This is a genomic window from Anisomitus miae (SeqCode) (genome assembly GCF_054906395.1).
Genome location: NZ_JBRACL010000006.1, coordinates 237,054 through 294,724 on the forward strand (window position 1 = coordinate 237,054; position 57,671 = coordinate 294,724).

General features: G+C 30.4%; 60 protein-coding genes (2 of these 60 cut by a window edge). 34 read left to right on the plus strand and 26 right to left on the minus strand.

The genetic code is table 11. The features are described 5' to 3' along the window. The 22 genes from AALI31_RS03805 to AALI31_RS03910 form a co-directional block, all read left to right on the plus strand. Positions 1-1,500, plus strand: partial view of a PolC-type DNA polymerase III gene (locus tag AALI31_RS03805; protein WP_489885200.1) — the end only. The gene continues 2,676 nt to the left of window position 1, outside the view; only the last 1,500 of its 4,176 coding nucleotides appear in the window; its start codon lies off the left edge, out of view; its stop codon occupies positions 1,498-1,500. 62 nt (positions 1,501-1,562) lie between these two features. Then, positions 1,563-2,111 (plus strand): ribosome maturation factor RimP, encoded by a 549-nt coding sequence (rimP, locus tag AALI31_RS03810; RefSeq protein WP_489885201.1) that lies wholly within the window; start codon positions 1,563-1,565, stop codon positions 2,109-2,111. A gap of 9 nt (positions 2,112-2,120) precedes the next feature. Then, positions 2,121-3,239 carry a transcription termination factor NusA gene (gene nusA / locus AALI31_RS03815; protein WP_489885202.1) on the plus strand — a complete coding sequence of 373 codons (1,119 nt, stop codon included), beginning with the start codon at positions 2,121-2,123 and terminating at the stop codon, positions 3,237-3,239. Beyond that, positions 3,229-3,492: an RNase P modulator RnpM gene (gene rnpM / locus AALI31_RS03820; protein WP_489885203.1), complete on the plus strand. Its 264-nt coding sequence runs from the start codon at positions 3,229-3,231 to the stop codon at positions 3,490-3,492. The genes nusA and rnpM overlap by 11 nt, the downstream gene beginning before the upstream one ends. A gap of 34 nt (positions 3,493-3,526) precedes the next feature. Beyond that, the gene (gene infB / locus AALI31_RS03825; protein ID WP_489885204.1) at positions 3,527-5,647 is read left to right on the plus strand and encodes a translation initiation factor IF-2; all 2,121 of its coding nucleotides are present in this window, start codon (positions 3,527-3,529) and stop codon (positions 5,645-5,647) included. Between the two features lie 24 nt (positions 5,648-5,671). Beyond that, the gene (rbfA, locus tag AALI31_RS03830) at positions 5,672-6,034 is read left to right on the plus strand and encodes a 30S ribosome-binding factor RbfA (RefSeq protein ID WP_489885205.1); all 363 of its coding nucleotides are present in this window, start codon (positions 5,672-5,674) and stop codon (positions 6,032-6,034) included. Then, positions 6,021-6,977, plus strand: a complete 957-nt coding sequence (locus AALI31_RS03835) for a DHH family phosphoesterase (protein ID WP_489885206.1) — start codon at positions 6,021-6,023, stop codon at positions 6,975-6,977. Before rbfA ends, AALI31_RS03835 begins: the two co-directional genes overlap by 14 nt. Next, positions 6,974-7,843: a tRNA pseudouridine(55) synthase TruB gene (gene truB / locus AALI31_RS03840; RefSeq protein ID WP_489885207.1), complete on the plus strand. Its 870-nt coding sequence runs from the start codon at positions 6,974-6,976 to the stop codon at positions 7,841-7,843. Before AALI31_RS03835 ends, truB begins: the two co-directional genes overlap by 4 nt. A 10-nt stretch (positions 7,844-7,853) precedes the next feature. After that, positions 7,854-8,777, plus strand: coding sequence for a bifunctional riboflavin kinase/FAD synthetase (locus tag AALI31_RS03845; RefSeq protein WP_489885208.1), 924 nt, complete (start codon positions 7,854-7,856; stop codon positions 8,775-8,777). Between the two features lie 101 nt (positions 8,778-8,878). Then, positions 8,879-9,142 (plus strand): 30S ribosomal protein S15, encoded by a 264-nt coding sequence (gene rpsO / locus AALI31_RS03850; RefSeq protein WP_489885367.1) that lies wholly within the window; start codon positions 8,879-8,881, stop codon positions 9,140-9,142. 46 nt (positions 9,143-9,188) lie between these two features. Next, positions 9,189-11,342, plus strand: a complete 2,154-nt coding sequence (locus AALI31_RS03855; RefSeq protein WP_489885209.1) for a polyribonucleotide nucleotidyltransferase — start codon at positions 9,189-9,191, stop codon at positions 11,340-11,342. 104 nt (positions 11,343-11,446) lie between these two features. Continuing rightward, entirely contained in the window at positions 11,447-11,728 is a 282-nt protein-coding gene (locus AALI31_RS03860; RefSeq protein ID WP_489885210.1) for a YlmC/YmxH family sporulation protein, read from the plus strand. A gap of 33 nt (positions 11,729-11,761) precedes the next feature. Beyond that, a complete protein-coding gene (locus tag AALI31_RS03865; RefSeq protein WP_489885211.1) occupies positions 11,762-12,961 on the plus strand; it encodes an aspartate kinase in 1,200 nt (399 codons plus the stop codon). 115 nt (positions 12,962-13,076) lie between these two features. After that, positions 13,077-13,847 (plus strand): ClpP family protease, encoded by a 771-nt coding sequence (locus tag AALI31_RS03870; protein WP_489885212.1) that lies wholly within the window; start codon positions 13,077-13,079, stop codon positions 13,845-13,847. Positions 13,848-13,956: 109 nt separating this feature from the next. Further along, positions 13,957-16,239, plus strand: a complete 2,283-nt coding sequence (locus AALI31_RS03875) for a DNA translocase FtsK (protein ID WP_489885213.1) — start codon at positions 13,957-13,959, stop codon at positions 16,237-16,239. Positions 16,240-16,259: 20 nt separating this feature from the next. After that, positions 16,260-17,576 carry a 30S ribosomal protein S12 methylthiotransferase RimO gene (gene rimO / locus AALI31_RS03880; protein ID WP_489885214.1) on the plus strand — a complete coding sequence of 439 codons (1,317 nt, stop codon included), beginning with the start codon at positions 16,260-16,262 and terminating at the stop codon, positions 17,574-17,576. Then, positions 17,576-18,157, plus strand: coding sequence for a CDP-diacylglycerol--glycerol-3-phosphate 3-phosphatidyltransferase (gene pgsA, locus AALI31_RS03885; RefSeq protein ID WP_489885215.1), 582 nt, complete (start codon positions 17,576-17,578; stop codon positions 18,155-18,157). The genes rimO and pgsA overlap by 1 nt, the downstream gene beginning before the upstream one ends. Continuing rightward, positions 18,157-19,209: a recombinase RecA gene (gene recA / locus AALI31_RS03890; RefSeq protein WP_489885216.1), complete on the plus strand. Its 1,053-nt coding sequence runs from the start codon at positions 18,157-18,159 to the stop codon at positions 19,207-19,209. The genes pgsA and recA overlap by 1 nt, the downstream gene beginning before the upstream one ends. 192 nt (positions 19,210-19,401) lie before the next feature. Further along, positions 19,402-20,973, plus strand: a complete 1,572-nt coding sequence (rny, locus tag AALI31_RS03895) for a ribonuclease Y (RefSeq protein WP_489885217.1) — start codon at positions 19,402-19,404, stop codon at positions 20,971-20,973. Positions 20,974-21,102: 129 nt separating this feature from the next. After that, a complete protein-coding gene (locus tag AALI31_RS03900; protein WP_066761816.1) occupies positions 21,103-21,363 on the plus strand; it encodes a stage V sporulation protein S in 261 nt (86 codons plus the stop codon). A 75-nt stretch (positions 21,364-21,438) separates the two neighbouring features. After that, entirely contained in the window at positions 21,439-21,699 is a 261-nt protein-coding gene (locus tag AALI31_RS03905; protein WP_489885218.1) for an HPr family phosphocarrier protein, read from the plus strand. 146 nt (positions 21,700-21,845) lie between these two features. Further along, positions 21,846-22,799, plus strand: coding sequence for a tyrosine recombinase XerC (locus tag AALI31_RS03910; RefSeq protein ID WP_489885219.1), 954 nt, complete (start codon positions 21,846-21,848; stop codon positions 22,797-22,799). Here AALI31_RS03910 and AALI31_RS03915 read toward each other — a convergent pair. The 23 genes from AALI31_RS03915 to AALI31_RS04025 form a co-directional block, all read right to left on the minus strand. Then, complete coding sequence (locus AALI31_RS03915) at positions 22,796-24,064, minus strand: methionine gamma-lyase family protein (protein ID WP_489885220.1); 1,269 nt, start codon at positions 24,062-24,064, stop codon at positions 22,796-22,798. The two genes, AALI31_RS03910 and AALI31_RS03915, sit on opposite strands and share 4 nt — an antisense overlap. A gap of 12 nt (positions 24,065-24,076) precedes the next feature. Then, complete coding sequence (gene miaA / locus AALI31_RS03920; RefSeq protein ID WP_489885221.1) at positions 24,077-25,003, minus strand: tRNA (adenosine(37)-N6)-dimethylallyltransferase MiaA; 927 nt, start codon at positions 25,001-25,003, stop codon at positions 24,077-24,079. Positions 25,004-25,008: 5 nt separating this feature from the next. Continuing rightward, the gene (gene mutL / locus AALI31_RS03925; protein WP_489885222.1) at positions 25,009-26,835 is read right to left on the minus strand and encodes a DNA mismatch repair endonuclease MutL; all 1,827 of its coding nucleotides are present in this window, start codon (positions 26,833-26,835) and stop codon (positions 25,009-25,011) included. 3 nt (positions 26,836-26,838) lie between these two features. Beyond that, positions 26,839-29,442: a DNA mismatch repair protein MutS gene (gene mutS / locus AALI31_RS03930; RefSeq protein WP_489885368.1), complete on the minus strand. Its 2,604-nt coding sequence runs from the start codon at positions 29,440-29,442 to the stop codon at positions 26,839-26,841. Between the two features lie 31 nt (positions 29,443-29,473). Beyond that, complete coding sequence (miaB, locus tag AALI31_RS03935) at positions 29,474-30,808, minus strand: tRNA (N6-isopentenyl adenosine(37)-C2)-methylthiotransferase MiaB (protein WP_489885223.1); 1,335 nt, start codon at positions 30,806-30,808, stop codon at positions 29,474-29,476. A gap of 113 nt (positions 30,809-30,921) precedes the next feature. Then, positions 30,922-31,650 (minus strand): phosphatase, encoded by a 729-nt coding sequence (locus tag AALI31_RS03940; protein ID WP_489885224.1) that lies wholly within the window; start codon positions 31,648-31,650, stop codon positions 30,922-30,924. Between the two features lie 37 nt (positions 31,651-31,687). Beyond that, positions 31,688-32,638: a spore coat protein S gene (locus AALI31_RS03945; RefSeq protein ID WP_489885225.1), complete on the minus strand. Its 951-nt coding sequence runs from the start codon at positions 32,636-32,638 to the stop codon at positions 31,688-31,690. A gap of 64 nt (positions 32,639-32,702) precedes the next feature. After that, positions 32,703-33,068, minus strand: a complete 366-nt coding sequence (locus AALI31_RS03950; protein ID WP_489885226.1) for a hypothetical protein — start codon at positions 33,066-33,068, stop codon at positions 32,703-32,705. A 73-nt stretch (positions 33,069-33,141) separates the two neighbouring features. Then, positions 33,142-34,293 carry a hypothetical protein gene (locus AALI31_RS03955; RefSeq protein ID WP_489885227.1) on the minus strand — a complete coding sequence of 384 codons (1,152 nt, stop codon included), beginning with the start codon at positions 34,291-34,293 and terminating at the stop codon, positions 33,142-33,144. A 170-nt stretch (positions 34,294-34,463) separates the two neighbouring features. Next, a complete protein-coding gene (gene spoIVA / locus AALI31_RS03960) occupies positions 34,464-35,945 on the minus strand; it encodes a stage IV sporulation protein A (protein ID WP_489885228.1) in 1,482 nt (493 codons plus the stop codon). Positions 35,946-36,069: 124 nt separating this feature from the next. Beyond that, positions 36,070-37,068, minus strand: coding sequence for an NAD(P)H-dependent glycerol-3-phosphate dehydrogenase (locus tag AALI31_RS03965; protein WP_489885229.1), 999 nt, complete (start codon positions 37,066-37,068; stop codon positions 36,070-36,072). Then, entirely contained in the window at positions 37,065-38,387 is a 1,323-nt protein-coding gene (gene der, locus AALI31_RS03970) for a ribosome biogenesis GTPase Der (RefSeq protein ID WP_489885230.1), read from the minus strand. The genes AALI31_RS03965 and der overlap by 4 nt, the downstream gene beginning before the upstream one ends. Positions 38,388-38,705: 318 nt before the next feature. Beyond that, positions 38,706-38,891: a flagellar FlbD family protein gene (locus tag AALI31_RS03975; protein ID WP_489885231.1), complete on the minus strand. Its 186-nt coding sequence runs from the start codon at positions 38,889-38,891 to the stop codon at positions 38,706-38,708. A gap of 62 nt (positions 38,892-38,953) precedes the next feature. Beyond that, positions 38,954-39,802, minus strand: coding sequence for a flagellar hook assembly protein FlgD (locus AALI31_RS03980; RefSeq protein ID WP_489885232.1), 849 nt, complete (start codon positions 39,800-39,802; stop codon positions 38,954-38,956). Between the two features lie 25 nt (positions 39,803-39,827). Then, positions 39,828-41,237, minus strand: coding sequence for a flagellar hook-length control protein FliK (locus tag AALI31_RS03985; protein WP_489885233.1), 1,410 nt, complete (start codon positions 41,235-41,237; stop codon positions 39,828-39,830). 1 nt (position 41,238) lies between these two features. Further along, positions 41,239-41,676 carry a flagellar export protein FliJ gene (locus AALI31_RS03990; RefSeq protein WP_489885234.1) on the minus strand — a complete coding sequence of 146 codons (438 nt, stop codon included), beginning with the start codon at positions 41,674-41,676 and terminating at the stop codon, positions 41,239-41,241. A gap of 14 nt (positions 41,677-41,690) precedes the next feature. Then, positions 41,691-43,004, minus strand: a complete 1,314-nt coding sequence (gene fliI / locus AALI31_RS03995; protein ID WP_489885235.1) for a flagellar protein export ATPase FliI — start codon at positions 43,002-43,004, stop codon at positions 41,691-41,693. Positions 43,005-43,010: 6 nt separating this feature from the next. Then, positions 43,011-43,808: a FliH/SctL family protein gene (locus AALI31_RS04000; protein ID WP_489885236.1), complete on the minus strand. Its 798-nt coding sequence runs from the start codon at positions 43,806-43,808 to the stop codon at positions 43,011-43,013. Continuing rightward, complete coding sequence (fliG, locus tag AALI31_RS04005; RefSeq protein ID WP_489885237.1) at positions 43,792-44,799, minus strand: flagellar motor switch protein FliG; 1,008 nt, start codon at positions 44,797-44,799, stop codon at positions 43,792-43,794. The genes AALI31_RS04000 and fliG overlap by 17 nt, the downstream gene beginning before the upstream one ends. 113 nt (positions 44,800-44,912) lie before the next feature. Beyond that, positions 44,913-45,335 (minus strand): flagellar basal body rod protein FlgC, encoded by a 423-nt coding sequence (gene flgC, locus AALI31_RS04010; RefSeq protein ID WP_489885238.1) that lies wholly within the window; start codon positions 45,333-45,335, stop codon positions 44,913-44,915. A 22-nt stretch (positions 45,336-45,357) separates the two neighbouring features. After that, on the minus strand, positions 45,358-45,720 hold the full coding sequence (gene flgB, locus AALI31_RS04015) for a flagellar basal body rod protein FlgB (RefSeq protein WP_489885369.1): 363 nt from the start codon (positions 45,718-45,720) through the stop codon (positions 45,358-45,360). Between the two features lie 29 nt (positions 45,721-45,749). Next, the gene (locus tag AALI31_RS04020; RefSeq protein WP_489885239.1) at positions 45,750-46,592 is read right to left on the minus strand and encodes a flagellin; all 843 of its coding nucleotides are present in this window, start codon (positions 46,590-46,592) and stop codon (positions 45,750-45,752) included. Between the two features lie 42 nt (positions 46,593-46,634). After that, a complete protein-coding gene (locus tag AALI31_RS04025; protein ID WP_489885240.1) occupies positions 46,635-46,985 on the minus strand; it encodes a hypothetical protein in 351 nt (116 codons plus the stop codon). A gap of 261 nt (positions 46,986-47,246) precedes the next feature. Here AALI31_RS04025 and AALI31_RS04030 point away from each other — a divergent pair, with 261 nt between their 5' ends. Continuing rightward, positions 47,247-48,557, plus strand: a complete 1,311-nt coding sequence (locus AALI31_RS04030) for a cation:dicarboxylate symporter family transporter (protein ID WP_489885241.1) — start codon at positions 47,247-47,249, stop codon at positions 48,555-48,557. Positions 48,558-48,630: 73 nt separating this feature from the next. On the opposite strand, the gene AALI31_RS04035 is transcribed toward AALI31_RS04030, so the two are convergent. The 3 genes from AALI31_RS04035 to AALI31_RS04045 are packed head-to-tail and all read right to left on the minus strand — an operon-like array spanning position 48,631 to position 49,631. Continuing rightward, a complete protein-coding gene (locus AALI31_RS04035) occupies positions 48,631-48,963 on the minus strand; it encodes a PTS lactose/cellobiose transporter subunit IIA (protein ID WP_489885242.1) in 333 nt (110 codons plus the stop codon). Positions 48,964-48,982: 19 nt separating this feature from the next. Further along, positions 48,983-49,279, minus strand: coding sequence for a PTS sugar transporter subunit IIB (locus tag AALI31_RS04040; RefSeq protein WP_489885243.1), 297 nt, complete (start codon positions 49,277-49,279; stop codon positions 48,983-48,985). A gap of 25 nt (positions 49,280-49,304) precedes the next feature. Next, entirely contained in the window at positions 49,305-49,631 is a 327-nt protein-coding gene (locus tag AALI31_RS04045) for an Asp23/Gls24 family envelope stress response protein (protein WP_489885244.1), read from the minus strand. Between the two features lie 257 nt (positions 49,632-49,888). On the opposite strand from AALI31_RS04045, the gene AALI31_RS04050 reads away from it, so the two are divergent. From AALI31_RS04050 to AALI31_RS04100, 11 genes are all read left to right on the plus strand, one after another. After that, positions 49,889-50,026, plus strand: a complete 138-nt coding sequence (locus AALI31_RS04050; RefSeq protein WP_489885370.1) for a DUF6040 family protein — start codon at positions 49,889-49,891, stop codon at positions 50,024-50,026. A gap of 429 nt (positions 50,027-50,455) precedes the next feature. After that, on the plus strand, positions 50,456-50,656 hold the full coding sequence (locus AALI31_RS04055; RefSeq protein WP_489885245.1) for a hypothetical protein: 201 nt from the start codon (positions 50,456-50,458) through the stop codon (positions 50,654-50,656). Further along, a complete protein-coding gene (locus AALI31_RS04060) occupies positions 50,623-50,901 on the plus strand; it encodes a hypothetical protein (protein ID WP_489885246.1) in 279 nt (92 codons plus the stop codon). Before AALI31_RS04055 ends, AALI31_RS04060 begins: the two co-directional genes overlap by 34 nt. An 82-nt stretch (positions 50,902-50,983) precedes the next feature. Next, entirely contained in the window at positions 50,984-52,348 is a 1,365-nt protein-coding gene (locus AALI31_RS04065) for an MATE family efflux transporter (protein ID WP_489885247.1), read from the plus strand. A 14-nt stretch (positions 52,349-52,362) separates the two neighbouring features. Beyond that, positions 52,363-52,542 (plus strand): hypothetical protein, encoded by a 180-nt coding sequence (locus AALI31_RS04070; protein ID WP_489885248.1) that lies wholly within the window; start codon positions 52,363-52,365, stop codon positions 52,540-52,542. Then, positions 52,532-52,663, plus strand: coding sequence for a hypothetical protein (locus AALI31_RS04075; RefSeq protein ID WP_489885249.1), 132 nt, complete (start codon positions 52,532-52,534; stop codon positions 52,661-52,663). The genes AALI31_RS04070 and AALI31_RS04075 overlap by 11 nt, the downstream gene beginning before the upstream one ends. Before the next feature lie 167 nt (positions 52,664-52,830). Next, on the plus strand, positions 52,831-53,352 hold the full coding sequence (locus AALI31_RS04080; RefSeq protein ID WP_489885250.1) for a hypothetical protein: 522 nt from the start codon (positions 52,831-52,833) through the stop codon (positions 53,350-53,352). A gap of 665 nt (positions 53,353-54,017) precedes the next feature. Continuing rightward, positions 54,018-54,608: a TetR/AcrR family transcriptional regulator gene (locus AALI31_RS04085; RefSeq protein ID WP_489885251.1), complete on the plus strand. Its 591-nt coding sequence runs from the start codon at positions 54,018-54,020 to the stop codon at positions 54,606-54,608. Then, the gene (locus AALI31_RS04090; RefSeq protein ID WP_489885252.1) at positions 54,605-55,363 is read left to right on the plus strand and encodes an EFR1 family ferrodoxin; all 759 of its coding nucleotides are present in this window, start codon (positions 54,605-54,607) and stop codon (positions 55,361-55,363) included. Before AALI31_RS04085 ends, AALI31_RS04090 begins: the two co-directional genes overlap by 4 nt. A gap of 337 nt (positions 55,364-55,700) precedes the next feature. Next, positions 55,701-56,987, plus strand: coding sequence for an MATE family efflux transporter (locus AALI31_RS04095; protein WP_489885371.1), 1,287 nt, complete (start codon positions 55,701-55,703; stop codon positions 56,985-56,987). Positions 56,988-56,991: 4 nt separating this feature from the next. After that, positions 56,992-57,671 carry the 5' portion of a MerR family transcriptional regulator gene (locus AALI31_RS04100; RefSeq protein WP_489885253.1) on the plus strand. 148 nt of this gene lie beyond the right edge of the window, so 680 of the gene's 828 nt are visible here — the first part of the coding sequence; the start codon lies at positions 56,992-56,994; its stop codon lies off the right edge, out of view.

Here is a 57,671-nt window from a genome sequence, read left to right on the forward strand (position 1 = left end):
GGTGAGTATTTAAGAGAAGGTTTCGATATACCTTTTGAGACATTTTTAGGTTTTGATGGCGATAAGGAGCCAGATATAGATTTGAATTTTTCAGGGGAATATCAACCGACTGTACATAAATATGTTGAAGATTTATTTGGTAAAGGATTTGTGTTTAGAGCAGGTACAATAGGAACTGTTGCGGAAAAGACAGCCTACGGTTATGTGAAAAAATATATTGAGGAATTAAATTTAAAAATTTCTCAATCTGAAATTGAAAGACTATCAAGAGGGTTAACAGGAGTTAAAAGAACAACAGGTCAACATCCAGGAGGAATAATGGTCGTTCCAAAGGATAATGATATTTTTAATTTTACTCCTATACAACATCCTGCTGATGATGCTAATACAAATGTTATCACTACACATTTTGATTATCATTCCATAAGTGGGCGACTTTTGAAATTAGATATTCTTGGACATGACGATCCCACCATGTTAAAAATGCTTAAGGATTTAACAGGTTTGGATCCACAGACTATTCCGCTTGATGATCCCAAAGTTCTTAGTTTGTTTAATGAAGTCAGTGCTTTAGGTATAACTGATGATGATATAGATTGTGCAGTAGGAACTTTAGGCATTCCTGAATTTGGTACAAAATTTGTAAGGCAAATGCTTTTAGATACTAAGCCAACAAATTTTTCTGATTTAGTCAGAATATCTGGATTATCTCATGGGACTGATGTATGGATTAATAATGCTCAAGAATTTATAAAAAATGGAAATACGACTCTTAAAGAATGTATATCAACAAGAGATGATATTATGGTTTATTTAGTTTACAGAGGTTTAAATCCTAAGGTAGCTTTTGATATTATGGAAAATGTACGTAAGGGAAAAGGACTTACGGATGAACAAGAACAAATAATGATTGAAAATAAAATAGAGAGTTGGTATATAGAATCTTGTAAGCGTATTAAATATATGTTTCCCAAAGGTCACGCTGTTGCCTATGTCATAATGGCTGTGAGGATTGCTTATTATAAGCTATATTATCCACTTGAATATTACACGGCTTATTGTACTGTGAGAGCTGATGAGTTTGATGCAAATTTAATTTGCAATGGGGTTGATTTGATTAAACAAAGTTTGAATGATTTGAAATCTCTTGGAAATAATTTGACTCACAGAGATAAGGGATTATTGACGATCTTGGAAATTGTTCTTGAGGCTCATGCTAGAGGAATAAAATTTCATAAAGTGGATTTGTACAAATGCCATTATAATGATTTTAAAATAGAGGATGGTGGGATTTTACCACCAATAAAATCGTTACAAGGTGTTGGGATAACAGCAGCTAAAAATTTATACGATGCTGCAAGGGTATGTGAATTTATATCATTACAAGATTTAAAGAATAGAGCTAAAGTTTCTAAGACTGTAATTGAAACTTTGCAATCTCATGGATGCATAAAGAATTTACCAGAAACGAATCAGACAACTATGGATTTGATTTTTTAATAAATAACATTTGCATTGAATTTAAAGTTATGATATAATTTGTGAACACGGGGTTTTTATTTGTGTTATTTGGGAGAGTAGGTTTCTTGACCTGCTCTCCTGTATTTTTAATAAAAATTTTTACAGTTAAGAGAAGGAAGATAGGTTTGAATAGTTTTATTAACTTAGTTAAAGAGAAGATAAGCGATTCTGTAAAAAGAATGGGATATGAAATATATCATGCAGAGTATGTAAATGAACTTGGGCACAATTATTTGAGAATAATGATAGTGAAGCAAGATGTAAATGAAAAAATTACAATCAGTGATTGTGAAATAGTGTCGAAGGGTATAAATAATTTGATTGACGAAGTAAACGTGGATAATAATAAATTCTTTCTTGAAGTCTCTTCCCCTGGAATAAATAGAAAGCTTTATACAATGGATCACATAAAGCAAGCTGTGGGTAGAGTTGTTCGTGTTAAATTACATAAAGCCTTAAATGATTGCAAAATTTACATTGGGACTTTAGAGGAGGTTGACAATTCACAAATAATATTAAATGTGAAAGACGACAAGGTTGAAGTAGGTATTGATAATATAAAAAATATGAATTTGGAAGAAGTGTCTTAGGAGGATATCATGAACAAAGAATTTATAGATGCTCTTAAAACGATAGTTAAAGATAAAGGTATAAGTGAGGATTTGATTTTCACAACTATTGAAGATGCATTGATAGCAGCTTATAAAAAAAATTATTCCAATCAGGGAGCTTCTCAAAATGTTAAAGTAACTATGAATAGAGTTACTGGTGAAATAAAAGTTTTTGCACAAAAGCTTATTGTAGAAGCGATAAGATATTCTTCTATCGAGATTCTTTTAGGTGATGCTAGAAAGATTAGTCCTTATTATGATATCGGTGATATATGTGACGTGGAGGTTACACCAAAAAGTTTTGGTAGGGTTGCAGCGACTTTAGCAAAGCAAGTTGTTATGCAACGTATAAAAGAGGCAGAAAGAGATTTATTGTATAGAGAGTTTGCAGAAAAGGAATTTAAAATTATAACAGGAACGGTACTTAGAAACGATAGAGATCATGTCTTTATTAACATTGGAAGAATTGAGACGGTTCTAAGAACAAACGATAAAATTCCAAGAGAAAGATTTGAAAGAAATGAAAGAATAAAATTGTATGTTTCGGAAGTTATAAATTCTCCTAAAGGTACACAAGTTCGTGTTTCAAGAACTGACCCTAATTTTATAAAGAAACTATTTGAAATCGAAGTAAGCGAAATACAAGATGGAATAGTTGAAATAAAAAGTATAGTTAGAGAGGCTGGAGCTAGAACCAAGATGGCGGTGCACTCGAATTTAGATGAAATAGATCCAGTTGGAGCATGTGTAGGTGAGCAAGGAATAAGGGTAAGAAGTATTGTAAATGAGATTAAAAATGAAAAAATAGATATTGTAAAGTGGAGTGATAACCCTAAGATTTATATATCGAACGCATTGAGTCCTGCAAAGATTTTTAGCATAGACGTCGATGAAGAAAACAGAATTGCTGATGTCGTTGTTGAAGATTCTCAACTATCGTTGTCGATAGGTAAGGAAGGTCAAAATGTAAGACTTGCTGCTAGGTTGACTGGTTGGAAGATTGATATAAAACCTTTATCAAAATATAAAGTCAACATAGAGGAATTAAGTTCTAAAGATTTTGATGATGATAGTTTTGATAAGGAGAGTACTCCTAATGAAAGCTAAAGGCATTTTGTTTAGAAAATGTATCGGTTGTAACGAAATGAAAGATAGAAGCAAGCTCATACGAATCTGCAGAACGATAACTAATAGTGTAGAGATTGATTTAACATACAAAATGGAAGGAAGAGGAGCTTATATTTGTAATAATAACTTAGAGTGTTTAAATAAGAGTATAAAATTTAATAAAATTTACAGAGCTATTAAGGTAGAAATCCCTCCACAAATCGTCATTGAGTTACGTGAACAAATAAAGTAGATATTGAAATTTACAACTTAAGGAGGTAATTGTTGTGTCAAAAGTTCGAATTTATGAATTAGCAAAAGAACTCGGAGTATCGAGCAAAGAATTAATAAATGTTTTAAAAGTAGAATTTAACGTAGATGTCAAGAACCATATGAGTGTTTTAAATGATGAAGATGGTGAATTGATAAAAGAATATTTTGAGAATAGTGATAATTCTAAAAACGATTTAAACATTAGTGATACGTATCTAAAAGATGACGATGTTAATTCGGATAAGCATGATATAGTTCAAGAATATGAAGATATCATGATAGAACAAATAGATAAATTAACTCAGAAAAGTAAAAGTAAAAATAAGAAACAAGCTAATTTTAAAAATGAAAAAATTATACATAGTTCAGAGAAGGTAGACGAAGTAATCGAGATAGGTAAAACAATAGGGATTAAGGAATTATCTCAAAAAATAAATAAATCTACCGCAGATATAATTAAAAATTTAATGTTTTTAGGATTGATGGTATCTATTAATCAAGAGATTGATTTTGAAATAGCACAAAAGCTTTGTCGAAAATATGAAATATCCTGTGTGAGAAAGGATGATGATGGCGAACAGGAATACAATTTAATTAAACCTCAAGAGATCAATTCTAAAAATTTGAGTAAACGTCCTCCAATAATAACAGTTATGGGACATGTTGACCATGGTAAAACGTCCTTACTTGATTTTATAAGGAAAACAAATGTTACACAAAAAGAAGCAGGGGGAATAACACAACACATAGGAGCGTATAAGGTACAAGTTGGAGATGAAATTATAACTTTTATAGATACTCCTGGGCATGAAGCCTTTACTCAAATGAGAGCTAGAGGAGCTAAGGTTACTGATATAGTTGTACTTGTTGTTGCAGCAGACGATGGAATAATGCCTCAAACTGTTGAAGCAATAAATCATTGCAAATCTGCAAATGTTCCAATTATTGTTGCAGTGAATAAGATCGATAAGCCTGAAGCTAACGTAGATAAAGTAAAACAAGAACTTACAGAATATGAAATTATTGCAGAGGATTGGGGAGGAAGTACAGTATTTGTAAATGTTTCTGCTAAAACAGGTCAGGGTATTGATGAATTATTAGAGATGATCATTTTGACTGCGGACATTCAAGAACTTAAGGCTGATAGTCAATCTGTTCCTCAAGGAACTGTAATTGAATCTAAACTCGATAAAGGTAAAGGTCCTCTCGCAACTCTTTTAGTGCAAAATGGTACTTTGAAAATTGGTGATTCAGTGATTGTTGGGAATACATACGGTAAGATAAGAGCTATGTATGATGAAAATGATAATGTAATAAAAGAAGCAGGACCGTCTATACCTGTACTAGTATTGGGATTGAATGAAGTTCCAGATGCCGGTGATAAATTTGAATTTATTAAAGATGAAAGAGTTGCTAGACAAATCTCTGATGAGAGAAAACAGAAAATTAAAAATAGTCAAAACAATAATTCTAAGGTCTCTTTAGAAACTGTTTATAGTCAAATAAAAGAGGGTACCATAAAAGAATTGAGTCTAATAATAAAATCTGATGTTCAAGGTTCATCAGAGGCTTTAAAACAATCACTTGAAAAGCTGTCATCAGACAGTGTTAAAGTTAAGGTTATACATAGTGCAGTTGGTGCGATAAACGAAAGTGATATAATATTTGCTAGTACATCAAACGCCATAATAATCGGTTTTAATGTTAGACCGGATAACAATGCTTTGATCCTTTCTGAAAAGGAGAAAGTTGATATCCGAACATATAGATTAATTTATGAAGCATTGGATGATATAAAGTCTGCGATGATAGGTCTCTTAGATCCAGATATAAAAGAAGTTTATTTAGGTCGTGTAGAAATAAGAAAATTGTACAAAATTTCTAACGTTGGCACGGTTGCTGGGTGTTACGTTTTAGATGGTAAGATAACTAGAAATTGCAGTATTAGAATATTGCGTCAAGGTGTTGTTATATTTGAATCTAAATTGTCTTCATTAAAGAGATTTAAAGATGATGTTAAGGAAGTTGCGAAAGGTTATGAATGTGGTTTATCTATTGAAAACTTCAACGATATAAAAGAGGAAGATATTATTGAAGGATTCGAGATGAGAGAGTTTAAAAGAAATAACCTTTAATTTTTGAAAAAAGGTGTGATTGCTTTGGGAAAATTTAGAATGGAACGTGTTAATGAAGAGATAAAAAGGGTATTGGGATACTGCATACAGAACGAACTAAAAGATCCTAGAATAAAGGGATTGTTAACTGTAACTAGAGTGGAGACCACTCAAGATTTTAAGTATGCTAAGGTTTATTTGAGTATATTTGATAAGAACAAACAAGACATTTTTGAAATTTTAAAGAAGTCAGTAGGAGAAATGAAAAGAGCTATTTCCCAAAATGTTAAAATTAGATTTGTGCCAGATATTAATTTGAAATTGGATAATTCTATAGAATATAGTTTTCATATTGATGAAATACTGAGAACGAAGATAGAGAAGGTTAATGAAAATGATATCATTTAAAAAGATTGAGGATTTAATTAATAATTCAAAGACAATCGGTATAACCTATCACGTATCACCTGATGGTGATGCAATAGGAAGTCTTTTAGCTTTAAAATTTGCTTTACATAAATTGAATAAAAATGTTATCATTTTTTCAAAGGACAATCTTAAAAAGAATACCTTGCTTAGTTTTTTGCCTGGGATACGTGAAGTGGATGGAAACACTTACAAAGTTGGTAATGATGTTGACCTTCTTATAATAGTAGATTGTGCCAATTTAGAAAGGGTTTCTTGTGAGTTTGATATCGATGAGGTTGAAACTCTTGGAATCGATCATCATATAAGCAATGATAATTATTGTAAATATAATTTTGTGGATAGTGGTGCAAGCTCAACTGGGGAGATTGTTTATGGAATTGTGAAAAAGTTCGGTATAGAGATAGATAAAAACATTTCCACCTGTATTTATACATCAATAATGACTGATACTGGTGGGTTGAGATTTGAATGCAGTACGAAGAAAACATTTAGCATTATTGGTGAGATAGTTGATACTGGATTGGACTTTTGGAATATTTATGAAAGATTGTTTTTAGTTCAGCCATATTCGAAAATAAAACTTTTAAGTTTGGTATTTGATAAATTGAAGATTGTGGATGGAAAAATTTGTATAATGAAAATTACCGAAGATATGTTTCAAAAATCTGGATGTTCTGATGAGCACACTTCAGATATTGTGAGTATGGGTCTTACGATAAAGAACGTTTTGGTTAGTGTTCTTATTAAAAACTTTCAAAACAAAGTAAAGGTTAGTTTAAGAGGTAAAGATAATATAGATGTTTGCAAGGTAGCTCAGGTGTTTGGTGGAGGTGGTCACGTAAAAGCTGCTGCGTTTGTTACGGATTTAGACATGGTGAAAATAGAAAAATTATTGTTAGATGAGATTAGGTCATTGTTATGATTAACGGATTTTTAAATATTTATAAGCCAGTAGGCGTTTCTTCTAATAATGTTGTTACTGAAATTAAAAAAATTTTAAATATTAGGAAAGTTGGGCATGCAGGGACTTTAGATCCTTTGGCTTGCGGAGTTTTGCCTATATGTATTGGCAGTGCGACAAAGATTAGTGAATATTTGCTTAACTGTAACAAAACTTATAGTGTAAATTTGAAATTCGGTATTTTGACAGATACATACGATTGTGAAGGAAAGATCTTAAAACTCGATGAAAATGTAAATTTGTATGAATATGATTTAAATTTAGTCCTAGAGAGTTTTATTGGAGAGTATGATCAGATTCCACCTAAGTTTTCAGCACTAAAAGTTAATGGGAAAAGGGCATATGACTTAGCAAGGAGAGGCATAGAGTTTGAACTCAGATCCAGGAGGGTGAAAATATATTCAATAGAGAATATAAGGTTTAGTAAAAATGAGTGTTCATTTATCGTTAAGTGTTCGAAAGGAACCTACATACGGAGTCTTTGTAAAGACATAGGAGATAAATTGGGAACGTATGCTACTATGACTTTTCTAGAGCGTATCTGTAGTGGTAATTTTAAGAAAGAGCATTCTATTAATTTTGATGGTATGAATGCGGAGATTATATTGGATAGCATAGTTCCTATTGAGGATATCTTTGAAATACCTAAGTTGTCTGTAGATGATGATGAATTTTTAAATCTTTTAGTGAATGGTGTCTCTGTTAAAAATCCAAAGTACGTAAATAATATTCGGGATGGAATTTATTATTTATATAGTAAAGAGGTCTTAATAGGAATTTGTGAGAAGAAATTAAGTTGTTTTAAGATGATTAAGTTTTTAAGTTAAGGTATAAGGTATGCGGATAATTGAGTCTATACATGATAAGATAACCGATGATACTGTTTTGTGTATTGGAAACTTTGACGGTCTACACGTTGCACATCAAAAGATTATCTCTAAAGTAGTTGAGTATGCGTGGAAAAGATCTCTTAAAAGTATGGTTATAACATTCAAACAGCATCCATTATCTTTGTTGAACTATTCAAAAGTTCCAAAGTTATTAATGTCGCTAAATGAAAAGGTAAGATTCATAGAAGGTATGGGTGTGGATTATCTAGTTTTGTACGATTTTATGGATGTAAAGAATTTTACTGCAGAGGAATTTGTTCGGCATTTAGTGGAGAATTATAAAATGAAAAAGATTATCTGTGGTTTTAATTTTAGATTCGGAGAAAAGAATAAAGGTGACGTTCATTATTTGAAATCGATTAAACATGTCTATAACTATGAAGTTGAAACTATTAAGCCTATGAAAATTTTAAATAAAAGAGTTAGTAGTACGAGGATTAGGACGTATATAAAATTTGGCGAAGTTGAGAAGGTACAAAAGTTTTTAGGTAGGATGTTTAGTATTGAAGACACGGTCATTAGAGGTAAAAAGTTAGGACGTCAATTTGGGTTTCCTACAGCTAATGTCAGATTTAATAATGATTATTGTATACCTCAAAATGGTGTGTATGCTACTATAACTGAGTTTAAAGATGTGAAATTCTCTTCAATGACTAATATAGGCTATAATCCAACCTTTAAGAATAAGTACATATCTATTGAGACTCATATATCAAATTTCAGTGAAAATTTGTATGGTAAAAAATTGAAAATATATTTTGTAAAAAAGTTGCGTGATGAAATTTTATTTAGCGATGTGTATTCTCTTGTAGATCAGCTTACGAAAGACAAGAGTAATGCTTATGAAATTACAAAAAAATATTTGAAATAGTTAATGTTTTTGTTATACTTATCTAGTAAAACCTTAGACTAGGTTGTATGTGATTTAATACATCTTGGTCGGAGGGGATTTTAGGAGGATTAGTTTCTATGATTGATAAGGGAAAAAAACAACAAATAATTAATGAATATGCTAGGCATGAAAGCGATACTGGTTCTGTTGAGGTTCAGATAGCACTATTAACTAGCAGAATATCTGAGTTAACTAAACATTTGAAGGTACATAAGAAAGACCATCATTCGAGAAGAGGTCTTTTAATAATGGTTGGTAAAAGAAGAGGGTTGTTGAATTATTTGATGAAGCATGATATTTTAAAGTATAGAGAACTTATTAAGAGTTTAGGAATTAGAAGATAGTTAGCGTTATTTACGAGAGCGGTTTTTGTTTCCGCTCTTAAATTATATGAATTTGATTTTTGAATGGAGGATATTTTTAGTGCTAAATGTTTTAGAAGAAACATTTGAAGGTAGAAAATTAGCTCTTAGATGTGGAGATTTAGGTATGTTATCTGATACATCTATTTTAATGAGTTATGGGGATACTTGTGTTCTTGTTAACGTAAATGCATCTGATAAGCCAAGAGAAGGGATAGACTTTTTCCCATTAAGTATTGAATACGAGGAACGGTTATATTCTGTTGGTAAAATACCTGGAGGATTTATAAAAAGAGAAGGGAAACCATCTACTCAGGCAATATTAAATGGAAGAGCCATAGATAGACCGTTGAGACCATTATTTCCAAAAGGGTACAGAAATGATGTACAGGTGGTGTGCACGGTAATGTCAGTTGAAAACGATAATCTCCCCGAGATTTTATCTATTAATGCAGCTTCGTTAGCCTTGTGCATGTCAAGTGTATGTTATAGAGAGCCAGTTGGGGCTGTTATGGTAGGACTAATAGATGGTAAATTTGTTGCGAATCCTACATCCAAGCAAAGAGAAGAAACAAAGTTGAATTTGACGGTATGTGGAACGAGTGAAAAAGTAATAATGATTGAAGCAGGCGGAGATGAAATACCTGAAGATGTGATGTATGAGGCCATAAGATTCGGGTTTGATAAGTGTCAACAGATTATAAAATTTCAACTTGATGCAATCAAAAAATTTGGAAAGGAAAAATCCGAACCAGAGTTATATAAAGTTCCTGATAATGTTTTCCAGGAAGTGTATGCATTCTCTTATGAAAAAATAAAGAATATCATGTACACAACTGACAAAATTGAAAGAGCTGAAATAATGGATGATTTAAAGAATGTAATAAATGAACATTTTTTAGAAATCTTTCCTGATAATATGTTAGATGTCAATAACGTTATTTATAATATACAAAAGGATATCGTAAGAAACATGATAATAGATGAGAAAAGAAGACCAGACGGTAGAAAATTTAACGAGATTAGACCTATATCATGTGATGTTTCTGTATTACCTAGAACTCATGGAACTGGATTGTTTACTCGTGGTTTAACGCAAGTTTTAACTATTGCAACTTTGGGACCTCTTGCAGATGTTCAAATTATAGATGGAATAGGAGAGGAAGAATACAAAAGATATATGCATCATTATAATTTTCCTTCCTATAGTGTCGGTGAGGTTAAACCTTTACGTGGACCAGGAAGAAGAGAAATTGGACATGGTGCACTTGCAGAAAAAGCTCTTGAACCTTTAATACCTTCAAAAGAAGAATTTCCTTATGCGATACGTCTAGTTTCTGAAGTTTTAAGTTCTAATGGTTCTACATCTCAAGCTTCTGTTTGTGGAAGTACACTTGCTTTATTGGATGCAGGGGTTCCAATAAAGCGTCCGGCAGCAGGAATTGCAATTGGTTTATTTACAACTGATGATTTAAGTAAAGAAGAACTTTTGACAGATATTCAAGGTGTGGAAGATTTTTTTGGAGATATGGATTTTAAAGTTGCAGGTACTGAAAATGGTATAACTGCTATTCAAGTTGATACTAAGATAAATGGCCTATCGTGGAATTGTATTAGGAAAAGCTTAGATTTAGCTAAGAAAGCCAGAATTGAGATTTTAAAAAAAATAAGTGATTGTATTCCTAAATATAGAGATGAATTATCTGAATATGCACCAAAAATTAAAATTATAAAAATTGATCCTGATAAGATTAGAGACGTTATTGGAATTGGTGGTAAAGTAATTAATAAGATAATTGCTGATGCAGAATTAAGGAAACAGGCTATTCATATAGAAGATGATGGTAGAATTTTTATTTCTGACTATGATATTAAGAAAGTAGATTACGCTGTTAATCAAATAGAAATTATAACAAAGGAAATTAAGGTTGGCGAAATATATCTTGGTAAAGTTGTGAAAATAACAAATTTTGGTGCATTTGTTGATATTTTTAATGGTAAAGAAGGATTGGTTCATTTGTCTAAATTGTCCAACAAAAAAATTGATAAAGTTGAGAGTGAGGTTTCTGTAGGAGATGAAATATTGGTTAAAGTAATTGACATTGATTCTCATGGAAGAATTAATTTGTCTAGAAAAGACATATTAGATAAAAATGAATCGACTGATGCTATCAGAGAATGAATTTTATTTAGTGAGAGCAAGAGATTATAAATCCTTGCTATTTTTATTTTTTGTGTTGTAATAAAAATTCTTAAAAGTAATATTTTATATTATGGGAGGGGCGTATGAAAGAAAAAAATAAATTTTATAGTGACATTCAAAAGTACGAGATAATAAATTTAAATGATGGAGAAAAATATGGTTATTTGTTCAATCATGATCTTGTAATTGACGAAAGAGGAAATTTCAAATATTTAATAATTAATAATAGAAAGGAAAAATCTATTTTTTTTAAAACTTCTAAAAAATCTTTTCAAATACCATGGAACTTTATAAAAAAAATTGGTACAAGAACAATTATAATTGATGCTGAAGATATAGATAACAATATACTTAATATTTTATAAATATTAAAATTATTTTTTCGGGGTTTAGATAGTATGGAACTAGTATTGCAAAAATTTGGCGGGACATCTGTACAAACTAAAAATTCAAGATTAAATTGTATCAACAAGATAAAAGATTCAATTAATAATGGGAATAAACTCATAATAGTTATATCAGCTATTGGGAGAAAAAGTGATCCGTATTCAACAGATACTTTATTATCTCTAGTATCAGAAGATTTTAAGAAAAACAATCCAGAGTATATAGACAAACTTATTAGTTGTGGAGAAATAATTAGTGCCATAATTTTTTCATCTGAACTCAAGTCTAACGATGTAGAGGCAATACCTTTGGTTGGACAAGACATTGGCATATTAACTGATAGTAATTTTGGGAATGCACAAATTTTGAATATAGATGTATCCAATATTCAAGAATTAATTTCTGAAAATATTGTACCTGTAGTAGCCGGATTTCAAGGTGTAACACAGAATGGTAAAATTACCACATTAGGTAGAGGAGGGAGTGATATATCAGCTGTAAAGTTAGCAACAGCATTGAAATGTAACAGAATAGAATTTTTTAAAGATGTAAATGGGCTTATGACTGTAGATCCTAAGATAGTTTCCACAGCAAGATCAGTTGAAAATGTAAGTTATGAAGAGTTGTTGGAGTTGACAACTTATGGTAATAATATAATTCATCCTGAGGCTGTAAGAAGTATTATGAATGAAAATATTCCAGTTGTTATAAAGAATACCTTCAATAATTTTAAAGGTACTATGGTCAACAAGGATATAACAAGTGATAAATACTTGTTCAAAGGAATGACTTATTTGTTAAATTGCATTCAAATAAAGATATTTAGGAACAAAAATTTAAGTAACAATAATTACTTTAAAGTTTTTCAAAAAATATCTAGCGAAGATATAAATATTGATTTCATGAATATTTTTATAGATCATAAGGTGTTTACAATTTACAAAGATGATTTTGAGAAAATCGATAAAATATTAAGAAATTATGAGATAAATTATGAAATTATAAGTAATTGTTCTAAAATCAGCATTGTAAAAGCTAATCTCAAAAAAATATCTATAATTATTGCCAAATTAATAGAGTTACTATACAAAGAAGATGTGGAAGTATTACAAACAAATCATTCAAATATGAGTATTTGGATTTTGGTTAAAGATGAAGATTTAAATAAGAGTTTAAATATAATTCATGATAATTTTTTTAATATTTCGTAGATTAGTAAGTTTTAATTTTAAACTTGCTAATTTTTATTTTTTTGAATAAATAATTAGTTTATTTACAAAATAAATACTGGATGCTTTATCTTGGACATTGAAAGGAGTTGAATTTATGTTTTACGATATGCCAAGCATTTATAAAGATGCTTTTCAATTTTTAGCTTCTACAGGACAATTAGTAGAAGGTAAATCAGAGAATAATCAACCAACAGAGACTGCGAAAAATATAAAAGATTTTGGAATGATAGAAGTGATAAATTCAAGTGATCCTGCTAGTCATATACAAACAATAAATATAATAGGTCAAATTGAGGGACATGGAATATCTTCTCCACAAACTAAAAGTACAAAATATGAGCATGTAATTCCTGAACTTATAGCAATGGAACAAAATCCTAATGTAAAAGGAGTTCTTATAACTTTGAATACCCTTGGAGGAGATGTTGAAGCTGGACTTGCTATTGCTGAAATGATAAATAGTTTAAGTATGCCAACTGTTTCCCTTGTCTTAGGAGGGAGTCATTCTATTGGTGTTCCTCTGGCAACAGCTTCTAATTATGCTTTTATTACTCCTTCAGCGACTATGATATTACATCCTATAAGAATGAATGGACTTATAATTGGTGTTCCTCAAACATTTGATTATTTTAAAAAGATGCAAGAAAGGATTACTGATTTTATAGTTAGGACAAGTAGTGTTAAAAAAGATGTTCTTGAGGGATTGCTTCAAGAAACAGGGGATTTGTTAAATGATATGGGAACCATATTGATTGGGCAAGAGGCTGTTGAATATGGTTTGATCGAAGAGGTAGGCGGAATTAATGATGCTCTCCGAAAATTAAATTCTATGATAGAGGAAAAGGGAAAAAGTAATAATAGGTAGAATAATTAAGCTTAGGGATATAATTTTTGTTGAAACAAAAATTTTTTTGTGACAAAATATCCGTGTGTAGATTTGCATTTATGTTATTTCTAAAGAGGGTTTTAAGATTATGAAAAATGTTAGTAACAACAAATACAAAGAGATCATAGGAATCATTTTGATTTTAATATCGTTTTTATTATTGATAGGTTTTTATTCAAACACAGATGCATTTTTATTAGCATTTATAAGAAATCTCATCAAAGATGGAATTGGTGTTGGAGGATATATTCTTCCATTCATTATAGGATTTATAGGTATCTTAATCATATCCCAAAAAAATTTAAAAAGATTAAATAAAAAATTCTATAGTTTGATTTGCTTTCTCGTAACTATTTATTTTATAGTAAGTTTGGTAACCTTAGACACATATAATCAAAAAAATTATCTTTCTTCCATACAGCTAATCATAAATACAAGTTCTTTTTTTCACGGTGGAATTTTAGGTCTTAGTATAATGCGTATCTTAGAATCTGTTATAGGATTTTTAGGAAGTTTAATACTTTTGATAGCTGTAAACTTAATTAGTTTAATTATAATTTTAGATAAATCGATATATGATATTGCTAAAGTATTTAAAAAAAAAGTAAGTAATATTGGTCGTAGAAATAAAGTTTTTAAACATGTTGATGCTAGTTCTGATATAATTTTGGGTAAGGGCAGCAGTGTTAAGATAGATAATGATAAGAAGAAAAAAAGCAATAAGTCTATAGCTAAGTTTTTAGCCAAGTCTTTATCTATTGAAGAGCCTAAAATTGATAATAATTATAAGGAAAAAATCGTTTTAGATAATGTTGATAATAAAAAACAGGAATCTGAATTTTTAAATTTTGGGAACTTTAGTTTTGAGCAAATAAATTTAGATGATGATATTGAAAATAAAAATGTTAAGAATAATATTCAAAGTGCTAATGGCAGAGTGTATGAGAATACTGAGATAAATATCGACTATTTGGAAAATACGGATAACGAATTATCAATTGAAGAGGGTAGTGAATTGCAAGTCAAAAAAGAGTTACTACAGAAAACTCTTGACAATTTCAGGGTCAAGGCAGTTATAAAAAATGTTGAAAAAGGTCCTGCTGTTACAAGATATGAAGTTGAGCCTGATAAAGGTGTAAAGGTGAGTAAGATTTTAAATCTTTCTGATGATATAGCATTGGCATTGGCTACAAGTGGAATAAGAATTGAAGCTCCCATTCCTGGTAAGTCACTGATAGGTATTGAGGTTCCGAATGATTTTGTTTCTACAATAAGGCTAAAGGAAATAATTCAATCTGAAGAATTTAATTCATCTAAGTTGAAAATAAGTATTGGTCTTGGCAAGGATATAAGTGGTAAGAGTATTGTAGCAGATTTGGCAACAATGCCCCACTTATTGATTGCGGGTGCTACTGGTTCTGGAAAGTCAGTTTGTATAAATACAATACTTGTTAGTATTCTATATAAATATTTACCTGATGAAGTTAAGATTATTTTAATCGATCCAAAGGTTGTTGAACTTAATATTTATAATGGAATACCACATTTGTTAATTCCTGTTGTGACCGATCCTAAAAAGGCATCTAATGCTCTCAATTGGGCCATCACAGAAATGACAAAACGATATAACAAATTTGCTGAAAAGGGAGTTAGAAATATAGATAGCTACAATGAGCTATTTTATAAAAATGAAATCGATAAAAAGATTCCGTACATAGTTATTGTTATTGATGAGTTGGCAGATTTGATGATGGTATGTCACAATGAAGTCGAAGAATCTATTGCTAGGCTCGCACAAATGGCAAGAGCTGCAGGCATGCATTTAATAATTGCAACTCAAAGACCTTCTGTTGACGTTATAACTGGGGTGATTAAGGCAAATATTCCTTCGAGAATTTCATTTTCCGTTTCAAGTTCAATTGATTCGAGAACCATATTAGATCAATCTGGTGCAGAAAAGCTATTGGGTAGAGGTGATATGTTATTTTATCCAATGGGATATTTGAAACCTCAAAGAGTTCAAGGTGCCTTTATATCCGAATTTGAAGTTGAAAAATTTGTTAAGGAAATTAAGAATAATTATAAGTCTATAATAAACTACAATGAAGAGATTATGGAACATATAAACAATATTGATTATAAAAAAGACAGCTCTGATTCGTATGATGATGATGTATTAATACAAGAGGCTATGAAGATAATTTTTGAACATAACAATGCTAGTACTTCCTTAGTGCAACGCAAATTAAGGATAGGTTATAACAGAGCTGCGAGCATAATGGAAGAGCTTGAGAAACGAGGCATTATTGGCATGAAAAATTCAACAAATAAGAGGGAAATTTTGATTGATAAGGAAGATTATTTTAATTAATAAAGGTGAGGAAGCTAATAGTGAAAAAACTGAAATTAGGTGTTATTAGTTTAGGGTGTGATAAAAATACCATTGATACGGAGATGTTTTTGGGTAGTCTTGTAAACAAATTTGAGTTTACTAATGTTGAAGAGGATTCAGATGTGTTGATAGTAAATACATGTTCGTTTATTGAATCTGCAAAGCAAGAATCAATAGATACGATACTAGAGGTTGCTAAGCACAAGAATAAAAAATTGAAAGTTTTGGTGGCTACTGGTTGTTTGACAAAACGTTATGGAAAAGAGTTATTCGAATCTATTCCCGAGATAGATATAATTTTAGGTGTTATGAACTATGATAAGCTCTATGAACACATAATGAGTTTTTTACAAAATAAAAATCGCATACTTGATAATGAAAATAAGGAAGGTATTATTTTTGAATCTGGAAGAGTGATAACAACTCCTAGGCATTATGCTTATTTGAAAATTTCAGAAGGTTGCAATAATAAATGTACGTTTTGTATAATACCCAAAATAAGAGGTGGGCATGTTAGTAGAACTATTGAGAGCTTAGTGGCAGAGGTGAAAACTATTGTGCAGCAAGGCGTAAAGGAACTTATACTTATAGCTCAAGATGTGACCAAATATGGTCTTGATATTTATGGTAAGAAAAGACTCGTTGATCTCATTAGAGAATTATCCAAAATTGATGAGATTAAATGGATACGACTTCATTATGCTTATCCAGAAGACATAAGTGATGAATTAATAGAAGAGATAAAGAGTAACGATAAGTTGTGTAAATATATTGATATTCCTATTCAACATGTAAGTGATAAAGTTTTGATTGCCATGGCTCGTCATACTAGGAAACATAAAATTTATGATCTTATATCTAGACTTAGAGAGATTCCTGATTTGGTTATAAGAACTTCTTTGATAGTAGGTTTTCCTGGTGAAACTGATGAAGACTTTAAGATGTTGGAAGATTTTATAATCAAAGGAAACATAGATAATGTTGGTGTTTTTACATATTCGCAGGAAGAAGGCACTCCTGCAGCAGGTTTTAAAGATCAAATATATGAGAAGACGAAGATACAAAGACGGAATAGGATTATGGAAATTCAGAAAAGCGTATCTCGTGAGTTGCTTGAAAGAAAGAATGGACAAATATTTGAAGCAATAGTGGATTCTAAACATGAAGAACTTTATATTGGAAGATTAAATTTTCAAAGTCCTGGAATTGATGGTATAATTTATATAAAATCTAGAAACAATCTAAAAGTAGGTGAATTTGTTAATGTAAAAATTACATCTTGTATAGATTACGATTTTATAGGAGAGGTTATTTAATGAATTTGCCTAATAAATTAACTTTATTTAGAATTATTCTTGTTCCAATATTTATTATTTTTATGAATTTTGATACACAAATTGGTATATTAGGAGCTTTGACCGTTTTTATAATAGCTTCCATAACAGATCAATTAGATGGATACATTGCAAGAAAATATAATTTAATAACAGATTTTGGTAAATTTATGGATCCATTGGCAGATAAGTTGCTTGTTTCTTCGGCATTTATTTCCTTTGTTGAATTTGGTGTTGTTAGATCTGTACCTGTTATAATAATAATTTTTAGAGAGTTTATAATTACTGGTATAAGATTAGTATTATCATCTCAAAGTGGCAAAGTTGTAGCTGCGAATATTTATGGTAAGCTCAAAACCATATTTCAAATTTTATCTGTGATATTTATTTTAGTTGAATTATATTTGACCAGATTTGGAGTTTTGGTATCGAGGGGCTATTTATTAGTAGATATTATTCACTTTATTTCCTATATAATGTTTTATGTTTGTGTAGTTCTTACTGTCTTATCTGGTATTGATTATATTATCAAAAATTTAAAGAGTTTAAAGGAGACTTTGTAATGTCCATAGATCTAGATAAAATGAAGGCCATAGAAATGGCGATGAGTCAAATAGAAAAGCAGTATGGTAAGGGTTCTGTTATGAAGTTAGGTGAGCAAAGTACTTTGAATATAGAAAGTGTATCAACTGGATGTTTAGATTTAGATATAGCGCTAGGAATTGGTGGATTACCTAAAGGTAGAATTGTTGAGATTTATGGTCCTGAATCGTCGGGGAAAACTACAGTAGCATTACATGTGATAGCAGAAGCACAAAAAAAAGGAGGTGCAGCAGCATTTATCGATGCTGAACATGCTCTGGATCCCACATATGCTAAAAATTTAGGAGTGGATACAGAAAATTTAATAATTTCTCAACCTGATAATGGAGAGCAAGCTCTTGAAATTGCAGAGGCTTTAGTTAGATCTGGAGCTATAGATGTAATTGTAGTAGATTCAGTAGCTGCATTAGTTCCGAGAGCTGAGATAGAAGGAGAGATGGGAGATTCTCATGTTGGTTTGCAGGCAAGATTAATGTCTCAAGCTCTCAGAAAACTTGCTGGTCATATAAATAAATCTAAATGTGTTGCTGTTTTTATAAATCAGTTGAGAGAAAAAGTTGGTATAATGTTTGGTAATCCAGAAACTACGCCTGGAGGAAGAGCTTTGAAATTTTATGCATCTGTAAGATTGGATGTTAGAAGAATCGATTCCATAAAACAAGGTGATGAAATTATAGGAAATAGAACTCGTGTGAAAATAATGAAAAATAAGGTAGCACCTCCATTTAGATTATCGGAATTTGATATTATATATAACAAGGGTATATCTCGAGAAGGAAGTTTGCTTGATCTTGCTGTAAAAGAAAATATAGTACAAAAGAGTGGTTCTTGGTTTTCATATAACAATGAAAAAATGGGGCAAGGAAGAGAAAATGCAAAACAATATTTATTAGACAATTCCATGATATTAGGCGAAATTGAAAATATAATTTTGGAAAAGTATAATATAGGTAAAAATATGAGTCATCAAAAAGAAATGGCAACCGAAAGAGATTCAATCATGGATAAGTAAAAAATCTGAAATTATCGAAAAATTGTTTATATGTTGTACTTATAATTGACATAAAGTAAAAATTAATATACAATTGTTGTGAACTAGTCATTAAATTACGTTATGATTGGACGATTTTCAGTAAGAATATAGTATGACACCAATACGCTTTTTAGAAGTTTATTTTTAAAGCAAGGAGGTGTTATTAAAGAAGTGGAAGATAATATTTTAGGTATAGTTTTTTCTGTTGTAAATATAGTTTTATTTATTTCTTTATTGATATTATTGACTCTGATAAAGAATCATTTTAGAAAAAAGTGTGTTGACTCTGACATTAAAATGGCTGAATGTGATGAAAAATGTAAAGTTTTAATTGAAAGTGCTCGGAAAGAGGCTGAAGCGTTAAAAAAAGAATTGTTAATAGAAGCTAAGGAAGATGCTCATAAGGTGAGATTAGAATTTGAAAAAGAGTCTAGGGATAGAAGAAATGAGATACAGAGACTTGAAAGAAGACTTCTTCAGAGGGAGGAAGCCTTGGATAAAAGGACGAATGTTCTTGAAAAGAAAGAACAGGAGATAGATTCTCGTTTGTTAGAAATTGATGATGTTGAGAAAAATATTAAGGATATGGATCTCAAGAAAAGATATGAGTTAGAAGTTATTTCTAAAATGACTTCTGATGAGGCGAGGGTTTTTTTATTAAATGAGGTTGAGAAGGAATTAAAGTATGAGTCTGCTGTTTTGATAAAAGAATTTGAAAATAAAGTGAAAGAAGAAAGTGCTAATAAGGCAAAGGAAATTATAACTGGTGCTATACAGAGGTATGCTGCAGATCATGTGTCTGAGTCTACCGTCCATGTGGTTCCGTTACCTAATGATGAAATGAAGGGTAGGATAATAGGTAGAGAAGGTCGTAATATACGTACACTTGAAATGCTTACTGGAGTTGATCTTATCATAGATGATACCCCTGAGGCTGTTGTTCTCTCAAGTTTTGATCCTGTTAGAAGAGAAATTGCTAAGATTGCTCTGGAAAAATTGATTTTAGATGGTAGAATCCATCCTACTAAAATAGAAGAGATGGTTGATAGAGCAAAGAGGAATATCGAGAGTGAGATAAAGGAAACAGGGGAGCAGGCATTGTTTGAAACGGGAGTTAATGGTGTACATACAGAGATAGTTAAGTTATTAGGTAGATTGAAATATAGGACTAGTTATGGTCAAAATGTTTTGAAACATTCAATAGAAGTTGCATATTTAGCAAGTACTATGGCATTTGAGTTAGGGTTAGATACAAACGTTGCGAAGAGAGCTGGTTTGTTGCATGACATAGGTAAGGCATTAGATCATGAGATAGAAGGTACTCATGCCATGATAGGTTATGAGTTTGCTAAGCGTTATAACGAGAGTGATGCTGTGGCTGAAGCGATAGGTGCTCATCATGAAGATATTGCTATGACACGTTTGGAGTCTGTATTGGTTCAGGCAGCTGATGCAATATCTGCTGCGCGACCAGGTGCTAGAAGGGAAACTTTGCATGCGTATATAAAGAGATTAAACCAATTAGAATCTATAGCTAATTCCTACGAAGGCGTAGAAAAGTCTTATGTTATTCAAGCTGGAAGAGAAATAAGGATAATAGTTAAGCCGGATGTTATTGATGATTTGGATGCTGCTCGTATAGCGAGGGATATTGTTAAAAGGGTCGAGAAGGAGTTAGAGTTTTCTGGTCAAATTAAAATAAATGTTATAAGGGAGACGCGAGTTATTGAGTTTGCAAAGTAGGTTTTTGTTTATAGGATATTTTTATTAATTTCTGTTTTGAAATTTAGAATAGTTTTATTTATGTACTTTTAGTAAAAAATAAAAAAAGTTATATGTAATACATTTAGATTAATTATAGGGGGATTAAATATGGAAGTGTTAAAAGTTTCTACAAAGTCGAATCCAAATTCGGTAGCGGGTGCGTTAGCGGCAATTTTGAAAGAGAAATCTTTAGTTGAAATTCAGGCTATTGGAGCTGGTGCTATAAATCAAGCGGTTAAGGCTGTTGCTATAGCTAGAGGATTTGTAGCACCTAGTGGAAAAGATATAGTTTGCATACCGGCATTTACAGATATACAAATTGATGGTGAAGAGAGAACGGCTATTAAATTAATAGTTCAACCTAGATAAAAATTATGTTATTAAGGTTAAAGTTTTTAAAAATCATAATTATAAATAAAAACAAAAAAGGAGATTTGAAAAGTTATGCAGTCAATTAATGTAAAAATTCTTAATGATACAGGTTTACATGCACGACCTGCTACATTGTTAGTAAAGAAAGCGTCTTCTTTTAAATGTGATGTTAGTATTGAGTGTAATGGAAAGAAAGTTAATGCTAAAAGTTTGATAGGTATTTTATCTTTAGGTGCTACAAAGGATTCAGAAATAACTATTATAACTTCTGGTGAAGATGAATTTGAAGCTGTAAAAGATTTAGTTAAGTTAGTAGAAACTCTAGAAGATTAGAGATAATTTCTTATAGATATAAGGGAGGACAATATAAGGAAAGTATGAGTATTTTGTTCTTCCTTTATTTTTAGAACAATATTCTTCGCAAAATATGTATTTTGCGAAGAAATAAATAATCAAAAGTAAAGTGAGAAATCAAGAAAATGGAAAATCAAATACCAATTTTATTAGAGGATTTTTTGAACTATCTATTAGTAGTTAAAGGGAAGTCCATAAATACATTAAAAGAATATAAAATGGATCTTATGATATTTTTCAAATTTATTATAGAGTATAAAAACATAAAAATTAAACCTAATAAAGTGGATTTGGAATTCATAAAAAACATATCATTAAGTGATATATATGCTTATATGAATTTTATTAAAGTTAATCGTTTAAACAATGCAAGTACGAGAAGCAGGAAAACTGCTTCTCTTAAAACTTTTTACAATTACTTGACCAAAGTAAAAATTATTGATCAAAATATCACTTTGCAACTTGAAACTCCTAAAATACCTAAGCGAAATCCAATATATTTAAATTTACAAGAATCTAAACAATTAATAGATAATATAGATTTTAATCAAAAATTTTCTTCAAGAGATTATTGCATGATTACCCTCTTTTTAAATTGTGCCCTAAGATTATCAGAGCTATGTTCTATAAATATAAAAAACATCGATCTAGATAATAATACTTTGAATATTATTGGTAAAGGTGATAAAGAAAGAATAATATATTTAAATAATACAGTAATTGAATCTATAAAAAAATATTTGAAAGATAGATCTTCATATAAAATAAATCAAAAAGATACTGATGCACTATTTATAAGTTCCCATGGAAATAGAATAAGTAATCGAGCTGTTCAGTTAATAATAAAGAAATACAGTAAGATATTTGATAAAAATATTACCCCACATAAGCTGAGGCATACATCAGCAACGTTAATGTTTAAACATGGAAAAATAGATATAAGAACGTTGCAAAAAGTATTAGGACATGAGAATATTTCTACAACTCAGATATATACCCATGTTGATGATGAAAGTATAAAAAATGCATTTAATTCGAATCCATTAAATATTGATATTAAAAAAGACTCAAATAATTAGTAATTTTTATTAATCAGGTTCTTAATTACATTTAGTATAGCCAATTGTCCATGCTCGAAAGTGAGAGAACCTTGAAGATAAGCAACATATGGTGTCCTAATTGGAGCGTCACAAGAAAGCTCAATCGAGGAACCAGATACAAAAGTACCTGCAGCCATTATAATTTTATTTTCATACCCAGGCATATCCCAAGGTTCACATTCTAAGAAGGAATCTATAGGTGAATTTTTTTGAATATCTCTACAAAAGTCCAGGAGTTCTTTTTTTGTATTAAATTTTATAGATTGTATTATATCGCTTCTCTTTTCATAATATCTTGGATATACATCATAGTTTAAATGCTCAAAAATACTAGAAGCAAATATCGCAGTCTTCAAAGATTCAACTACTATATTTGGAGCCATAAAAAGTCCTTGAAATATTTGTCTTAAATCAATTAAACTTGAACCACACTCTGAACCTATACCAGGAACAGTTAATCTATACGCAGCATTTTCGACTAACCGTTTCTTTCCAACTATGTATCCACCAGTTGGAGCAAGACCACCACCAATATTTTTTATAAGTGAACCTGCCATTAAGTCAACACCTAAATGAGTTGGCTCTACTATATCCGTGAATTCCCCATAACAATTATCTACAAAGATATTTACGTTCTTATTGACGCTTTTTATAATTTTTACTATATCTTTTATTTCATCAGATAAGATTGACTTTCTCAAAGAATATCCTCTGGAACGTTGGATGTACACCATTTTTACTTTAGAGTTATTCTTTAAAGTATTCATAATGAACTCTTTGTTAAAGGTGTTATTCTTTAAATCACATTCCAAATAATCCACACCTAAATTTTTCAAGCTTCCTACATGATTACTATTAATTCCAATTACGTTTTCTATGGTATCATAAGGTTTACCCGTAATAGAAAACATAACATCTCTTCTATTCAGATTACCAAGTATTGCACAGCCAATCGCATGTGATCCATTTACAAATTGCAATCGCACTAGAGCACTCTCAACACCAAAAATTTTACAATATAAATTTTCAATACCATCTCTTCCCAAATCTGAATACGCATATCCTGTAGTACTAGCAAAATGTGAACTTGATATCCTACATTCCTTAAAAGCATTTAAAACTCTATTTTGATTATATAGCTTCAAAAAATCTAGTTCCTCAAATATAGTTCTTATATCATCACAACTTCTTTTATAAATATTGCATACACCTTTTCCAAAAGATTTTTCAATAAATTTGTACATTATATTTAAAACTTAACTCCTATCAAAATCATCCATTATATATTTTAAAATTTCGTCTTTGTTCATGTCATCTCTTGAAATAAACTTACTACCAATCTCTCTTTTAAACCAAGTCAATTGCCTTTTTGCATAATTCCTAGAATTCTGTTTTATACGATCTATCATCTCAGTTAGCGTCAAGTGTTTGTCTAAATATTCAAAAACTTCTTTATAGCCAATCCCTTTCATGGATTGCATATCTTTTCTGTATCCTTTCAGTCTTAAATTCATAACTTCATTTATAAGCCCATCTTTTATTATAAGATCTACTCTTTTGTTGATATTATCATATAGTGCACCTCTATTCAAATTTAGGACGTAATATTTAAAATCAAAAATTGAATTCTCAGTACTTTCTTTAAAAGAACTGAATGGCTTTTTAGTCAAATGATAGACTTCTAAAGCTCGGACAACTCTTTTCAAATTATTAAAATGAATACTATTATAACTCTCGTTGTCAATTTCTTTTAATAGACTATGTACATACAAATTCCCTTTTTGCTTTGATAAATTATATAAATATTCCCTATAGTCTTTATCCTCTCCTGAGGTGCAATGTTTTTGATCATACAATAAGGAACGTATATAAAGCCCTGTCCCTCCAACTATTATGGGTAACTTATTCCTTGATACAATATCATCAATAGCTTTCTTTGCTAAATCAACATAAATTGATACGTTAAACTCTTGGTCAGGGTATACAATATCAATCATATGATGTTTTACACCCTGCATATCTTCTTCCTTAATCTTAGCTGATCCAATATCCACATATTTATAAACTTGCATTGAGTCAGCTGATATAATCTCTCCACCCATAGACTTAGCCAAACTGATAGATAAACTCGTTTTTCCCACACCAGTCGGACCTGCTATTACCATAACTCTTTTCTTAAACATGAGATTTAAACCCTTTTAAACATCTTTTCGATATCATTCAAAGAAAACTTTATTATTATAGGTCTTCCATGTGGACACGTAAATGGATTCTCAAGTTTCATAAGTCTAGATAACAAAATTTTAATTTCACTCATATTTAATTTACAGTTAGCCTTAACCGCACTCCTACACGACTTAGTGGCAATCAAGTCATACTTCACTTCGTCTAAAGCTCCATTACCAAAATTCTCTATATTTTGAATTATATCCAAGATCAAAGACTTGACATCACAGTCTTTAAACTCAAAAGGAACTTCTCTAACCACGATTGAAGTATCACCGAACTCTTCTATACTAAAACCACATTTCATAAAATGTTGAACATTACTTTTAAATAAGGTATATTCCAAATCATCAAGTTCTACTATTACTGGAATTATAAACTGTCTAAGTACATTTTGGTTTCTTACCTTATTGATAAATTCCTCAAATAGCACTTTCTCGTGAGCTACATGTTGATCTATAATGTACAAACAATTATACCATTCGCCAATTATATACGTATTACTATATTGACCTATTATCTTAAAATCGGAAGAAACCTCTTCCTCTAATTTCTCAAATTTTGAATTTTCCTCTAAAGTCTCTACATGATCCTTATCAAATTCAGAAACATTAACTAGGTTGTAAGGTATAGTACTCTCTATAATTGGATTCATTAAACTATCTTTACGTTTATTTATGAATTCCTGAATCTCTGCTTTCGAAAAAGGTTTTATAACTGGCTGTATAAAATTTGAGACATTACTATTGTTAGGATATAAAATTTTGCTTAGCTCATTTTTCTTTACTAAAGTAGAATTTGATAAACAATCATTTAACCCATCGATGCAAGTCTTGTATAGAAAACTGTATATTAATTTTTCGTTTTCAAACTTTATCTCCGTTTTCGTTGGATGTATATTAACATCTATCTCCTGAGGATCTACATTTAAGAATAAAACAAAAAACGGAAACCTATTCACTGTTATGTAATTTCTGTAAGCGTTCTCAATAGATAATACCAGACTTCTATTTTTAATAATTCTATTATTCACAAAGAAATATTGACCATTTCTCGAACTCTTACAGAAGTTAATATCTCCAACATATCCAAAAATATTCATTTTTTCACAATTATTTTCTACAAAGAACAAATTCTCCAGGATAGATATTCCAAAAATATTTATTATTGCATCACGCAAGCTTTTTCCGTTTGTCTTAAATACAAGTTTACCATTTGAAATATATTCAAAGCTAATTTCATAATTTGATAAAGCAAGTTGTGTAACAATGCCTCTTACTATTGCAGTTTCTCTATTTTCATTTTTGAGAAATTTAAATCTTGCTGGAGTATTAAAAAACACATCTTGAATCTCAATTTCGGTTCCAATAGAACATGTACATTCACCCTTTTCTATAACTTCTCCACCATGAACACGTAAGCTGGTGCCAAAATCAAATTCCTTACTTCTCGATTTTAAAAAAACTTTTGAAACAGAAGCTATACTCGGCAATGCCTCTCCTCTAAATCCTAGAGACGTTATATTAAATAAATCTTCTTCGCTTTTAATTTTACTTGTAGCATGAGGCAAAAATATTTTTTCAATATCATCCTGATAGATTCCTTCACCATCATCAGTTACTCTTATTAAATCTCTACCTCCACCACTAATTTCAATTGTTATATTTTTAGCATAAGCATCTATGCTATTTTCGACCAGTTCCTTCACGATTGCAGACGGTCTTTCAACAACCTCCCCTGCTGCAATTTTATTATAAATAGCCGCATCTAATATATTAACCCTACTCATAACCTATTTTAATATTAACCTTTTACAACTTTCAATTATATCATTGAGTTTTTCAAGAGCATTGATAGGTGTAATATTCATTACGTCAATATCACTCAACATTTTTAAAAACTCCTGTGTTTCATCAACAGATTTCACAAGATCCTTTCTACAAAAATCCTTATGAGCTATTTCATTTTCATCCGATCCAATACATTGAACTATGTCATTACATTCAACCTGTTTTTCTAGATTTACCAAAATATTTTTTGCAAATTCTATTACATTCTCATTTATTCCTGCGAGCTTGGCAACTTCTATACCGTAAGAATCATCCACTGCTCCTCTTGAAACTTTCCTTGAGAAAATTAAATTACCTTCAATCTTTTTTGCCGATACACTATAATTTTTAACATTTGGGTTTATTTCTTCAATTTGTGTCAACTCATGATAATGAGTAGCAAACAAGGTCTTAGGGCGGATCTTACTTATTGAAGTTAAATATTCTATTATTGCATAAGCTATACTCAGTCCATCATAAGTACTCGTTCCTCTGCCAACTTCATCTAATATTATTAAACTATTTTGGGTGAAGTTATCTAATATGTACGCTACCTCCTTCATTTCAACCATGAATGTACTTCTTCCCAAAAACAAATCGTCAGAAGCCCCTATTCTAGTGAAAATTTTATCGCACACGGAAACTTTTGCATAACTTGCAGGGACGAAACTTCCTATTTGTGTCATTATTACAATTAGTGCAACTTGTTTCATGAAAGTAGATTTTCCAGCCATGTTAGGACCCGTTATTAAATGAAGCTGGTCTTCAAAATTATTTAAATAAACATCATTTGGGATATAATTGATTTTATTCATCAATCTTTCTATAACAGGATGACGAGCATCATTTACTTCGATGGATCCATCATCTGAAATAATAGGTTTTACATATTTATTCTCTATGGCAACTAGTGCGAGAGAAAATAAGGAATCAACAATCGCAATATTCCTAGAAACATTTTTTATTCTTGAAACGCTCTTCTCAATTTTCTCACGAATACTTGTGTATATTTGATATTCTAACTCATTTAATTTATCTTCTGCATTTAAAATTTTCTCTTCCATGTTCTTCAATTCTTCAGTTATATATCTTTCAGAATTGGATAACGTTTGTTTCCTTATATATCTATCCTTAGGTACGAGATCATAATTTGATTTACTGATTTCTATGTAATATCCGAAAATTTTGTTGTACCCTATCTTGAGTGATCTAATTCCTGTTAGAGATTTTTCTTCCTTTTCCATATTGATAAGACATTCTTTAGCATTATTTTTCAGATATTTGAGATTATCCACATCTGAATTATATCCAGACTTTATTATTGAATTATCCTTTATGACTATACCAGCATCGTCACATATAGATTTATCTATAAGGTCATATATATCGTCTAGGACATCGAAGCTATCATAAATATCTTTAAATAACGGAGAGCTAAATTGTATTAGTACTTTTTTGATATCTGGCAAGAGCTTTAAACATTTTTTCAAAGCTAACATTTCTCTTGGATTGATAGATAAACTAGATATTTTCGAAACTATCCTGTCTATATCTGTTATATCAGATAGTAATTCTTTGAGCTTTGAATGGAGGTCAAAATTTTCGATCAACTCTTCAATGGAATTTTGTCTTTTGATAATTTTATTAATCTTAAGCAAAGGTTTCTCTATCCACTGTTTTAATAAACGTGCCCCCATTGAGGTGTTAGTTTTATTCAGAACCCAATACAATGTAGATTTTTTTGAATTATCGTAAGTATTAGTTATGAGTTCAAGATTCTTTTTAGAATTTTTATCTATCAACAAATAGTCATAAACATTATAAAATTCAATTTGTTTAACATTAGATAAACTGATTCTCTGAGTTTCAAATATGTAATTGTAAAAACCATTTATAGAACTTATTTGATATGATTTTATGTTTTTAACTTTTTCAATATCTTTAGGAGTATGTAAGTTTGAAAAAAATTCGAAATCTTTTATTGTGATTAAGAAGTCATTAGATGAATTTAAATTACTAGTTTCAATATTCAAATCTTGATTTACTATAATTTCCTTTGGAGAGAACTTCGTAAGTTCATCTGATAAAAGGGAAATATTATCTACCGCAGTACTATACACTTCACCAGTTGTTATATCCCCAAAAGTTATTCCAAAAGATTCAGAATATAAATCATAAAATACACTAGCTAAAAAAACATTTGACTCAAATTCATTTAGAGTTTCATCAAAATACGTTCCAGGAGTAATAATTTTTACAACATCTCTTTTAACAATTCCTTTAGACAGATTAGCATCTTCAACTTGTTCACAAATAGCAACTTTAAAACCTTTATTAACAAGCTTAGCTATGTAATTTTGTGATGAGACATAAGGTATACCACACATCGGAGCTTTTTCATCAAGCCCACACTCTCTTCCTGTTAAGACCAATTCCAATTCTTTAGATGCAATCTTTGCATCTTCAAAGAACATCTCGTAAAAATCTCCTAATCTAAAAAAGACTATACAGTCTTTATATTTATCTTTAATTTGTAAATATTGACTCATCATTGGAGTTAACATAATTAATTTCTCCTAAGAATTTTAATGTTAATTTTCAAACTTGAATACCTTCCAAAGAAAATGACTTTGGTTTAGTTATTTTAACATTTACTATTTTATTTATAGAACTCACATCTCCACTAAAGTTGACAAGTTTACCATTATTTGTTCTACCAGAAATTTTAGAATTATCAGTTTTAGAAACTCCTTCAACCAACACTTTAACGATTTTATCTTTATAGCCATTATTTATTTCTGCACATATAGAATTCACAGTATCGACTAACCTATTAAACCTTTCATGTTTAATATCATCGGGAATTTGATTAGGCATCATATCAGCACGAGTATATTTTCTATTGGAATATATAAACATGAACGCTGAATCATATCTAACTTTTTTTACAAGATCTAAAGTCTCTTTAAAATCTTCCTCTGTTTCGCCAGGAAAACCAACAATTATATCGGTTGTTATCGCAATATCTGGAATAAGCGATTTTACCTTGTCAATTTTACTTAAATACTCTTCCTTTGTATAGTGCCTATTCATAGATTTCAATATCCTATTTGATCCGCTTTGTACAGGAAGATGAAGTTGATTACAAACTTTTTCAGAATTAAGCATCGCATCTATTAGTTCATCTGAAAAATCCTTTGGATGAGATGTCATATACCTTATTCTTTCAATACCTTCAATCTTATTTATCTTCTTAAGCAATAGAGGAAAATTTATATATTCGTCTAGTCCTTTACCATATGAATTAACATTTTGTCCAAGCAAGGTTATTTCTTTATACCCTTTTAATGAAAGTTTTTTTATTTCATTTACTATATCTTCAGATTTTCTAGATTTTTCTCTTCCACGGACTTGAGGCACTACACAATAAGTACAAAAATTATCACAGCCATACATAATGGTGACAAAAGCTTTTAACGAACTTTTTCTATCTATATCAATATTTTCTATTATTTCATTTGAACCAGACTCTATTTCAATAACACGTTCATCATTCATTATCACACGATTTAAATATTCGGGGAATTTATGTAAATTATGTGTTCCAAAAATTATATCAACAAAAGGATATTTTTTTGATATTTCTTGAGGAATACCTTTCTGTTGCATCATGCAACCACACACAGAAATTATTAAATCTTTCTTTTGATTTTTCAAATTTTTAAGTTGTCCTAAATTTCCATACACCTTAAGCTCGGCATTTTCTCTAACACAACAAGTATTGAAAATTATAATATCAGCACTATTTCTAACATTACATGGAGAATATCCCATTGACATGAGCATACCCGATAGTTTTTCAGAATCTTCCTCATTCATCTGACACCCCCATGTTTCTACAAAATAAAATTTATCTTTGTGAATAATACTCAATCTAAAATTGCTCTCCTTCTAAAAAATTATCGTATCTAAATTATATCACATATAATTCAAGTTTTAAATCTGTAACAACTACTGCAACAACATTAAGATAATTTAATATATACCTAGATAGCATTTTTACGTTTCTTAGAAATAAAATCTTTAAATTTATCAATATTCGTATTTATTATTAGATCAATAGGAAAATCAACTTCTCTCACAACTTGTAGAGCAAATTTATTCTCTCCGACATATGTACTAAAGTGTGCGTCACTTCCTATCGCTACAAAAGTTTGATATTTTTTGCATATCTTTAGTAATTTTCTAGCATTATCCCAAGTGTTTATTCTGCTACTCGTAGGACTTAATGAAGAATTATTTAATTCTATGAGTGTATCGGTCTCTTTTGCTTTTTTAACAATAGGCTCAAAATCTACGGGCACCTTACCATCTTCAGGATGTCCAACTATATTAACATAGGGATTATTCATAACATTTAAAAATGCTCTTGTGTTTTCTTCAACAGTTCCTGGTTTTATACACACAGTATGAAAACTCGCAATGGCAATATCAAACTTACTCAACACATTCTCAGGTATATCCACTTCACCATCAAAATTTAAAATGTTAAGTTCTGATCCCATAAAAATCTCAACACCATTTATATATCTATCTATAGCCTTAAAATTTCTGAAATATATTTCGTGGCAACTGCCAGGCATTTTAGGAGCATGATCTGTTATGCATAACAATTTCAATCCTTTTTCATGTGCAGAATGTGCCATTTCGCTAATTGTGCAATAAGCGTGACCACTTGCTATTGTATGAGCATGCGTATCAATCAAAAATCTCACAGGATGTCCTCCTACTTCTCTAAAAATAAATCATCTTTTAAAAAACGTTAAACTCGTATTCGTAGTACATTTTCAATTTTCTCAACAATCTTATTTCGTCTATATCTTTTCCTTCAAGATAAATTTTATTTGCAAATTTAACAAATTTATAAGGATATTTTACATAAAAATAAAATAAAATTTCTTCGATTTTACAAAATTTGTAATAACTATTATAAAATTTATAAATTTTATTCAATATCTTCATATTAAATTTATTTTTATACAAAATCCTTCTTCCAAACCTTGCTATATCATAAATTCTATAATTTAAAACTATACCACCAAAATCTATTAAATAGATGGCACCATTACTCAATATGAAATTTTGGTAATATAAACTGTTATGGCATATAATTTTGTTACTTTCAAGAAAATTAATACATTTTTCTAATTCTATAGCTTCTTTAATCTTAGATATATTAAATATTGCCTTATCTATATTATCATAGTAGAATTTATCAATAATATTAAATTGTCTTTTATCTGAAATTAACTTTTTTATTTTATATAAATTTAAAATGTCTTTATCAAAATTCTTTATCCAATTATAATCATCTTTCAAATCCATGGAAGAATAGTCGATGTTTTTTATAGATTCATGATAAAGGTATATAGTCTTTATACATTTTCTAATTTCAGACCAACTTCTAATATTGGCTTCTCTACCATCAATCCAGTCAAAACAAACGTAAAAATTATTATCTATCTCTATGAAAAATTCATTATTCAGATTGTAAACAATATTTTGTACATATTTGAAATTATTAGTTTTTAGGTAATCAATAATTTTTTTAGTATTAAAAAGCTTTTTTTTTGAGTTAAACTTTTTTACAATCAAACTTTTATCTTTTGATTTAATTTTATAAACGCTTCTGAGTTTTTGTATTTCATAATTATGTATACCATACTGATTTGCAATAGTAGATATATATTTTACAAAACCCAAATAATCAAATCCTTAATAAATGATATCTGTAGAGTTTATTAATAACTTCTTACAAATATTACATCTAAAAAAGACTGTACTTAAGATAATTAAATCTTTTAAGAGCTTGATTTAACTTTAAATACTTACATTTAAATATATTTTTTATATCGTTAAACTCATCAATTCGTAAAAAATAATTCTCAAAATCATCTTTTCCTAAGATGTACTTACTCCTTATAAAATCATTTGATATTTCTTCAATGAAATTATGAACTCTATTCTCTTTAAACTGAAATGGAGAAAATTTAAAATACACAATGTTATTTTTAGAAAGATCTATTTCGAAATCCTTACTAATTCTAAATTCCTCAGAGTCATCAATCAGGCTATAATTTATTTTCATAATATCACGATGGAAAATCCCATCATTTATAAGACAATAAACCATTAGATTAATCTTACTCCTTAAACAAAAATAATAAGTATTATTATATTCACATTTTTTTTATTTAGTATTAAAATTACTTACTGTTTAGTCTACAAATTAAATTATCAATATCTTGCTTAGAAAATCGAAAAAATATATTATTATGATTTATTTCTCTGCTAATATTACTCTTGAAAATTTTTCTAATTTCTTTGAAAATTTTATTTATATCATCAAATAAATTTAGATATATAAGCTCATATTCATAAGGAACATCAAATTTATTTGATTTTCTGATTTCATTAAATGGAAATAGGGTATTTGTTGCACAAATTTTAAAAACATCTTTACCAAAAGATTTTACATTTGATAAAAAATATATATATCCGGATTTAACTTTTTCTTCCTGGTATTTTATATACTTGTCCTTTTCCTTTAAATAAGAAATATGATTCTCAATTCTAATTAGTTTTTCTTGAATAATATCTTTTTTAGTTTTATCCATTTCTGTTAATAACTTTTCAAAATAAGACTTCTTTTTTTCTAGAGATTTTTTCATGTCTTTTTCAAATTTATTGCGTATAGAAACTATCTCTTTCCTTTTTTTATTATCCTTTAATCTTAAATTTTTATTTATTAGCTCTTTTCTCTTCATTTCAGCGTAATGTTCGTAAACATGAATTTCGTTTATATATGTTTCTATAAATTTTTCTGAGATCTCAAAATATCTTTCTTCACAGATATTAGTATAAAAACTTAACATCAAATTAAACAATTCTATATGTTTGTTCGAAGTTGTTATCAATACTCTATTTTTTATTGTTTCAAATTCCTTATTTAAGCCTCTTAAAATTACTTTTTCAAAATTAATATCTCTTGAAGTGTTTAAATAATCTCCGTATTTAAATACAGCATTTTGTTTTACCAAATCACTACGAGTGTTATGTATAGTTTTGATATTTGACTCAAATTCAATATTTTCTAAAGAACATTTACTATATCCTAAAATTTTTTCGTAATATATTTCCTCAAATTTGTACAATTCATCTTTATAATAATTGACTTTCTTATGTAAATCGTTGATCTTTATATTGACAGATATTTGTGTATCTTTTAGTAGTTTTCTTAAATTTTTCAATTCTAATTCAGCTTTTTTAAATTCTAAACTAACTTGATTTACATCATATTCAATCTCTTTGGATTCAATGTCTTTTGTATCATTGTTATTTTTGATAAAGTTAAACAATTTCCTAGAAACCTCACCTTATAAAATATTTATCGACAAATGATCAATAAAATTGTAATACCTTTGCACTGGATTCCATTATATATCAAAGTTGAATTTGAAAAAAGAGTTACCCAGATAAAAATTAAGCACTTATACGAAAATTACGTATAAGTGCTTAATTTGAATTTTTATAGAATTATACAAATTAATCCGCCGCTACCTTCATTAACAATCTTTTGTAATGTTTTTTGAATCTTAGCTTGGACATCCTCAGGCATTTTATATAATTTATTTTGAAGACCTTCCTTAACTAAAACTTCTAAACTTTTCCCAAACATATTTGATTGCCACATGCTTGATGGATCGTTCTCAAATTGTTCTAAGAGTGATTTAACAAGTTCTTCAGTCTCTCTTTCTGTTCCCATTATCGGAGAAATTTCAGTTTGAATATCTGCCTTTATTAAATGAAGGGATGGAGCAGATGCCTTTAATTTAACCCCATAACGAGTTCCTTGTCTTATTATTTCTGGTTCCTCAAACTTCATTTCAGAGAGTTGAGGTGCAACCAATCCATATCCCGTTTCTCTAACATCATTTAAGGCTCTTTCGACTTTATCATATTCAATCTTTGCTTTACATAAATCTTTAACGAATTCTAATAAATGTCCTTCATCAACTATTTCTTTTTCGCAAATCTCGCTTAAGATTTTGTAAAATATGCTATTGTGTATATTAAATCTCAATTTCGATTTACCAATTCCAAGATTTGTTTCAACTACATCTATACCACTTAAAAATTCATCTTTTTCAATCATATAATCAGATATTTTCTTAACATCACTTATTTTATCTATGTCCTGACTCATATCTTTAATCAAAGATACAAAATTATTTTTAAGCCAATGGTTTGAGTCAAGTCCATTTATCCAACTTGGTAGGTCAATATGAATTTCTTTAACTGGAAACTCCAGTAATATTTTTTCAAATAAATCTTCTATATGATTTTCTTCCATTTTCGCAACATCAATTGCAACAACTGGAACATCATATTTTTCTTCTAAGTTAATTCTAAGTTCTTGTGTTTCAATGGTGTTTGGATGTTTTGTATTTAATACAATTACAAATGGTTTATTTATACTTTTTAAATCTAAAATTACTCTTTCTTCAGCGTCAACATAACTTTCTCTATCTATTCCAGTAAATGAACCGTCGGTTGTAATAACAACCCCAACGGTTGAATGGTCTGTTATTACTTTTCTAGTACCAATCTCCGCAGCTTCTTCAAAAGGTATTTCTTCATCAAACCAAGGAGTTTTAACCATTTTAGGGGAATCATTTTCTAAATATCCTAAAGCTTCATCAACTATGTATCCAACACAATCAACTAACCTAACTTTCAATTTTATATTTTCGTTAAAGCTAATTTCTATAGCTTCATTTGGAATAAATTTAGGTTCTGTAGTATGAATACTTTTTCCTGATCCACTTTGTGGCAATTCATCTTTAGCCCGTTCTTTCTTAAAAGCATTTTCGATTTTAGGAATAACCATTTTATCCATGAACGTTTTGACAAAAGTGGATTTTCCTGTTCTTACTGGACCAACAACTCCAATATATATATCTCCTTGCGTTCTTTTCGATATATCTTCGTATATGTTTAGGTTTTCCAAAACTAACTACCTCCACGATTTTAAACTTAATCTATTAAATATGTATTTTCTTTTTTTCCATTTTATTCCAAATTAATTTTATAAAAGCTCTTATCCTAAAATAAGACAAGAGCTCTCTGTAAAGTTATATATTTAACATTTCATATTTAACATCATGGCACATCAATTTGTCTTCCACGTACTTTAAGTCTTTGTTATTAAACAAAAAATCATACAAGGATTTAATTATCGGAACTTCAATATTTTTTTCTTTAGCTATCTCATAAAATATTTTACACGTATTAATTCCTTCAACAGTCATACCAATTTCACAAATAGCTTGCTCTAATTTCATACCCTTACCAATTAAAAAACCACATCTTCTGTTTCTGCTGTGTTTACTTAAACAAGTTACTATTAGATCACCAATTCCGCTAAGACCTAAAAATGTCTCTATTTTTCCGCCTAGTCTTACTCCTATAGTAACTATTTCTTGTAACGAATGAGTTATAACAGCCGCACTTGAGTTATCACCATATCCTAACCCATTTATAATTCCAACAGCTAATGCTATTATGTTTTTCATTGCACCACCTAACTCTACGCCTATTATATCAGGATTAGTATAAATTTTCAAAATATCGCTAGACAAAGTATCTTGTACAAATTCAGCGTAACACATCTCTTTTGAAGTTGAAACAAGTGATGTCGGTTTTTTCAAAGCAATCTCTTCAGCATGACTAGGTCCAGATAAAACTACAATAGGATTACTCACAAGCTCTTCCTCTAAAACATCAGATAGACGCTTATGAGTTTTTTCTTCCAAGCCTTTAGATAAGCAAACAATCACTGTGCCATCCTTAACAGTATCTTTAATTTTTTTTGAAACCTCCCTGACTGCACGAGAAGGTATTGAAAAAAATATTATATCACTATAAACTACAGCTTCATATATATCATTCGTTGCAACGACATTTTCAGGAATTTCTATGTTGCTCAAATATCTAGAGTTTTTTCTAAACCTATTAATAGAATCTATTATTTCATTATTTCTATCAAACATCTTTACATTAAAATTATATCTAGAAAAAACCACGGCTAACGCCGTACCAAAACTTCCACTTCCTAAAAACGTCAAATTCATTTTTTATCTTTCCTCTCTTTATATTGTATATCTATTCCTGTTCCCTCAAAATCAAAACTTTCTCTAATTTGATTATGTAGATATCTGTTATAAGAGAAATGTAATGTCGATTTGTCATTTATGAAAAACACAAACTTAGGTGGTTTAATTCCAACTTGTGTACAGTAATAAATTTTAAGTCTTTTTAATCCAACTATAGGAGGCTCTTTAATCATCATGGACCTACCTATAATTTCATTTAATACTCCTGTTGCAATTCTTTTTGAATAATTCTCATAGCATTTCTTTACCACTGACAATACATTACAGACTCTTTGACCTGTTAGTGCAGATATAAATAAGTAAGGTGCATATGTAACAAAACTAAGTGAATTTTGCACTTTCTTCTTAAACGCATTATAGGTTTTGTTATCCTTATCTATCGCATCCCATTTGTTAATTAAAATCAATATAGCCTTATTTCTTTGATGTGCATAACCTAATATTTTCTCATCTTGTTCAGTTACTCCTTGAGTAGCATCTATAACTAACACACAAACATCACATCTATCAATGCTATACAAACTTCTTACTGCACTATAATGCTCAACGTTTTCCTTTATTTTTGATTTCTTCCTAAGACCTGCAGTGTCTATAAGAATGAATTTTCCTTCATCAGTTTCAAAATATGTATCTATAGAATCCCTAGTTGTCCCAGCCACATCGCTTACAATTGTTCTATTCTCGCCTAAAATTTTATTTATAAGAGAAGATTTGCCAACGTTAGGCTTTCCTACGACTGCCACCTTGATAATATCATTTTCTTCATCGTCATTTTCTATAAAATCGAAATGACACACAACTTCATCAAGCATATCACCTAAACCAAGAGCCTGTGTCGATGAAATTGAAATAGGTTCTCCCAGACCAAGTTCATAAAATTCATATAAATTCATTTCGTCTTTTTTAGAATCAATTTTATTAACAACTAGTACAATCCTCTTATTACTTTTCCTAAGCATTCGAGCGACTTCCCTATCCCCATCAACAAGACCAGCTTTACCATCTACAATAAAGATTATTACATCGGCAGTTTCGATTGCAAGCTCCGTCTGAATACGCATATTCTTAAACATGTCATTATTGGTTTTAAATTCTATTCCACCTGTATCTATTAACGTAAATTTATATTTCAGCCACTCGGCATCTCTGTAAATTCTATCTCTTGTGACTCCCGGAGTATTATCAACTATGGAAATTCTATCTCCTACAATCCTATTAAACAATGTAGATTTTCCGACATTTGGACGTCCAACAACTGCAACAATTGGTTTTTTCATTACTCATCCTCCATCTTTAGATTGGAACCCCAATACATTTTGTAAACTTAAAGTACAATAAACTAACAAATTCTATAATGCGTTTTTAGATTCAGGGTTTAAAAAAATAAGAACTGGACTGCTACATTTTCGCACTCCATACCCAATTCAAAAATCATATTAACAATATTTCAAAATTCATACATCGTAGATTAACAAAATATCCAAATCGTTCCTAAAATCTCGCATCTCATTATACCATAATTCCTTGAATTTTAAAAGAGAATTGACAAAAAAAGGATTATATTTGAATTAATATTCTAAAATAACATTTAGGAATTAATACTTATGTATTTTCCTATTGAACTCAATTATTTTTTCTAATACCTCGTCAGCCGTATCTTTTACTATATAAGTTTTACCGTTTAGCATAATGATTGCAGTTTCCGGTATCATTTCTATTCTTTCTATTTCATTGGAGTTGAGATAGAAAATTGTATTGTTGATCGTAGTAAGTTCAATCATAAGAATTACCTCCTAACTTCATTATTCTAATATAAAAAAATAAGAGTTGAAAATCAACTCTCTTACCTAATATTTTCATATTTCTCTCCATCTACCTCTAAGACCTTATCTAAATCCACAATTTTTATTTCTCCACTTCCTCTAACTTTCACTTTAAGTTTGATTGAATAATCTTCTACAATTACTCCTTTTACCTCTCCATCCATAGTCTCATAATCAGATGATGTTTCTCCACCATTATCAATTACAAATTTCACATTTTTATTCATCATACCTGCCCCAAGAAGCATTGCCATATTATTGTTTATATAATCCAATCGATTATCTTCCATATCTATTACACTTATTATGTCTTTATCTTCAAATTCTCCTATTGTAACTTGTCCCTTTTCATCTAAGTATTCTACACTAACCAACGTTCTTGATCCATTCTTTGCTACTGATCTTACAATTCCTGTTATGATTTGTCCGTTTTTATCGTACGCATTGAGCATTACTCCCTTTCCTATTAGCGATTGTGAAGCAAACGCACTCATGGTACTGTTTAAATTTGACATTTGTTCCATTGCTGCAAATTGTGCGAACTGTGAAATATATTCTGTGCCATTTTGTTCTTGAGTTGGGTCTTGATTGGACATTTGAGCTGCCAAAATTCTTAAAAATGCATTTTTATCCATGTCTTCTCCTGGTTGAATTATTTTTGTTCCTCTATCTGTCGTCTGTCCCCCGTAAATACTTCTTTCACTTAAAGAATTTCCTTTGTAAATATCAGTAGGCCTTTTAGAATTTTGATTTTGAGAATCTTTTAATACATTTTCAAAATCAAAATCATTGTTTTTTGTATCATTATTGACGGTCGCTTTACTATTGCTAACACTCATTGAATAAATACTTTTTTTACCTACATACATACATAAACCTCACAAAAAGTTTTACTTATACTAAAACTCCAGTTTGCAAATCTTCACCTTCATCTAAAACTCGATTGGTTTCAATTTTTATGTTATTATTTTTCTGACTATTGTCATTGGCATTGTTGCTATTTGGATTTTTTGAATTTGAATCAAAATCAAACTGTCCGATGTCAACGTGAATATTTCTAAGGTCTATTTGATGATTTTCTCTAACCATATTTTTAATCTGGGTAATAGTGTTATCTATGAGTTTCATAGCTTCACTTTGCTCGGCTCTTATGATTATTCTAACACTGTCTTTAATCACTTCATATTTTATATCTATTTTCCCTAGATGCTCTGGAGTTATCTGTATTGACATTTCGGATTTCCCATTATTCGACATGTATTTTATGTTATCTATAAATTCTCTTTGAAACTTGCTAACGTTGTTTGCATCGATAACTTTTTCAAAAGAAACATCTTGTAAATCACCATTCCTTATGATGTCGAAGTAATAATTCTCTATATTTGTATTCAAACCTGTATCGTCATAAATTTCCTTTAATATATTTGAGTCCCTCGTAGAGTTATTAATAGTTCCATTCATCGATCTAAAATTTACAACTTCATTTATAGAATTTCGAAATTCTTCTGTTGTTGATTGACTTAATTTGTTACTATTATCATGTACAAAAATCGAAGCATTTAACTTGTTTGTGATTTCATTTTTTAAATTCTTTAATAGCTCTTTGTCATTTAAAAATACTTCAGAGTCTAGTATCTTTAGTATGGGATTGTCAAATTCTCTTTCCTCAAATTTGATAATTTCATTTCTTAATACCATTTTAAAGTTTTCAGCACTATTAAAAATTTGATTTAGAACATCCCCATTAGAGATATTTTCATTTTTGATTTTTGTTTCATTACATCCAATAAAAGATAAAACCTTAGATAAATTTCCTTTATCTATTTTATTTGAATTATAAAATTTCTCAGAAACTGAATTGGGAATTTTCTTAAAATCAAAAACATTTCTACTCTTATCGCTATCAAAATAAATTAAATCTAATATATAAATCAACGATTTTAAATTTTCAAAATTTTCATCATCTTCCATATCCTCACTATGCTCACCATAATCTTTTTCGATTTTAACATCTTTAGTGTCTGTTTTATTTACATTAGCATGATGGAATTCTATATTAGAATTATTTCTTAGATCAATGTTCTCATCATCAAATGCACAATCAGAATTTTCATCACCATAATTACCATTTCTAGAATATAAATGATCATCTTTTAATTGAGAACTCTTTGAATTTTGATATTCAAAATGATTTGATTCGTCTAACAGTTCATCAAATCGAGTTTCTGTATTGTCACGCTTCATATTTTTAGAGGAGTTTTTATTCAAATAAAGATTATCAACACTATTAAAATTAACGTTCATGTTATTTTTCTCCTTCAAATTCTTTATAGTACATATTGATGGACAATTCATCCAAAAAACTTTGTTCTTCCTTGTCCTGCTCCCTCAAAAAATCTTCAAATTCCTTATCTCTCAAATTCTCTAAGACTTTTCTATTCTTCTTTTTGTCCTTATAATCCTCGAGTCTATGTTCATATTCTTCTTCCAATTTTTTTCTATCTTTCTTATTCAATTCAATAGAGTTTTCAAGGTATTGACCATAATTCGTTCTTATAATATCCTCAATTCTAGTAGTGCATTTTGCGAAATTATTTTTCCTATATAGATGATTTAGCCTATTTATATTTTCGTCAATAACTTTAATTTTTGTACCGATATCTGCAAATTTTTGAGAAGCTTCTTTCTCAAGTCTTAGTCTCATATTTAGTAATTTGTTTAGTGAATATTTGAATTTTTTCATAAATACCTCTGATATCAAATCAAATTATTAAATATCCCTTTTAAAATAGTTAAGTTTTGCTCATAATTAGTATTTTCAAACGTTGACTGTTTTAAATATTCATTTATTTGAATTATATATTGAATAGATTTATCGATTTCAGGATTGCTTCCGTGAACATACGCTCCTATATTTATTAAATCTTCAGCCTCCTTATAGACTGCTAATATATTTCTAACTTTTCCTGCTAAATCTGCGTGTTCATTAGAAACTATTTTTGACATAAGCCTACTTACACTTTTCAAAACATCAACTGCTGGATAGTGATTTTTCTGTGCTAAATCTCTCGATAGAACAATATGTCCATCTAAAATTCCTCTGACCGTATCTGCGATGGGATCATTCATATCATCACCATCAACAAGCACAGTATAGAAGGCAGTTATTGAACCATTATCTGATGGTCCTGTTCTTTCTAAAAGTTTTGGCAATATAGAAAATACCGATGGGGTATATCCTTTTGTAGTTGGAGGCTCACCAATAGCAAGACCAATTTCTCTTTGAGCCATAGCAAATCTGGTTACGGAGTCCATCATTAAAATTACGTTTTTACCTTTCTCTCTAAAGTATTCTGCTATAGCTGTAGTGACCAATGCAGCTTTTAAACGTATAAGTGCTGGTTCATCGGAAGTAGCACATACTATAATTGACTTTTTCAATCCAGCATCTCCCAAATCATGATATATAAATTCCTGAAGCTCTCTTCCTCGTTCACCTATCAAGCCAATCACGTTTACGTCTGCAGATGCATTTCTTCCAATCATTCCCATTAATGTGCTTTTACCAACACCAGATCCTGCAAATATACCAACCCTTTGACCAATACCACAAGTTAGTAAACCATCAATAACCCTGACACCTGTATGAATTATTTCTGAAATTGGTTTTCTATCAATAGCAATTGGAGGTTTATTATCTACTCTAAATTCCTCATAGTCTCTTAATTTTTTACCATCCTGAATTCTACCCAGACCATCTAACACACACCCTATGAGCTCATCTGAGATATTTAAGGATAACAATTTCTTTGTTGCTACAACTTTGCTTCCAACAGAAATACCTCTAACATCCCCAAATGGCATCAGTATACTTCTTTCCTGATTTATGCCAACGACTTCACATTCAATTTTCTCGTCGTAATCATTATGTATATAACAAATCTCTCCAACAAAAGGAACTATACCCTCAGCTTCTATGGTTAATCCAACAAGTCTTTTAACTCGACCTTCTGCATAAATAGGTTCGATTTTTTCGTAATCCTTTTTCATTTGCTTAAAGTCTATATACATAATCTCCTAAACATCCTTTTTAAAAATTATTTCCTTTATCATGTCTAGATTATCTTCAATGTTATATTTTATAATTCCTCCGTTTCTTTCAATTAGGAAATTGCCTTTTTCGATATCTTTGCTTATCACCACATGAAAATCTCCAAATATTCCTGATTGATCTTTCCATTTACTTACCTGTTCCTTAACAAACTTGTAATTAAATTCACTACACTTTATAACAACCGGAGAACTATCCTTTATATTTTTGATACAATCATAAATTATATTGTTTAAAATATCAGAATCATTTAATTGTCTTTTTATTATTTTCGAAACCATACCAAAGATAAGGTTCTTTATTTCATCTTCTTTTGATTTGATATATTCCCTAGCTTCTTGTTTAGCGTTTTCATAAAACTCTATAGCATCACTTATTAAAGCACTTTTCTGAGATTCAATTTCCGAAATTGCTTTAGCTTTTCCCTCTTCAAATCCTTCTTTATATCCTTGAACCTTACTGGAAACTTTAGCTCTAACAATTTCTATTTGTGCATTTTCCATTGATTCATTTAAAATTTTAGACGCTTCTTTCTTTGCTCTAACGATTAGCATCTCTCCAATATTTTTGAATTTTAAGATTTCTTTACGCCTCATTCTAAATTTTTTTGTACGTATCATCTTTATCAAATCATCTTCTGATTTAATTTCCCGAGCGATATTATTCTGCATAGTGTATACTTCATAAATGTTTGGACTTATATAAATTTTTGAATTAGTATCCCGAGTTGGATTTTTTATAATTTTGTTATTGTATGATGTCATCTTCTCCTCCTCTCACAATTATTATCTCTCCTTGCTCATCTAACTTTCTTATATTTGCAACTATGCCTTGCTGAGCTTTTTCAACATCAGATAATTTCACAGGTCCCATATATTCAATTTCTTCTCTAACATTATCCGAAGCTCCCTTAGACAAATTGCTAAAAATAAGTTCTTTAACTGAGTCACTACTTCCCTTCAAAGCCAAAGCTAGATCCTTCTGATCTATGCTTCTGAGTACTTTTTGAATGTCAGCAGATGTAAGAGTAACAATATCTTCAAAAACAAACATAGATGCTCTAAGTTTTTCAGCAAGTTCCTTGTCTTGATTTTCAAGACCACTAGTTATATTTCTTTCTGTATTTCTATCAACTCTATTCAGCATATCTACAAGTGACTCGAGACCTCCAATAATAGCTGATTCTGGTTTAACAAAGTTTGATAATTTGTATTCCAAAACTCTTTCTACCTCTTTAACTGCATATGGAGATGTATTTCTTATTGTAGCAACCCTATAAGCAACATCATTTTGTAAGCTATCTGGTAAACAGCTCAATATCTGTGCAGCCTTTTCAGGTTGAAGATAACATAAAACTAATGCTATAGTTTGAGGATGCTCATCGATTATAATATTTAACAATTGAGTTGGATCAGCTTTCCTAACGATACTAAATGGTCTATATATGTCTGTAGCTTCTTTAATTTTATCAAGAATCTCAACCGCTTTATCTCTACCCAATGCTTTGCTTAAAATATTTTTTGCGTATTCAAATCCACCTTCAAGTAAAAACTCTTTTGCTTTATTCATCTCTATAAATTCATGTAAAATCTCTTTCCTTTCATCGACAGTTACAGAACTAATGGTTGCTATCTCAAAGGAGATTTTATTTATCTCATCTTCATTCAAATATTTCATTATCTCCGATGCAATTTCTGAACCTAATGTTATCAGTAAAATTGCTGTTTTTTGTACACCTGAAATTTTCTTTTTCAATTAACACGCCCTCCTATATAAAATTAGTTTGTGTAAAATTTTATATTTTTAAGCGTGGTTTTAAACAATAAAAGCTTCTAACACTAATCTTGTGATAGAAGTCTTTATGTTTTTTATCTTCCAATTTCCAAAGCCTTAAGAAACATTTGCTTATTAGCGTTAAATGCATCTGCATTTGACTCATAAGATCGTGTTGCCATAATCATATCTGCCATTTCATTTAGAATATTAACGTTACTTGTTTCAACGAATCCTGCTTCGTTTGCATTTGGATGGTTGGGATCATATGACATCTTAAAAGGGCTTGGATCTTCAATAATTTTAGAAACCGTAACACCCTTAAATTTGTTTAGCCCTTTAGCCGATTTATCTATATATTGATTAAAGACAGCGATTTTCCTTCTATAAGCTTCAGATCGATCTGTTCTAACGGAATTATAATTTGCAATATTTGAAGATATCAAATCCATTCTCATTCTTTCTGCAGCAAGTCCACTAGCACTAATCCTCATAGCACGAAAAGCATTATTCAACATAACAATCCTCCGTTTTCAAATTTTAACCTCTATTGATAGCTAACGATGCCAATTGAAACTTATTGTTAATGGAAGAAATCAACGCATTGTACATTAATGTGTTAGAAGCTTGATTTGCTTTTTCTATATCTATATCTACATTATTACCATCACTTCTCATACTTGTTCCTTTATCCTTTACAATTTCATAAGATTCATTTTTCAATAAAATATGTTTCTCGTTGGTAGTTTTTAATGATGCTCTTTTCACTTTAGAATTTAAAAATTCTTCAAATTTCACACTAGAGCGTTTAAAGTTTTTTGTATTTATATTTGATAAATTATTTGAAATGACATCTTTTCTAACTGAAGATACTTCAAGTGCTGTTTTTAATAAATCATACAATTTAGTCATCACCTCAAATTCGAAAAAAATCAATTATACAGTTTCCCTATAGCATCTAAAATATCTGCTGGAAAATATATTGTTTTACTCATATTTTTTATGTTAGCCTCAGTAAGTACAAGAGTTTTTGAAAAATTCAACATTTCGAGAGCTATATCTGCGTTTTCAATTTTGCTTTTTGGACCTGTCAATAATTCTTCTAAATCACCTAAATTTTTAACTTTATCTTCAAGCGTATTACTAAGAGCACCTAACTTTGACCTTGCATCTAGAACTTGACTATTTGCATTGTCTAATTTTTCCAAAATCGATGATGTTTCAGAATTGATTATGTCCAAATTTGCTATACCAAGATTCTCAAGAGATAAGTTGTATGTAGGAATTTTAGTAATCCCTCCTGGATTTCCAGTAGATAGCGATTCAATGTTCCCCGGTTTTGAATTATCTTTAACATCTGTATCGCCCAAAATATTAACACCATTGAAAGAAAAGTTTCCAACTTCAAATTCTATGTCTTTAAGCAATGTGTTAACTTCGTTGCTTATAATTTGTTTTTCGTTATCCTCAATTGTACTACTCGTAACGCCTATAACCAATTCCCTAATTCTAGATATCCTATCATTCAAATTAGACATGACGCTATCAGCAGACTGAATCATACTAATAGAATCTTGAATATTATTTTCAGATGATTGATATCCCCTTATCTCTTTTTCTAAATTACCCAATTTCGAAACATAATTAGGGTTGTCCTTAGACGAATTAATTTTTTTACCAGATGAGATATTATTGATACTCTTAGAGTGTTCAGAAATATTTTTTTTATACGCTTGCAAGGTTTTTAAAGCAGTCGAATTAAAAGTTAATTTCATAAAAATACACTTCCCTTCTACTCCATTTATTATCTAAGTTATCTATTGTAAATTTTTTAATTTCATTTGCCATTTGTATAAAATATACTTAATCTCATACTTTAAAATTTCATTACAAAGTTCATAATCGTTTGAGTGAAAAGCTTTTCCAAAACTTTCTAGTGCAAAAGTTAAATCTAGTTCACCCTTAAGTATTAGTTCTTTTAAAGAGTTGTTACTTTGTATGAATTTAAAGAGCTCATTAAATTGGTTTCCAAATTCACCAACATATGTTTTTATAACCTCTGAATTTTCATTTTTTACAACTACACTACAAACTTTGTCTAAAAAACTAGATAACTGAATTATATAATTATTACACTCATCTAAATATTTCATATTTAAACCTATCATAAATTCTATCTCCAATCTAATTATGTTCAATTTTAACCATAATTATTTAAATTTATATTTTAAAAATAAAATTCAACGAGAGACAAATTTCAAAATTATAAATTTTAATATTTTAAATTTGTATTCAATATATTAAAATGTATTAGAGTAGTTTTTTATAAGGAGTTTTTTATGGGTAATAGTTTTCTAAAAGATTTTTTAATGATTAGCTCTTTTAATACTTTGAGTTGGCTAATAATTTTAGCTTTTATTTTTATATTTATGTTTTTTTTAAAGAAAAAACATGTAAGTTTTTCAAATAGGATGTTAACAGGGACTGGATTAGGAGTTGTTTTAGGATTCGCAATACAAATTATTGCAAAATTTCCCGAAAACCCCACAGAAATAACTTGGATAAATGAATCTACAAAGTGGTTTTCATTATTTGGAAATGGCTTTATAGATTTGGTTAGAATGATAATAGTACCTCTAATTATTATTTCGATAATACACATCATAGTAACTATGCAACAAAATACCAAATTTAAACAACTAACCATTTATACGTTAATAGTTTTATTTTCGACAGTTGCTATTGCAACTTTAGTTGGTATAACTATGGCTATTTTGTTTAGGCTTGGTATAAATTCGACAATAACTGGTGGTACTTACGAAATTAAAGAAATTAATTCAATCGTAGATATCTTGAGAAATCTTATTCCTAAAAATCCAGTTGAGGCAATGTCAAATTCTAACGTCATAGCAGTAGTTATATTCTCGATTTTTATAGGAATGGCTGCTAAAAAAATGAGCAAGGCTTTTCCTAAAACTCTAGATAGCTTCAATAAACTTATAGAAGCATTACACAAAATTATAATAAGTGTTACAATGACAATAATGAACCTTATGCCGTATGCAGTAGTACCGTTACTTGCAAATACAATTGCTCAAAGAGGCATACAATCAATTTTAGACGTCATACTTTTCATTATTGCATTATATTTAGCAATAATTGTAATGTTTATAATTCATTTAGTTCTTTTAGCTACATTTGGGTTTAATCCATTGATATATATCAAAAAATCATTTCCTTCATTGATACTAGCTTTTACATCAAGATCCAGTCTTGGATGTATTCCTGTTACAATTGAAACACTTGATTCCATGGGAGTAAATTCTGCTACTTCAACATTTGTATCTAGCTTCGGAGCAACTACTGGAATGAATGGATGTGCTGGAATATTTCCAGGAATGCTAGTAATAATGGTTGCAAACATGACAGGGAATCCTATAGATTTGAGTTTTCTAATTATGTCACTTCTTGTTATAACAATAAGCTCTGTTGGAATAGCTGGAGTTCCAGGAACTGCAACAACAAGTGCCTCTATAAATCTTTCTGCTGTAGGATTTGGACAATATTTTGATTTGACAAGTCCAATATTGGCTATTGATCCAATTTTAGATATGGGAAGAACAATGATAAACATCAATGGAGTTTTAACAGCATCGTTGATAGTAGATAAAAAATTGGGACAAATCGATATGAATAAATTTAAAGATTTAGATTCTAAGATAGATGGTAGATTAACATAAAATAAGTGGAATTTTAAATTCCACTTATTTTTTTCACCGAAAACAAAAAGCCACTTTACAAAAAGTAACTCATTCATTTAATTATTTGATTTTCATATAATCGTTTATACAAATCTACAAATTCCATCGCAATAATTTTAAAACTTTCCGCACTCATTAGTTGATCCTCAGCATGAACTAAAATCAAATTTACATTATCACAACTATTGCAAGATGACGTATCAAACAAAAGCTGCGAGTGTATAACATGTCCCTTACGAAAAGCATCTATTCCGTTTTTTATAGAATCGTACGCTTTTTCAAAATTATTCTGCTTGGCATATCCAATAGCTTCTATATAATATGACCTAGCACTTCCTACGTTTGATATTATCTCAAGACTTCTCTTGCGAAGATCTTCCCACAAATAAAATCACTCCTTACTATCAATTAGCAAAGCACTGCTTGAGTATATTTTTACAATTCATAGATACGTAATCCTCTAAGCCAATCAACAAAATAGACTTATTATCTGTGACAATTCTCTTAATTTTATTAAAAAGATACCTAACTTGAGGTGCTAACAAAATAATATCTGCTTTAGTAATGTTTTCTTCAACTTCAATATCACCTACAGACCAAACATTAACATCAAAATTCATTAACTTAGCGAATTTAATCATTTTTTGCACAAGCATATTAGTCGACATACCTGACGAGCAAACCAACAAAATATTTTTCATAAACACCTTCCTTTTTAAATCGAATCTACTGTGTTCTTAAAACTCTTTGGACATAAACATTTATCTCTTCGACTTTAACACCAGTAAACGTTTCGATTTGATTTTTAACATTTTCTTGAAGTTCTCGTATTACCTGAGGAATCTTTATCCCATAGTCTACAGATACGCTTACATTAACGCTAGTCTTGTTATTATTAACCATAACTTTAATCCCTTTAGAAATAACTTTCTTATTCAAAGAACTATTGTTATCTGCACCAAACAGTGGATATACTCCTTTTATTTCACTTGCTGCAATTCCAGCTATGACTGTTATAACGTCATCCGATATCTTAATAACACCGATGCTCATATATTCCACCCCTCCAAACTAACTGCTCTACAATTATATCAAATGATTATTTCAAATTCTATATTTATTTTAACAAAAACTGTTAACTTAAATTCCAGTTTAATGAAATATGCAATCCAGTTATTTCTGGAATCGTATACTGACTGATAATAATATTGATTTATAGGGGATGTCTGGCAAGCATATGAATATTTGAAATATTTATCTGTATAAAGATTGCAAGTCCATATAAGAAATTCTGTTGAAATAGGATTACCATAGTGGTGATACTTACAAGCATGGCAATAGTAATCTACTTCGGCGTATTGATTAAAGACAGTATTGACAATTTGCTTCTTCTTTTGTTATTCGTACAACTCGTATCCATCGGAATCAGATGGTATGTGAAAGATTAGTAGGAGTTGAGTTATTCTATAGTATTTATTCAGTATGAGAAATAAAAAATTTATCTGATATTCACTTACTTTTTTATTGACATAAATCCTATTTAGGAGGATAAATGTCTAATAGAGAATATGTACGAAGATTGATCAATGCAATTTATTATCTAGATGGTCTTTATGAACAGGGAGGAAAATTATCAGGTGTTGAAGGAAACATGACAGTTTTTTTGTATGCACTTGATGATGGAAAGACGCATACACAAAGAGTTTACAGGAAGAATGGNTTGTTATTCGTACAACTCGTATCCATCGGAATCAGATGTATGTGAAAGATTAGTAGGAGTTGAGTTATTCTATAGTATTTATTCAGTATGAGAAATAAAAAATTTATCTGATATTCACTTACTTTTTTATTGACATAAATCCTATTTAGGAGGATAAATGTCTAATAGAGAATATGTACGAAGATTGATCAATGCAATTTATTATCTAGATGGTCTTTATGAACAGGGAGGAAAATTATCAGGTGTTGAAGGAAACATGACAGTTTTTTGTATGCACCTGATGATGGAAAGACGCATACACAAAAGAGTTTACAGGAAGAATGGATGTTACCTCGCACTACACTTAATACGATTGTGAAACGATGTGAAAAAGAAGGATACCTCACATTAGAACGTGTACAGGGTACAAAAAGAGAGAAGGCACTTTGTTTGACGGATAAAGGAAAAGCGTATACCAAGGAAGTTCTAGCTGATATCTATGCTGTGGAGGAAGAGGCAATTTCAGAAACCCTGAAAGAATGTTCACCTGATTTTGTATCACAATTTGAACTTTTCGTATCAAAACTTGATAAATATTTTAAGAAACATGAAGATGACAGATAATCTGAGGAGAAATTATGACCTCTGCATTAACAACATGAATTACTCAAGGTGTAATGACTGGTAAGACAAAAAGAGGTTATTTGTGAAGGAAAATTATTTGATGTTCGAAAAACTGTCCCCTGCGAAGCTTTTGCTAAAATGTGCACTTCCTGCTGCACTTAGTATGGTTTTTAGTGGATTGTATTCCATAGCCGACGGAATTTTTGTTGGGCGTTGCATTGGCTCAGATGCTCTGTCTGCGGTAAACCTTGTGATGCCGCTGATTGTCATTGCTTTTTCGCTTGCAGAATTAATTGCAACCGGCTCCTCTGTTCAACTGGCAACTCTATTAGGTCAGAAAGAACATGACAGAGCAAATCGTACATTCATCGTATGTATTAAAGTCATTGTTGGTATGTCCTTTTTGATTGGCTTGGCATTCTTTTTCCTATGCAAACCGATGCTCGTAATGATGGGAGCAGATGGAAACGCTTTACAATACAGTATCAAATACATTCGTGTATATGCTGTTTTTGCTCCACTTATTATTGTTTTCTTTGCTGTTGACAACTATCTCAGGATTTGTGGAAAGCAAAACTATAGTATGATACTGAATATTGTAACTGCAGTATTGAATATCGTATTAGATTTTTTATTAATAGTTGTTTTAAGGAAAGGTATCTGGGCGGCAGCCCTTGCAAGTTGTATCAGTATATCGACTGGTACAGTAATGGCATTTTATCCATTTATCAGAAATAGGATGAAATTAAAATTTGTTGCAGGCGACATTCCTTTCAAACAGTTTGTTCAACTTGCAGCGAATGGATCTTCTGAGTTTTTTGGAAGTATTGCAGATTCTGTTTTTTCGTTTGTTTTGAATATTGTTCTGCTTTCTGTGGGTGGTGCAACAGCCATAGCAGCAATGTCAGTTGTAATGTATGTGGAAAGTCTTGTTGCATCTATGCTGTTTGGTATGGTTGATTCCATTCAACCGGCTATAAGTTATTGTAATGGAGCCGGACTTCATAAAAGAGTCTGGGATTTTAAAAAATGGGTTCTTGCTGTTGCAGCCGCCCTTTCCATAGCTGTATATCTTATCCTTAGGTATTGTGGAGCTTTTGTTGTTCCATTCTTTGTAAAGTCGGGCGAAACAGAATTGCTGACATTCAGCATTCATGCAATGAACCTGTATGCATTATCTTATCTGGTAAACTGGATAGATGGATGTTTGTCTGGCTTTCTGACTGCTCTTGGGCAGTCTGGAAGATCATTTGTTGTATCTATTATGGGAACACTGGTACTCCCTCCTGCCGGACTTGCAATCATGGTTCCATCCATGGGACTGGATGGAGTGTGCCTTATGCCACTGCTTTCAGGTGTTTCTAATGCAGTGCTTGCAATCGTATTAGTAATCACTATGAAGAAAAATTATAAAAATGTTAAAACTGAAAATGGAACATATATGTAAGGAGATTTTGCATAATGAATATAAACACAATAAATATATTGAACAGGATTTTTGGAACGGGAGTTTTTTCAAAAGATGAAGTAAACACCGTACGCCAGATTGAACTGGACATAGCAAAAGGGTTTGCCATTTTTGTTTATGATCTGGGTACACACGGCAGAGACTTTCAGCACAGGAACAGGCTTGGGTTGTGAGATTGTATATAACTTTCTTGGTGGACCATTTTCAGCACCTGTATTCGTGGTATGTATGAGCATTGGAATGTGTTACGGAAGAAAAACAGATGTGAAGGATTTTGTAAAACGTGATATATAACTTTTGTTAATAGGACTTATTCTGAATATTTTTCGTTCCTGAACTGGATTATTTTCCCAGTGTTAGGCTATCTGTTTGCAAAAGTATTCCGTCATCTGGTGGATAAAAAGACATTTTATCTGAAAGCATCCATAGCTGGTGGAGTGCTTGGATTTGGATATCTGATAATGGCTTATGTGTTTAAATTTTCTTTCGGAATGTATGGAGAAAATGGTTATTACTATTTCTTAGGACCGGTTGATACAATTTCAGTGCTGCTATTGGTTGTTGGAATTTTTGGGTTTGATTATCTGCTGCTTCCGGTTCAGGATACAATGCCTATGCGTGCACTTAGGAATATGAGCAAAAATATTAACACTGTTTACTGTATTCAGTGGACTTTGATTGAAGTTTCAGGGATTATTCTTAGTGGTATTGTATTCCCGGAAGATGGATTGGCATTTGTTCCGATAACTTTTCTTATGGTAGTTGTTGTACTAATTTCAGGAGTTGTGGCTCACTGGTATCAGAAGAGAAAATTCTTTAGTACAAAGCCGGGAAAGATTGCTCTTGGCTGTATTCTTATTATTATAACGGTTATCAGTCTGATTGGACAGACACAAGCAGTTCCTTTGGATATGTTTGAAGACTATGATTTTTCAGAAACAAATCAGATTACAGGGATGAATATAAAGATTAGCATACTCTGATTTTATTATTGTGTGTGATTATTATAATGTATTCACCTGTCTGGGTCAGTTACTTACTTCATGCTGCTTTTGGATGGGTATGGTGCACTGCTGTTGCTTCTGCTTATCTGCTGTTTTTTGGCAAGTACATTTACACTATTTTTTAGATGTATATATGTTGTATAACCCTATCCATAAAAACAATGCAGGTTTAAATCAGGTATATACAAAACAATAGCAGTAAAGGATGATTTTGTGGTATGTTATATACGATTGAAAATCAAAAATATATTTTATACTTTACCTTGCAGTCGATGAAAATGTTCGATCTAACGGATATGGAAGCAAAATACTAAATCTTGTTAAGAGCGGAGCGAATGGAAAAAATGTTGATATGTCATCATATAAGAGAAATTGCTACAGAAACTATTCTTTGGCATATATACTCCGAAGATTGAAACTATATAATTTTTTAAATTTAGTATAATAGTTGATGATATAGAAAATAAAATCAAGATGGCAGTGCATGATAGTGATATGCACTGCCATTTTTTAGATGGACATTTTTTTGAAAGTATCCAAATATGGTCAAGAATAAATAATTGTAGATTGATTTTCAATCACAAGGTTGATAAATTATACGCATATGGACATTTGTATATAAATATTCAATTGGAGTGATTGGGATGAAGATTAATTTATCAGATAAAATAGGCAGATTTGCGAAACGTACATTAGCAGACTTTTCAGAAAAAATAATTATACTGCTAGCAGATATGCCATTGGAAGAGATTTCTGTTCAGAAAATATGTGATATTTGCAATTACCCGAGGTCAACGTTTTATAACTATTTTGATGATATTTATGATCTAATGGATTATTGCTGGATTGCGATTATGAAAGATATAGACATAGAAAAATATATGAATGTTCAAGATGAACATAACACAGAACAGATATTTTCTCTTCTGTACGAATATCTCAACCAGTATAGACCACAGATTTATCGAATTTTATTAAAAAACAGTTTAGAAGGAACATGCATAGCTTCTTTGCGGGCTTTTATGAAAAATCAGTTAAGGCAAGTAATAAGTAAGTGTCCTGGAGCAAAAGATTTCCCACTCCATGAAGATGTTATGGTTGATTATTATGCTGCTACAATTGAAATTCTGCTAGAAAAATGCTTTTTTGCAAAGGAACAATTAACCAAAGGAGAAGCATTAAAAGCGGTCAGGTTTCTGCTAGGAAGTGTAGAAAAGGAGGCTCACAGAAAATGATTTTATATTTCAGTGCAACAGGAAACGGAAAATATATTGCAGAACAGATTGCAGGTGCGACAAATGAAAAATGTATGTCCATCGTAGAATGCATCCGTGAAGACAAGTATTGTTTTTCAAACGAAGAAATACTTGGAATTGTAGTACCGACTTGTTTCTGGAGACTTCCACGGATTGTTGCAGAATATCTGGGAAAAGTCAGAATAGAAAATTGCGGATATACATTTTTCCTTGTTAGTTATGGTACAACGACAGGTAAAGCAGGCAGTATGGCGAAGGATATTATGACTCATAATGGACAGAGTTTTGATGCCTATTTCAGCGTAATTATGCCAGATACATGGACACCAGTCTTTGATCTTACAGATAAGAGAAGAGTTGATAAGTGTCTGAGCGATGGGAAAAATCAGCTCACATTTGTTATCGATAATATAACATCAAAAAGAAAAGATGATTTTATAGACAGAAAACTGCCTAAGTGGATAGCAGCAATTCCATCAGCTTACATGTATGTGATAGAGAGAAAAACTAAAAATCTGTCCGTAAATAAAGAGGTATGTGTTGGTTGTGGTATGTGTGCAAAAAAGTGTCCAGTTGGGGCAATACAGATGGAGGAAGGGCGTCCTGTTTGGAAATCGAAAGAATGTGAAATGTGTTTGGGCTGTCTTCACAGATGTCCGAAATTCGCAATCAGTTATGGCAACGGAAAAACTACCAGACATGGTCAGTATAAAAATCCATACACTTCAATTTAGAAAATGGAAAAAAGTTTATACATCGGGAACACTCTCTCCGATAACTTAAACCAAACTATGATAAACTTAGTATTTTCAAAGACTTAAGGATATTTGATAATAAAATGTACTGACATCTAGTGTGATAACCGTTGCTACACATTATTTAGTATTGATCCATTTGTTAGAATGTTGCTTACGTAAGACATTTTTAGTAAATAGCTTTTTTAAAAGTTTCTGTTGACTCTATAACGATTGTAGAGTTTATGATATGGTTATATTGTATAAGAAAGAGGAAATTGCTATGAAAAAAGGTCTTACGACTGGAAGTGTATTTAAAAATGTAATTTTGTTTTCGATGCCATATTTACTTTCCTATTTTTTGCAAACGCTCTACGGGATCGCAGATTTATTTATTATTGGGCAATATGATGGTGTAGAAAGCACTACTGCGGTATCTATTGGTTCGCAAATCATGCATATGATTATCGTCATGATTGTTGGTCTTGCTATGGGTACAACTGTTAGTATTGCACAAGCAATTGGAGCGAATAATAAAAAACAAGCATCTAAGGCTATTGGAAATACGATTGTTCTATTTATGGGCATTGCTATCGTTGGAATGGTATTGCTACTTATACTAGTACATCCTATTGTATCAGCAATGTCTACACCCGCAGAGGCTGTAAAAGGGACCGTTACATATTTGATAATCTGTTTTATTGGTATTCCATTTATTACAGCATACAACATCATCAGTTCTATTTTTAGAGGCATGGGGGACAGCAGGAGTCCAATGTATTTTATTACTGTGGCATGTGTTGTAAATATCGCATTAGACTATCTTTTTATGGGTACTTTTAAACTTGGTCCTACTGGTGCTGCACTTGGAACAATTATTTCTCAGGCGATCAGTGTGCTGGTATCTTTGATTGTTATTATGAAAAGAAAAAGTGTTGTGCTTATTAAGACAGATTTCAAAGTTTATCGGCCAGTTATGGGTAAGATACTATCTATTGGTATTCCAATCGCTGTGCAGGATGGTCTTATTCAGATTGCTTTTATTGTGATAACGATTATTGCAAATCAGAGAGGATTAAATGATGCTGCTGCGGTAGGCATTGTTGAGAAAATTATGAGTTTTCTATTTTTGATTCCATCTTCTATGCTATCTACTATTTCAGCTCTTGGAGCACAGAATATCGGAGCAGGGAAACAGGAGCGTGCCATTAAAACTTTGCGATATGCTGTTTTAATTGCAGTTGTATTTGGAATATTAGTGACTATTATAATTCAATTTACTGCTGAACTAATTGTATCTTTATTTACAGATGAAGTAAACGTAATACAGCTTGGCAGTCAGTATTTGAGGGGCTATATCTTTGATTGCATTTTTGCAGGTATTCATTTTAGCTTCAGTGGTTATTTTTGTGCTTGTGGAAAATCTGGACTATCATTTTTACACAATATTCTAGCAATTGTACTGGTTCGTATACCCGGAGTTTATTTAACATCACAGATATTCTGTACAACATTGTTTCCAATGGGATTAGCAACAGCAGCTGGTTCATTATTATCTGTGTTAATATGCATGATCGCATTTTATGTGATATGTCACAAGGAAGCAGCAGAGAAAGGATCGTAATTATATGGACAGAAAAGGATTATTTTCAATAGGTGAAGTGTCAAAACTTTTTCATATCAGTGTAAGCAGTCTGCGACATTATGAAAATGTTGGACTACTTCATCCAAAATATATTTCACCAGATACAGGATACCGTTATTATGGAACAGAACAGTTTGAAGTACTCAATACTATCCGATATTTAAGAGCTTTAGATATACCATTAGCTGAAATAGAAGATTTTCTGAAAAATAAGGATATAGGTAATATAGAAGAAAAACTAATGAAACAAAAAAAGATTATCTTGGAAAAGCAACAAAATTTAAATCGCATTGAACAAAAAATAAACCACCGTTTGAAGAGTTTATCAGAGGCACAGAATATGCCATTAAATACTGTAACATTAGTACAGCTTCAAGCGAGTCGTATTGTATGGATTGATACTCCATTGAAGATAGAAGATTCACAAGATATGGAAGCTCCTATTAGAAAGTTAGATCAATCACAGGTAGAAGCAGTTGTATTTCTTGGTAAGGTGGGACTTGGAATTTCAGCAAAGCATTTACAAATGGCAGAATACAAAAAATATGATGGTATCTTTCTAATATTGGATGATGAAGATATCTATGATGGTGAAACGACTACTATGGAAGAAACATTATGTGTGCGTCTGTGCTTCCGTGGCAGCCATGCAGAAGCTCTCCA

What these genes read in the sequence shown, in the direction of transcription:
- pgsA (WP_489885215.1), top strand. Translation starts at nt 17,576, where the DNA reads ATGAATTTGCCTAATAAATTAACTTTATTTAGAATTATTCTTGTTCCA.
- miaA (WP_489885221.1), bottom strand. Translation starts at nt 25,003, where the DNA reads ATGTTTAAGAAAAGAGTTATGGTAATAGCAGGTCCGACTGGTGTGGGA.
- AALI31_RS03915 (WP_489885220.1), bottom strand. Translation starts at nt 24,064, where the DNA reads ATGTACAAATTTATTGAAAAATCTTTTGGAAAAGGTGTATGCAATATT.
- AALI31_RS04025 (WP_489885240.1), bottom strand. Translation starts at nt 46,985, where the DNA reads ATGATAGGTTTAAATATGAAATATTTAGATGAGTGTAATAATTATATA.
- nusA (WP_489885202.1), top strand. Translation starts at nt 2,121, where the DNA reads ATGAACAAAGAATTTATAGATGCTCTTAAAACGATAGTTAAAGATAAA.
- AALI31_RS03965 (WP_489885229.1), bottom strand. Translation starts at nt 37,068, where the DNA reads ATGAATTTGACGTTTTTAGGAAGTGGAAGTTTTGGTACGGCGTTAGCC.
- AALI31_RS04060 (WP_489885246.1), top strand. Translation starts at nt 50,623, where the DNA reads ATGTTACCTCGCACTACACTTAATACGATTGTGAAACGATGTGAAAAA.
- mutL (WP_489885222.1), bottom strand. Translation starts at nt 26,835, where the DNA reads ATGAGTAGGGTTAATATATTAGATGCGGCTATTTATAATAAAATTGCA.
- recA (WP_489885216.1), top strand. Translation starts at nt 18,157, where the DNA reads ATGTCCATAGATCTAGATAAAATGAAGGCCATAGAAATGGCGATGAGT.
- AALI31_RS03985 (WP_489885233.1), bottom strand. Translation starts at nt 41,237, where the DNA reads ATGAACGTTAATTTTAATAGTGTTGATAATCTTTATTTGAATAAAAAC.
- rnpM (WP_489885203.1), top strand. Translation starts at nt 3,229, where the DNA reads ATGAAAGCTAAAGGCATTTTGTTTAGAAAATGTATCGGTTGTAACGAA.
- fliI (WP_489885235.1), bottom strand. Translation starts at nt 43,004, where the DNA reads ATGTATATAGACTTTAAGCAAATGAAAAAGGATTACGAAAAAATCGAA.
- AALI31_RS03905 (WP_489885218.1), top strand. Translation starts at nt 21,439, where the DNA reads ATGCAGTCAATTAATGTAAAAATTCTTAATGATACAGGTTTACATGCA.
- AALI31_RS03855 (WP_489885209.1), top strand. Translation starts at nt 9,189, where the DNA reads ATGAATTTGATTTTTGAATGGAGGATATTTTTAGTGCTAAATGTTTTA.
- AALI31_RS04040 (WP_489885243.1), bottom strand. Translation starts at nt 49,279, where the DNA reads ATGAAAAATATTTTGTTGGTTTGCTCGTCAGGTATGTCGACTAATATG.
- AALI31_RS03870 (WP_489885212.1), top strand. Translation starts at nt 13,077, where the DNA reads ATGTTTTACGATATGCCAAGCATTTATAAAGATGCTTTTCAATTTTTA.
- AALI31_RS04045 (WP_489885244.1), bottom strand. Translation starts at nt 49,631, where the DNA reads ATGAGCATCGGTGTTATTAAGATATCGGATGACGTTATAACAGTCATA.
- AALI31_RS04020 (WP_489885239.1), bottom strand. Translation starts at nt 46,592, where the DNA reads ATGAAATTAACTTTTAATTCGACTGCTTTAAAAACCTTGCAAGCGTAT.
- AALI31_RS04030 (WP_489885241.1), top strand. Translation starts at nt 47,247, where the DNA reads ATGTTTTTTTTAAAGAAAAAACATGTAAGTTTTTCAAATAGGATGTTA.
- AALI31_RS03990 (WP_489885234.1), bottom strand. Translation starts at nt 41,676, where the DNA reads ATGAAAAAATTCAAATATTCACTAAACAAATTACTAAATATGAGACTA.
- AALI31_RS04070 (WP_489885248.1), top strand. Translation starts at nt 52,363, where the DNA reads ATGAATATAAACACAATAAATATATTGAACAGGATTTTTGGAACGGGA.
- der (WP_489885230.1), bottom strand. Translation starts at nt 38,387, where the DNA reads ATGAAAAAACCAATTGTTGCAGTTGTTGGACGTCCAAATGTCGGAAAA.
- AALI31_RS04090 (WP_489885252.1), top strand. Translation starts at nt 54,605, where the DNA reads ATGATTTTATATTTCAGTGCAACAGGAAACGGAAAATATATTGCAGAA.
- flgC (WP_489885238.1), bottom strand. Translation starts at nt 45,335, where the DNA reads ATGTTGAATAATGCTTTTCGTGCTATGAGGATTAGTGCTAGTGGACTT.
- AALI31_RS03875 (WP_489885213.1), top strand. Translation starts at nt 13,957, where the DNA reads ATGAAAAATGTTAGTAACAACAAATACAAAGAGATCATAGGAATCATT.
- AALI31_RS03865 (WP_489885211.1), top strand. Translation starts at nt 11,762, where the DNA reads ATGGAACTAGTATTGCAAAAATTTGGCGGGACATCTGTACAAACTAAA.
- truB (WP_489885207.1), top strand. Translation starts at nt 6,974, where the DNA reads ATGATTAACGGATTTTTAAATATTTATAAGCCAGTAGGCGTTTCTTCT.
- AALI31_RS04000 (WP_489885236.1), bottom strand. Translation starts at nt 43,808, where the DNA reads ATGACATCATACAATAACAAAATTATAAAAAATCCAACTCGGGATACT.
- AALI31_RS04095 (WP_489885371.1), top strand. Translation starts at nt 55,701, where the DNA reads ATGCCATATTTACTTTCCTATTTTTTGCAAACGCTCTACGGGATCGCA.
- AALI31_RS04085 (WP_489885251.1), top strand. Translation starts at nt 54,018, where the DNA reads ATGAAGATTAATTTATCAGATAAAATAGGCAGATTTGCGAAACGTACA.
- AALI31_RS04080 (WP_489885250.1), top strand. Translation starts at nt 52,831, where the DNA reads ATGGCTTATGTGTTTAAATTTTCTTTCGGAATGTATGGAGAAAATGGT.
- AALI31_RS04055 (WP_489885245.1), top strand. Translation starts at nt 50,456, where the DNA reads ATGTCTAATAGAGAATATGTACGAAGATTGATCAATGCAATTTATTAT.
- AALI31_RS03950 (WP_489885226.1), bottom strand. Translation starts at nt 33,068, where the DNA reads ATGGTTTATTGTCTTATAAATGATGGGATTTTCCATCGTGATATTATG.
- AALI31_RS03975 (WP_489885231.1), bottom strand. Translation starts at nt 38,891, where the DNA reads ATGATTGAACTTACTACGATCAACAATACAATTTTCTATCTCAACTCC.
- AALI31_RS03845 (WP_489885208.1), top strand. Translation starts at nt 7,854, where the DNA reads ATGCGGATAATTGAGTCTATACATGATAAGATAACCGATGATACTGTT.
- AALI31_RS03900 (WP_066761816.1), top strand. Translation starts at nt 21,103, where the DNA reads ATGGAAGTGTTAAAAGTTTCTACAAAGTCGAATCCAAATTCGGTAGCG.
- AALI31_RS03910 (WP_489885219.1), top strand. Translation starts at nt 21,846, where the DNA reads ATGGAAAATCAAATACCAATTTTATTAGAGGATTTTTTGAACTATCTA.
- AALI31_RS03860 (WP_489885210.1), top strand. Translation starts at nt 11,447, where the DNA reads ATGAAAGAAAAAAATAAATTTTATAGTGACATTCAAAAGTACGAGATA.
- AALI31_RS03980 (WP_489885232.1), bottom strand. Translation starts at nt 39,802, where the DNA reads ATGTATGTAGGTAAAAAAAGTATTTATTCAATGAGTGTTAGCAATAGT.
- AALI31_RS03835 (WP_489885206.1), top strand. Translation starts at nt 6,021, where the DNA reads ATGATATCATTTAAAAAGATTGAGGATTTAATTAATAATTCAAAGACA.